The organism is Flavobacterium ponti, assembly GCF_042652765.1.
Lineage (GTDB): Bacteria > Bacteroidota > Bacteroidia > Flavobacteriales > Flavobacteriaceae > Flavobacterium > Flavobacterium ponti.
In genome coordinates this window covers 57,672-115,342 of sequence record NZ_JBHSGW010000025.1, presented here as the reverse complement: position 1 = coordinate 115,342, position 57,671 = coordinate 57,672, and the positions used below count along the sequence as shown (strand labels likewise).

The 57,671-nt window shown below is 30.0% G+C and carries 62 protein-coding genes and 1 pseudogene (2 of these 63 cut by a window edge); 20 read left to right on the top strand and 43 right to left on the bottom strand.

What is annotated here, in order from left to right; genetic code table 11:
* The 12 genes from ACFO3U_RS08775 to ACFO3U_RS08720 form a co-directional block, all read right to left on the bottom strand.
* Positions 1-187: the 5' end (the start) of a dihydrofolate reductase family protein gene (locus ACFO3U_RS08775; protein WP_379740755.1), read on the bottom strand. It extends 374 nt beyond the left edge of the window; 187 of the gene's 561 nt are visible here — the first part of the coding sequence; its start codon is at positions 185-187; its stop codon lies off the left edge, out of view.
* Positions 188-415: 228 nt separating this feature from the next.
* Positions 416-1,021, bottom strand: coding sequence for a VOC family protein (locus ACFO3U_RS08770; RefSeq protein WP_379740752.1), 606 nt, complete (start codon positions 1,019-1,021; stop codon positions 416-418).
* A 215-nt stretch (positions 1,022-1,236) separates the two neighbouring features.
* Complete coding sequence (locus ACFO3U_RS08765) at positions 1,237-1,839, bottom strand: hypothetical protein (RefSeq protein WP_379740749.1); 603 nt, start codon at positions 1,837-1,839, stop codon at positions 1,237-1,239.
* An 84-nt stretch (positions 1,840-1,923) separates the two neighbouring features.
* A complete protein-coding gene (locus ACFO3U_RS08760; protein ID WP_379740746.1) occupies positions 1,924-2,328 on the bottom strand; it encodes a response regulator in 405 nt (134 codons plus the stop codon).
* A 60-nt stretch (positions 2,329-2,388) separates the two neighbouring features.
* On the bottom strand, positions 2,389-3,960 hold the full coding sequence (locus ACFO3U_RS08755) for a sensor histidine kinase (protein WP_379740743.1): 1,572 nt from the start codon (positions 3,958-3,960) through the stop codon (positions 2,389-2,391).
* Positions 3,961-4,221: 261 nt separating this feature from the next.
* On the bottom strand, positions 4,222-4,641 hold the full coding sequence (locus ACFO3U_RS08750; protein ID WP_379740740.1) for a hypothetical protein: 420 nt from the start codon (positions 4,639-4,641) through the stop codon (positions 4,222-4,224).
* A 55-nt stretch (positions 4,642-4,696) separates the two neighbouring features.
* The gene (locus ACFO3U_RS08745) at positions 4,697-5,107 is read right to left on the bottom strand and encodes a hypothetical protein (RefSeq protein WP_379740737.1); all 411 of its coding nucleotides are present in this window, start codon (positions 5,105-5,107) and stop codon (positions 4,697-4,699) included.
* 174 nt (positions 5,108-5,281) lie between these two features.
* Positions 5,282-5,572 (bottom strand): hypothetical protein, encoded by a 291-nt coding sequence (locus tag ACFO3U_RS08740; protein ID WP_379740734.1) that lies wholly within the window; start codon positions 5,570-5,572, stop codon positions 5,282-5,284.
* A gap of 183 nt (positions 5,573-5,755) precedes the next feature.
* Positions 5,756-6,373: a hypothetical protein gene (locus ACFO3U_RS08735; protein ID WP_379740731.1), complete on the bottom strand. Its 618-nt coding sequence runs from the start codon at positions 6,371-6,373 to the stop codon at positions 5,756-5,758.
* 151 nt (positions 6,374-6,524) lie between these two features.
* On the bottom strand, positions 6,525-7,196 hold the full coding sequence (locus ACFO3U_RS08730; protein ID WP_379740728.1) for a hypothetical protein: 672 nt from the start codon (positions 7,194-7,196) through the stop codon (positions 6,525-6,527).
* Between the two features lie 215 nt (positions 7,197-7,411).
* Complete coding sequence (locus tag ACFO3U_RS08725; protein WP_379740724.1) at positions 7,412-7,888, bottom strand: WG repeat-containing protein; 477 nt, start codon at positions 7,886-7,888, stop codon at positions 7,412-7,414.
* Positions 7,888-8,298 carry a hypothetical protein gene (locus ACFO3U_RS08720; protein ID WP_379740721.1) on the bottom strand — a complete coding sequence of 137 codons (411 nt, stop codon included), beginning with the start codon at positions 8,296-8,298 and terminating at the stop codon, positions 7,888-7,890. Before ACFO3U_RS08720 ends, ACFO3U_RS08725 begins: the two co-directional genes overlap by 1 nt.
* A gap of 37 nt (positions 8,299-8,335) precedes the next feature.
* Between ACFO3U_RS08720 and ACFO3U_RS08715 the strand changes: the two genes are divergently transcribed.
* Entirely contained in the window at positions 8,336-8,491 is a 156-nt protein-coding gene (locus ACFO3U_RS08715) for a hypothetical protein (protein WP_379740718.1), read from the top strand.
* Here ACFO3U_RS08715 and ACFO3U_RS08710 read toward each other — a convergent pair.
* The 9 genes from ACFO3U_RS08710 to ACFO3U_RS08670 all read right to left on the bottom strand — a co-directional run bounded on the left by ACFO3U_RS08710 (position 8,477) and on the right by ACFO3U_RS08670 (position 16,235).
* Positions 8,477-8,650 carry a hypothetical protein gene (locus tag ACFO3U_RS08710; protein ID WP_379740715.1) on the bottom strand — a complete coding sequence of 58 codons (174 nt, stop codon included), beginning with the start codon at positions 8,648-8,650 and terminating at the stop codon, positions 8,477-8,479. The two genes, ACFO3U_RS08715 and ACFO3U_RS08710, sit on opposite strands and share 15 nt — an antisense overlap.
* Positions 8,651-8,837: 187 nt before the next feature.
* Entirely contained in the window at positions 8,838-9,602 is a 765-nt protein-coding gene (locus tag ACFO3U_RS08705) for a class I SAM-dependent methyltransferase (protein WP_379740712.1), read from the bottom strand.
* A gap of 242 nt (positions 9,603-9,844) precedes the next feature.
* Positions 9,845-10,051 (bottom strand): hypothetical protein, encoded by a 207-nt coding sequence (locus ACFO3U_RS08700; protein ID WP_379740709.1) that lies wholly within the window; start codon positions 10,049-10,051, stop codon positions 9,845-9,847.
* A gap of 431 nt (positions 10,052-10,482) precedes the next feature.
* Positions 10,483-10,851, bottom strand: a complete 369-nt coding sequence (locus tag ACFO3U_RS08695) for a hypothetical protein (protein WP_379740706.1) — start codon at positions 10,849-10,851, stop codon at positions 10,483-10,485.
* A gap of 163 nt (positions 10,852-11,014) precedes the next feature.
* Positions 11,015-11,443, bottom strand: a complete 429-nt coding sequence (locus tag ACFO3U_RS08690; protein WP_379740703.1) for a hypothetical protein — start codon at positions 11,441-11,443, stop codon at positions 11,015-11,017.
* 35 nt (positions 11,444-11,478) lie between these two features.
* Positions 11,479-11,763, bottom strand: coding sequence for a hypothetical protein (locus ACFO3U_RS08685; protein ID WP_379740700.1), 285 nt, complete (start codon positions 11,761-11,763; stop codon positions 11,479-11,481).
* Positions 11,764-11,929: 166 nt separating this feature from the next.
* Positions 11,930-13,048 (bottom strand): site-specific tyrosine recombinase/integron integrase, encoded by a 1,119-nt coding sequence (gene xerA / locus ACFO3U_RS08680; RefSeq protein WP_379740698.1) that lies wholly within the window; start codon positions 13,046-13,048, stop codon positions 11,930-11,932.
* Between the two features lie 107 nt (positions 13,049-13,155).
* A complete protein-coding gene (locus ACFO3U_RS08675) occupies positions 13,156-13,869 on the bottom strand; it encodes a hypothetical protein (RefSeq protein WP_379740695.1) in 714 nt (237 codons plus the stop codon).
* A 389-nt stretch (positions 13,870-14,258) separates the two neighbouring features.
* Complete coding sequence (locus ACFO3U_RS08670; protein WP_379740693.1) at positions 14,259-16,235, bottom strand: alpha-ketoacid dehydrogenase subunit alpha/beta; 1,977 nt, start codon at positions 16,233-16,235, stop codon at positions 14,259-14,261.
* A 175-nt stretch (positions 16,236-16,410) separates the two neighbouring features.
* Between ACFO3U_RS08670 and ACFO3U_RS08665 the strand changes: the two genes are divergently transcribed.
* From ACFO3U_RS08665 to ACFO3U_RS08620, 10 genes are all read left to right on the top strand, one after another.
* A complete protein-coding gene (locus ACFO3U_RS08665; RefSeq protein WP_379740691.1) occupies positions 16,411-17,364 on the top strand; it encodes an isopenicillin N synthase family dioxygenase in 954 nt (317 codons plus the stop codon).
* Between the two features lie 88 nt (positions 17,365-17,452).
* Positions 17,453-17,785, top strand: a complete 333-nt coding sequence (locus ACFO3U_RS08660; RefSeq protein WP_379740689.1) for a translation initiation factor — start codon at positions 17,453-17,455, stop codon at positions 17,783-17,785.
* Between the two features lie 90 nt (positions 17,786-17,875).
* On the top strand, positions 17,876-18,742 hold the full coding sequence (locus ACFO3U_RS08655) for a nucleoside phosphorylase (protein WP_379740687.1): 867 nt from the start codon (positions 17,876-17,878) through the stop codon (positions 18,740-18,742).
* A gap of 40 nt (positions 18,743-18,782) precedes the next feature.
* A complete protein-coding gene (locus ACFO3U_RS08650; RefSeq protein ID WP_379740684.1) occupies positions 18,783-19,016 on the top strand; it encodes a hypothetical protein in 234 nt (77 codons plus the stop codon).
* Between the two features lie 41 nt (positions 19,017-19,057).
* Positions 19,058-19,600, top strand: a complete 543-nt coding sequence (locus tag ACFO3U_RS08645; protein WP_379740681.1) for a DUF1003 domain-containing protein — start codon at positions 19,058-19,060, stop codon at positions 19,598-19,600.
* Complete coding sequence (locus ACFO3U_RS08640; protein ID WP_379740677.1) at positions 19,597-19,974, top strand: VOC family protein; 378 nt, start codon at positions 19,597-19,599, stop codon at positions 19,972-19,974. Before ACFO3U_RS08645 ends, ACFO3U_RS08640 begins: the two co-directional genes overlap by 4 nt.
* Positions 19,971-20,423, top strand: coding sequence for a DinB family protein (locus ACFO3U_RS08635; RefSeq protein WP_379740674.1), 453 nt, complete (start codon positions 19,971-19,973; stop codon positions 20,421-20,423). The genes ACFO3U_RS08640 and ACFO3U_RS08635 overlap by 4 nt, the downstream gene beginning before the upstream one ends.
* Complete coding sequence (locus tag ACFO3U_RS08630) at positions 20,414-20,947, top strand: GNAT family N-acetyltransferase (RefSeq protein WP_379740671.1); 534 nt, start codon at positions 20,414-20,416, stop codon at positions 20,945-20,947. The genes ACFO3U_RS08635 and ACFO3U_RS08630 overlap by 10 nt, the downstream gene beginning before the upstream one ends.
* Before the next feature lie 138 nt (positions 20,948-21,085).
* Positions 21,086-21,937 (top strand): substrate-binding domain-containing protein, encoded by an 852-nt coding sequence (locus ACFO3U_RS08625; RefSeq protein WP_379740668.1) that lies wholly within the window; start codon positions 21,086-21,088, stop codon positions 21,935-21,937.
* 19 nt (positions 21,938-21,956) lie between these two features.
* Positions 21,957-22,889 carry a transglutaminase domain-containing protein gene (locus ACFO3U_RS08620; RefSeq protein WP_379740665.1) on the top strand — a complete coding sequence of 311 codons (933 nt, stop codon included), beginning with the start codon at positions 21,957-21,959 and terminating at the stop codon, positions 22,887-22,889.
* Between the two features lie 86 nt (positions 22,890-22,975).
* Here the strand turns inward: ACFO3U_RS08620 and ung are convergent, their stop codons facing one another.
* On the bottom strand, positions 22,976-23,647 hold the full coding sequence (gene ung / locus ACFO3U_RS08615; RefSeq protein WP_379740662.1) for a uracil-DNA glycosylase: 672 nt from the start codon (positions 23,645-23,647) through the stop codon (positions 22,976-22,978).
* A gap of 82 nt (positions 23,648-23,729) precedes the next feature.
* Here ung and ACFO3U_RS08610 point away from each other — a divergent pair, with 82 nt between their 5' ends.
* On the top strand, positions 23,730-25,898 hold the full coding sequence (locus ACFO3U_RS08610; protein WP_379740659.1) for an endonuclease MutS2: 2,169 nt from the start codon (positions 23,730-23,732) through the stop codon (positions 25,896-25,898).
* Positions 25,899-25,989: 91 nt separating this feature from the next.
* Positions 25,990-26,403 carry a thiol-disulfide oxidoreductase DCC family protein gene (locus ACFO3U_RS08605; RefSeq protein ID WP_379742071.1) on the top strand — a complete coding sequence of 138 codons (414 nt, stop codon included), beginning with the start codon at positions 25,990-25,992 and terminating at the stop codon, positions 26,401-26,403.
* Between the two features lie 62 nt (positions 26,404-26,465).
* Here the strand turns inward: ACFO3U_RS08605 and ACFO3U_RS08600 are convergent, their stop codons facing one another.
* The 3 genes from ACFO3U_RS08600 to aroC form a co-directional block, all read right to left on the bottom strand.
* On the bottom strand, positions 26,466-27,776 hold the full coding sequence (locus ACFO3U_RS08600) for a T9SS type A sorting domain-containing protein (protein WP_379740656.1): 1,311 nt from the start codon (positions 27,774-27,776) through the stop codon (positions 26,466-26,468).
* Positions 27,777-27,977: 201 nt separating this feature from the next.
* A complete protein-coding gene (locus tag ACFO3U_RS08595) occupies positions 27,978-29,654 on the bottom strand; it encodes a T9SS type A sorting domain-containing protein (protein ID WP_379740653.1) in 1,677 nt (558 codons plus the stop codon).
* Between the two features lie 200 nt (positions 29,655-29,854).
* On the bottom strand, positions 29,855-30,913 hold the full coding sequence (aroC, locus tag ACFO3U_RS08590) for a chorismate synthase (RefSeq protein ID WP_379740650.1): 1,059 nt from the start codon (positions 30,911-30,913) through the stop codon (positions 29,855-29,857).
* A gap of 101 nt (positions 30,914-31,014) precedes the next feature.
* On the opposite strand from aroC, the gene ACFO3U_RS08585 reads away from it, so the two are divergent.
* The gene (locus ACFO3U_RS08585; RefSeq protein ID WP_379740647.1) at positions 31,015-31,815 is read left to right on the top strand and encodes a hypothetical protein; all 801 of its coding nucleotides are present in this window, start codon (positions 31,015-31,017) and stop codon (positions 31,813-31,815) included.
* A gap of 105 nt (positions 31,816-31,920) precedes the next feature.
* Positions 31,921-32,427, top strand: a complete 507-nt coding sequence (locus tag ACFO3U_RS08580; protein WP_379740644.1) for an outer membrane protein — start codon at positions 31,921-31,923, stop codon at positions 32,425-32,427.
* A 57-nt stretch (positions 32,428-32,484) separates the two neighbouring features.
* Here the strand turns inward: ACFO3U_RS08580 and bshA are convergent, their stop codons facing one another.
* The 10 genes from bshA to ACFO3U_RS08530 form a co-directional block, all read right to left on the bottom strand.
* On the bottom strand, positions 32,485-33,627 hold the full coding sequence (gene bshA, locus ACFO3U_RS08575) for an N-acetyl-alpha-D-glucosaminyl L-malate synthase BshA (RefSeq protein WP_379740641.1): 1,143 nt from the start codon (positions 33,625-33,627) through the stop codon (positions 32,485-32,487).
* Positions 33,628-33,690: 63 nt separating this feature from the next.
* Positions 33,691-34,146 carry a DUF1801 domain-containing protein gene (locus tag ACFO3U_RS08570; RefSeq protein WP_379740638.1) on the bottom strand — a complete coding sequence of 152 codons (456 nt, stop codon included), beginning with the start codon at positions 34,144-34,146 and terminating at the stop codon, positions 33,691-33,693.
* A gap of 52 nt (positions 34,147-34,198) precedes the next feature.
* Positions 34,199-37,126 carry a glycoside hydrolase family 3 N-terminal domain-containing protein gene (locus tag ACFO3U_RS08565; RefSeq protein WP_379740634.1) on the bottom strand — a complete coding sequence of 976 codons (2,928 nt, stop codon included), beginning with the start codon at positions 37,124-37,126 and terminating at the stop codon, positions 34,199-34,201.
* A gap of 59 nt (positions 37,127-37,185) precedes the next feature.
* The gene (locus tag ACFO3U_RS08560) at positions 37,186-37,668 is read right to left on the bottom strand and encodes an ABC transporter ATPase (RefSeq protein WP_379740631.1); all 483 of its coding nucleotides are present in this window, start codon (positions 37,666-37,668) and stop codon (positions 37,186-37,188) included.
* Between the two features lies 1 nt (position 37,669).
* Entirely contained in the window at positions 37,670-38,263 is a 594-nt protein-coding gene (locus ACFO3U_RS08555) for a hypothetical protein (RefSeq protein WP_379740628.1), read from the bottom strand.
* A 1-nt stretch (position 38,264) separates the two neighbouring features.
* Entirely contained in the window at positions 38,265-39,056 is a 792-nt protein-coding gene (locus ACFO3U_RS08550; protein ID WP_379740625.1) for a (Fe-S)-binding protein, read from the bottom strand.
* A gap of 49 nt (positions 39,057-39,105) precedes the next feature.
* A complete protein-coding gene (locus tag ACFO3U_RS08545; RefSeq protein WP_379740622.1) occupies positions 39,106-39,555 on the bottom strand; it encodes an LNS2 domain-containing protein in 450 nt (149 codons plus the stop codon).
* A gap of 76 nt (positions 39,556-39,631) precedes the next feature.
* Positions 39,632-40,936, bottom strand: a complete 1,305-nt coding sequence (locus tag ACFO3U_RS08540; RefSeq protein ID WP_379740619.1) for a 4Fe-4S dicluster domain-containing protein — start codon at positions 40,934-40,936, stop codon at positions 39,632-39,634.
* 15 nt (positions 40,937-40,951) lie between these two features.
* Positions 40,952-41,905 (bottom strand): MlaD family protein, encoded by a 954-nt coding sequence (locus ACFO3U_RS08535; RefSeq protein ID WP_379740616.1) that lies wholly within the window; start codon positions 41,903-41,905, stop codon positions 40,952-40,954.
* A 48-nt stretch (positions 41,906-41,953) separates the two neighbouring features.
* Positions 41,954-43,081 carry an N-acetylmuramoyl-L-alanine amidase family protein gene (locus tag ACFO3U_RS08530; RefSeq protein WP_379740613.1) on the bottom strand — a complete coding sequence of 376 codons (1,128 nt, stop codon included), beginning with the start codon at positions 43,079-43,081 and terminating at the stop codon, positions 41,954-41,956.
* Positions 43,082-43,183: 102 nt separating this feature from the next.
* Here ACFO3U_RS08530 and ACFO3U_RS08525 point away from each other — a divergent pair.
* Positions 43,184-45,846 (top strand): annotated as a pseudogene (locus ACFO3U_RS08525) (putative LPS assembly protein LptD).
* 18 nt (positions 45,847-45,864) lie between these two features.
* Complete coding sequence (locus ACFO3U_RS08520; RefSeq protein WP_379740610.1) at positions 45,865-46,245, top strand: RidA family protein; 381 nt, start codon at positions 45,865-45,867, stop codon at positions 46,243-46,245.
* A gap of 60 nt (positions 46,246-46,305) precedes the next feature.
* Here the strand turns inward: ACFO3U_RS08520 and lon are convergent, their stop codons facing one another.
* From lon to ACFO3U_RS08500, 4 genes are all read right to left on the bottom strand, one after another.
* Positions 46,306-48,759 carry an endopeptidase La gene (gene lon / locus ACFO3U_RS08515; protein ID WP_379740607.1) on the bottom strand — a complete coding sequence of 818 codons (2,454 nt, stop codon included), beginning with the start codon at positions 48,757-48,759 and terminating at the stop codon, positions 46,306-46,308.
* Between the two features lie 200 nt (positions 48,760-48,959).
* Positions 48,960-49,913: a DUF6252 domain-containing protein gene (locus tag ACFO3U_RS08510; RefSeq protein ID WP_379740604.1), complete on the bottom strand. Its 954-nt coding sequence runs from the start codon at positions 49,911-49,913 to the stop codon at positions 48,960-48,962.
* A gap of 33 nt (positions 49,914-49,946) precedes the next feature.
* Positions 49,947-51,263, bottom strand: coding sequence for an MFS transporter (locus ACFO3U_RS08505; RefSeq protein WP_379740601.1), 1,317 nt, complete (start codon positions 51,261-51,263; stop codon positions 49,947-49,949).
* 60 nt (positions 51,264-51,323) lie between these two features.
* Positions 51,324-52,142 (bottom strand): M48 family metallopeptidase, encoded by an 819-nt coding sequence (locus tag ACFO3U_RS08500; protein ID WP_379740598.1) that lies wholly within the window; start codon positions 52,140-52,142, stop codon positions 51,324-51,326.
* A 158-nt stretch (positions 52,143-52,300) separates the two neighbouring features.
* On the opposite strand from ACFO3U_RS08500, the gene ACFO3U_RS08495 reads away from it, so the two are divergent.
* A complete protein-coding gene (locus tag ACFO3U_RS08495; RefSeq protein WP_379740595.1) occupies positions 52,301-53,161 on the top strand; it encodes an alpha/beta fold hydrolase in 861 nt (286 codons plus the stop codon).
* On the opposite strand, the gene ACFO3U_RS08490 is transcribed toward ACFO3U_RS08495, so the two are convergent.
* Positions 53,151-53,822: a DUF4294 domain-containing protein gene (locus ACFO3U_RS08490; RefSeq protein ID WP_379740593.1), complete on the bottom strand. Its 672-nt coding sequence runs from the start codon at positions 53,820-53,822 to the stop codon at positions 53,151-53,153. The genes ACFO3U_RS08495 and ACFO3U_RS08490 overlap by 11 nt on opposite strands.
* A 104-nt stretch (positions 53,823-53,926) precedes the next feature.
* Between ACFO3U_RS08490 and ACFO3U_RS08485 the strand changes: the two genes are divergently transcribed.
* The gene (locus ACFO3U_RS08485; protein WP_379740590.1) at positions 53,927-55,015 is read left to right on the top strand and encodes a M42 family metallopeptidase; all 1,089 of its coding nucleotides are present in this window, start codon (positions 53,927-53,929) and stop codon (positions 55,013-55,015) included.
* A gap of 107 nt (positions 55,016-55,122) precedes the next feature.
* Complete coding sequence (locus tag ACFO3U_RS08480) at positions 55,123-55,725, top strand: DUF2238 domain-containing protein (RefSeq protein ID WP_379740587.1); 603 nt, start codon at positions 55,123-55,125, stop codon at positions 55,723-55,725.
* Positions 55,726-56,034: 309 nt separating this feature from the next.
* Here ACFO3U_RS08480 and ACFO3U_RS08475 read toward each other — a convergent pair whose 3' ends face one another.
* The 3 genes from ACFO3U_RS08475 to ACFO3U_RS08465 form a co-directional block, all read right to left on the bottom strand.
* Positions 56,035-56,430: an ankyrin repeat domain-containing protein gene (locus ACFO3U_RS08475; protein ID WP_379740584.1), complete on the bottom strand. Its 396-nt coding sequence runs from the start codon at positions 56,428-56,430 to the stop codon at positions 56,035-56,037.
* Positions 56,431-56,606: 176 nt separating this feature from the next.
* A complete protein-coding gene (locus tag ACFO3U_RS08470; RefSeq protein ID WP_379740581.1) occupies positions 56,607-57,551 on the bottom strand; it encodes a phosphoribosylaminoimidazolesuccinocarboxamide synthase in 945 nt (314 codons plus the stop codon).
* 116 nt (positions 57,552-57,667) lie between these two features.
* On the bottom strand, positions 57,668-57,671 hold the final stretch of the coding sequence (locus tag ACFO3U_RS08465; protein ID WP_379740578.1) for a hypothetical protein. It continues 509 nt past the right edge of the window; only the last 4 of its 513 coding nucleotides appear in the window; the start codon falls outside the window, past its right edge — the gene reads right to left on this strand; it ends in the stop codon at positions 57,668-57,670.

Here is a 57,671-nt window from a genome sequence, read left to right as displayed (position 1 = left end):
CATAAGTCTTCGAACCCATCAAATAACAATCAATTGAATTTAGAAATTCTTCTGTATTTTGTTCACTAACACCTTTTTCATAATTATCAGTAGTTTCAAACCAAGATATACTATTATCTTTTTTTGCAATAAATCCGTCTAAACTTGAAACCATATGAATTGTTATTTTAAACTCTTTTGTTTTCATGTTTGTATTGATTTTTTGAAAATAAGTATTACAAATTTAAGTTGTTTTTTAATTTAAAATTGTTTTAAAATTCTTGAATTTGAAGAGAAGTAAAACAACAACCTCAGTATGAATAGCTGGGTGGTTTAGTGGTTAACTTACAAGTAAACAACAAGTTGAAAATTCGAGAATATTTTCAGAAATAGATGAGAACAAGCAATAACTTATAGCTAATATTATAGATAATTTTTATTTAAGTTCTGATAAAATTATTTTCGTTTGCTTTAAAGTATTCTTCATTGCTTTCTCTCTTATTTTTGGGTCATTACTGTTGATTAGATCAAAATACTCAATCGGAACAATCTGCCACGATAAACCATATTTGTCTTTACACCAACCGCAAGAACCTTCTTCTCCACCGTTAGCAGTCAATGCATTCCAATAATAGTCAGTTTCCATTTGGTCTTTAGTATTGATAACAAACGAAACGGACTCATTAAATTTGAAAAAAGGACCAGCAGCTAGGATACTTAATTCCATACCAGCAATTTCTATAATTGCTGTTTCAAAGTTTCCTCCACCTGCTTCTGGTGGATTTTTAAATTGATGGTGTTCTTTCAACTTACCGTCTTTAAATATAGACAGGTAATAATCAATTACTTCTTTAGCGTTTGTAGTCTCAACCCAAATACAAGGTGTGATTTTTTGGGCAATCATTTTTTCACTATTTTTAATGGAATCATTTTTAATTACGTTGTCTTTACTTGAAATATCATTTTTCTCTTTTCGATTAGAATTCGTACAAGATATTGTCAAGCAAGCGAAGATTATAGTAATAAGTATTATTTTTTTCATTTCTGTTTAAAATCAATTAGTTCTTTAAATCTGTCAAGTGAGAACGTTTTTTTTAAATTACTTAAAACGTTTTTTAACTTGTGGCTGTTGCATAAATTTATAACAAAAATTTACAAGTACAAAACACTCATAGTATTTTCGGAGAAAATTTCGAACATACACCTAGCCTAACAATTGCTACAAAATGAGTTCTGTACTGGTTTAATTGATGTTACTCATTTTTCTGTTAACTTTATTACTTTTTTGAATAATAAACTATAATCTGTTGAATCACTTGGAGAAATTCTACTTGTTGCGTGATAATTTCTTTCTGTACAAACATTTTTTTCTAAATTGAAACCTTCAATAACGTATGCTACACCATCTAAATAACGTTCATTTGTATGTATAGGTAATTCCCAAAAATTTAATTCATATAATTTTTCTTTAATTTCGAACCAGTCATTTTCACTTATTTTCTGTATACTTTCTTTAGACAAACTATCAATAATTTTTTCTTCATTAGTGACAGGATCATATACATATTTAGTATAGTTTTTATATGTTATATCATAATTATTTTCATTTTTAGTAACTCTGTAAATTTGGTAATCTCCAAATGAACTCATAATCATAAATCGGTAAGTTTCTCTTTTGAGAGTTTCTAATTCAGGCTCATTGATTTTGTTTAAGGTCTTTTTAAGAATTCCTTCTTTTTTTATTTTAGATAAAATACTATCGTTTGATTTTCGGACATTAACATCTAAATTACATTCTTTTTTTTGCTGACAATTTGATAAGAGAAAAATCAGAATTATTAATCTAAATATTTTTATCATAGTAAAGAAGTCTTCAAAATTAGTACACATTGCTAGGGAACTTGTGGGAATTCCATGTGTTTTAAAAAATTACAATTATGAAACTCAATTAAGAATTTCTAAAATAACTTCTTTTATATTTTGGCTTGATATTGGTTTAACTATATAACCTGAAAGTGCACTAATGCCTTTAGCTTTTAAAACATCTCTTTCGTCAACAGATGAACTCACCATATAAATTACTACCGTTTTAGGTATCATTGGTTTGATAAGTAGATATTCCTTCAAAAACTCCCACCCGTCCATAACTGGCATGTTTATATCTAAAAATAGAACGTCAGGAATATTTTCAACATTTGAAATCTCATCTTTTAAAAAATTAATTGCTTTGAGCCCATTTGAAAACAAGATAATCTTATTTACTAGATCTGTTTTTTTTAGCATAATAGAAGTAGTTAGCTGATAGATATCATCATCGTCTACTATGCAAAAAGTATTTATCTTTTTCATGTTTTTTTAGAAAAAATTTAAAAAATGACTTTAATTTTTTTATAAAATTACTATTTTTTTTTAAATTTTAGAATTATTCACATTAAAATGTATTGTAAATTTTGTTCCTTTATCCACTTCACTTTCAGCATAAATTTTTCCTCCCATTGTTTCAATTTGATTTTTGGTGATAAACAAGCCTGTGCCTTTAGCATCAGGATGTTCGTGAAATGTTTTATTTAGTCCGAAAAGTTTTTCCCCATGTTTTTGTAAATTTATGCCCATTCCGTTGTCTTCACATGTCAAACTAATCATGCCATCTTTATCGATAAAAGATTTAAAGGTTATTTGAGGTGCCCTATGGGGAGACCTATATCTAATTGCATTGGTTAATAAATTTAAAAAAATGCTTTCAAGATAAACTTTTGGATAATTAATTTTCTCACAAGCACTGAAGTCATAAGTTATAGTGGCATTCGTTTCCTTAATCTTCATTTCCAAATTAATTATGTGAGATCTTACAATATCCTCAAAGAAAAGTTCTTCTTTCATTATTTCAGTCTCTTGTCTAATTCGAACTGCATTGGTCAAATCCGTCACGGTATTAGAAAGGTTTTCAAAGGCAATGTCAATTTTTTGAATAAACATGGTTCTCATATCTTCATCTGTCTCTTCCTTCAACAAATTTAATAAAGCAGCCAAATTGGCAACTGGTGATCTTAAATTATGTGAAACTATATACGTAAAATCTTCTAATATCTTCCTCTTTTTTTCTATTCTATCTGCCAATAACTCCAGATTATCAATATTGCGTTTCAGTTCCAATTCATAGAGTTTCTGACGTGTAATATCTCTAGTTATAGTCAATACATCTTCTGGCATTTTACCTCCTTGATTTTCAAGTGGTATTACCGATAGTTGAAAATACCCATGCTGATCTTTATTTATATTCATTTCAAATTCAAACGTTTCAGTTTTATTTGTTTTAAAAACAGACTCTACATGACGAATGAATAATTCATTTATTTCTTCATCACTAGCTCTCTGTACATCCCTAATATTCTTACCAACAATATCTTCAGCTTCCATATTCCCTACTTTGCGAATCGAATCATTAATGAATTGATAGGTTAATCTTTTGTCTATACGCGTTATGATATCTGGATTACTATTTACAAGTGTCTTGAATTGATTCTCACTAATTGTTAGCTTTTGGTAAGCGATGGCTAAGTCTTTTGTTTGTTCGTCAATTATTACTTGTAAATCATCTGGAGATTGATAATGTAATGCTTTTGGAAGAAAACGGTAAAGCACAAAAACAGTTATCCAAGATATGAATGCAGTCATGATTAAGATTACTGCATTTAGCCTGTACAATGGATTCCAGAATATAATAGCATCCATAAAATGCGTTGCACCACAAAAAAAGATAAAAAGTATAAAGCATATGAACACTCTATTAAATATTTTTTCCTTCCTTTTTTTAACAAATTTGTACAAAAAAAATGGGATTGATAAGTAGGCTAATCCAATGGCAATATTTGCTATAATGTATAGCCAACCAAGCGTCTCTGACCACTGTCCGCAAATCCATCTAGGCATAAAGCCACCCGAGCTGAATATATTTTCTATGATTTCAAAAAATTCATCCATTTTATTATCTATTTTTTATACATTGAAAAGTCTAGTCTCACAGGCTTCTATTGAATAAACTAACCATTTCAATATATAATGTTGTTGTAGCTTGCCTTTAATGTTTTGGAGTTTGTAGCAGTTGTGTAAATTTAAGCCAAAAGGTTACAAATACAAAACACTCATAGTATTTTCGGATGCACTAGTCAAGCGAACTGACAAAGTAAAATTACGAAGTAACCAAATCATAGTAATTGCAACAAACGGTTGTTAGAAGAAGTTTTATTTAATTACTTGGTTATATTTTTCTATGAAAATGTCGAGTTTTTCATCATTCATAGTTCCAGTGAGATCTAAAACTTTTTCTTTTAAAAGTAATTTGATAAGTTTTTGCATGCTTTTTTTTGAACTTGAAGCATAGATTAAACTGAAATCAGAAGTTTGAACCTTTTTTTTGAGTGTTAAAAAGTTGAAAGTAATATAATCATCCTCTATCAATTCTTGCGTTTGATTATTTTGATATTTATACATTAAAATTTCATCGTCCGCATTATTGAAGAAAGAATATTGTCCGTTATTCACTTTTTCATACTTGAGAATTTCTTTTCCATCAATGATTACTTTATCATCTTTGAGTTCCACTTCTTGCGCATAAACTTGTGTGATTCCTAATAATAAACCTAGAATTATTATTTTTTTCATAATAATTGTTTCTTGTATGTTCGTAAAAAATTTTTGCTAACACTCATTTTAATCTCTAATTGTTAATTTGCGGTGAAATTTCGTTTCCATACTTTTCGACTAATAAAGAAATAGCGTCATCATTTAAATTACCATTTTCATCTATTGCTTTATTTTTGTATAAAATTTCAATAATATTTTTATCACTTTCTTTTATTTCTATAGTTTTATTTAAGCCAATAAAAATTAACTTGTGATATGTAGAATATTGTGGTGCTGATGGTCGTGTATCGGCAAAAATTCTAATAAAAATCAATTCTTTATCATTTAAATTTGTAATAACTTTATCAGATTTATCTTTTTTAATTTTTAAAAACTCTACACCATCAACAGTAGCAATTTCATTTTTTATTTTAATCTTTTGAGCAAATGAGATTTGAGTGAAGGTAAATAAAGTAAATACTGCAATTAAAATTTTTGTTTTCATTTTTAGTTGGTTTTTTTAAACTTGTTACTAACGATTGGCAGCTACAAGAAGTTGCGTGCTTCACTCACTGACCATTGCAAATATAGACAAAACTTTGATTCAACAATTACCAATTCTGATAAATCCCATGCCTCGCCATTTCTTGAAACCGCTGTTATAAGCAGGCTTTCTTTATTAATCATCAAAAGCTTTGGTAACTATTAATTTATCTTTTTCGTCTGATAAAAAAACATATTGTCCAAAAATACTTTTTTCGTATTTTATTACACGACAATCAGTTTTCTTTTCTGGTACAAATTCACAATCAGGTTTTCCCCAATTATCTTTTAAGTTTTCAATAGTTATATTAAGTTTTGTAGCATTAAATTTTTTATCATAATAATTTTCTTTGACTACAAATACAACTATAGTAACTCCAATAAAGAAAGGTATTATACTTAATATTTTCAGAGATTGTGATTTCATAATTTTCTAAAATTTAAAAAGCAATAGTAATTTTTTGTCAACCTATTTTAGGACGATACATATTTTAAGCTTGCTTATAACGGTCTCGGCTATGAGTAATTGGGTGGTTTAGCACTTAAATTTGCAAGTACACACCAAAATGAAAATCCGCGAGGATTTTCAGAAGTAAGCAAGAACAAGCAATTACTTATAGCCGTTGTTGTAATTAGTTATTTTATTTATTATCGGTTTTTCTTTCAGATTATATTCAATCAATTTAGTTTCAGTCAATTCAGTTTCTTTTGGGTCAATTCTATACTTGTAGGTAACATATATTTTATTGTTATTGATTACGTTTATATATGCTTCCGAAGGCCAATAATTGACTAAAGATTTAATTTTCTTTGTCTTCCACAAACTGTCATTTTCAATTTTTTGCGGTGTGAATTCGTATTCATCCCAATTATTTGTCTTAATATTTCCGAAAATAATTTTATCAGAACCAACAAAATTCCCAGTTTTTAAAACATACGTGTCGTTAACTTTTACTAATTGCTCATCTTCATTCCATTCTCTTCCTGAATAAAATCCTTGTCCAAGGTCTTGTATTTCTCCATTTTGAGTTTCATATTCATAATTTATTATATAGTCCCAAGAATGATGATCAGGATAATATTCCATTTTGCAGATTAGCATTCCGCCAATTTTCTGCTGAATTTTAACGGTTTTATATTTAGGTTGGAATGCCCAATAAATAAGTCCGATTAGAATTATTCCAATTCCAAAAACTATTAATAATGCTATTCCGCAGCCTTTTTTCATAATTAATTACAACGTGTTGCCAATTGCGGCAGTTGCGTAAATTTATGACTTAATTTCACAAGTGCAAAATTACTCATAGAATTTTCGTAGAAAATTCCGAACATAAGCCAAGCCTAGCAATTGCCACAAACGGTGGTTATGCAATGTAATTTTATTCACGGCAATTTGAGCCTTCACAATATATTCCAAGACTTTTTGTTTTTACAAATCCTTCTCGACTAATTATTATTTCTATAGATTCTTTTCTGATTGGAAATTCATGATATTTCATAAGATGTAATTCAAAACCATTTGCCAGATTTCTGTATGCACATCCTTTAATATTAGTATCTAATATATAACCGTAAGTTTTTGCTAAAAGTATTGCTTCTTCAAGGTTGTCAATTGTTCCTAAAAAGTCTCGAAACTCTTCTTCTGTTTTTAAACTGTAAGGTTGACCATTGTCAATTGTTACTATATAATTACATCGAAAATTCGGATGTCCACCATAAAAAATTCCAGAGTTATAACTTGGTCGTGGTTTTTCATTTATTTTTTTTCTTAACGAAGAATCTCCACCTTGATTTAAAACTACATAAGTTTCTATATTTGAGCCTTGATGATAAGTTACATATTGCCAATATTGATATTTTTTATTAGGTATAATTTTTTTGGCTAAGCTGTCCAAGTAATTTACTTTTAAGCTGTATTCAATTTTAAGAAACTTATTTGTGACATTAGTACTTTTGAATTCTTTATCAATATCTAGTTTTTCAATGTTTTCATCTTCTTTCTTTCCGCACGAAATAAATAGAAATAGAAAAATTATAGTTAAGATTCTCATTTTTAAACGGTTTTTGCATTATGTTGCCTAACGTTTTGTGGCTACAAGTTGCGTACCTTCAAGATTGCCGTTAATAAATTTTACTGCTATTTTCTGTACGCACAGAGTTTTACTGCACAAACCAAGCCTGGCAATTGCTTGTAACCATTGTTGTAGGTAGTTATTATTCTTTCAGTTTAGTTGCGTCAAATATTTTATGAAAATTATAATATAAGTCATTCTAACCTATTTACTTTTTCTCCGTTTTGGTTAATATAAAATACGATGCCGTCTTTTTCAACTTCAGCAGAACCATTTTCAAAAGGCATTACAAATTCATATATTAAAGGAATAACTTCTTCACCATTTGTATTTATAAAACCCCATTTAAAAGTATATGGATAACCTCCTGTTGATGAGTATCTTTTGTATACTCTTGCTAAACCATTTTGAAAATCCCAAGCAGAGTCATAATTTAAATTAATAACTACATTATCAAATTCATCTATGAATCCATATTTTTTATTTTTAACAACTAAACGAAGACCATTATTTTCTTTTCCTATGTAATCAAAGTCTTCAACATTACTAACTTTGTTTATATCTGATGATATTGTGATGCTTTCATCTGTTGTATCTGATGAGTTCTTTTTTGGCTCGTTAAAGCAAGAAATTAATATAAAGCACAATATTAAAGTAAGTAATTTTTTCATTATGATAATTTAATTTTAAAGTTTGTAAAAAATAAAGTTATTAAAAATAAAGCGACTGAAATATAAATACCATATTTATAATCTTTTAATGTAGCTTGAGTGTAATAGTAACTTTTTGATGAGTAACTGTTAAAATCAGAATCTTCATAGTTTAAATCATATAAATCAAAACCATTACCATCTGTGCTTACTTCATTGTTAAAATAAGTTCGATACTTAATGTAACTTACTTTTGTTGTAGCAGGTATTTGATAAGTTAGTGATGGTCTTTCTGAATAAGGTTGCGAATAACTATGCTTATAACTAAAACTTCCAAAATGCTCTAAAGCATATAAAATGCCAAAACCTAAAATAAAAGACAATACTAAATTTCTTACATGTACTTTTTTGATTTCTATTGTTTTACTCATTATATTTGTTTATTGCTAATTTAAAAATTAATTTGTTATGGATTTAGAAAACTTAAAAGAAATTGTATTAATTCAATCTGAAATAATTAGAAGATTAGGTAAAAAACATATTGATAATCTTCCACCAACTCAAGAAAAACAAGATATGTTTGAATTATTAGATGAGTTGAGAGAAAAATTAAAAAGCATCTAATAGTAGTTTCTGTTTTAAGTCCCACATAAAAGTAATAAATTCATCATTTGTTTTTATTGCTTTTATTTTATCTAACATTAATTTTGCTTTTTCACTATTCTCTTTTTCTAAATAATCTTTTAGATATATATAATTGTAATTTTCTTCTTTTGTATTCATATCACGTTATTTTTTAACGTTTCGGTTTTTTATACAATTACCTACAACGGTCTCGTATATGAGTAGTTGCGTGGTTTAGCACTTAACTTTGCAAGTACACACCAAAATGAAAATCCGCGAGGATTTTCAGAAGTTGGCGAGAACAAGCAATTACTTATAGCCATTGTTAGCGGTTCGTTGTTTCATTTCAAGGGTTAGATACAATTAATCTTAAAGCACAAGTAAAAAATTCTTGCGTTCTAAAATGTCCATATTTTTTGTCCCAATTACCGTTTTCTAAATCGGTTTTAAGGCGCAAAACAATTTCTTCTTGTTTGTCATCTGAAATAAAACCCCAAGCTGATTGTGAAAGTCTTATTTGTTTCTCTAAAAAAGCTTCAGGTCTTCCATAAAAAGCTTCTTGAAATCCATCTTTGCAGTCTAAAGGAATAGGAATTGGGATAACTTCACAATTTCCTCCAAGGCTTTCTTTAATAAAGTCAATTGTCGGATACCTTGCTTTTTCTACTTCAATTACTTCAGGAAAATATTCAGCGTTCCAAAAATCATCTAGGTGTTCTGGGTCGAAAGTCATTACTAAAACTTTCTCCTTTGTAACTCTTCGCAATTCTTTTAATCCTTTATCTATATCTGGCCAATGATGCACTGTAACCATTGCCATTGAAGAGTCAAATGAATTGTCGTCAAAAGGTAAACAGCCTGCTTTTGCATTTATTGCAGGTGTTTTTCCGTTTTGAATTCTTTGAGAACGCATTACAATTGATGGCTCGACCGCAACAACATATTTGTTTGTTGGTTCGTATGAACCTGCACCTGCACCAACATTCAAAACTGTTTTTGCATCTTTTAGTTCATCAAAAACATAGTCTGCAATTCTTGGGTCTGTCTGTCTATGTCCTGAATATTTTTGTCCGAGTTTATCGTAATTAAATGCTGGATTTTCTATTTTCATATTATTTTCTCTTGTGTTTTTTTACAATGACCGCTAACGTTTCCCACGCTTGTACTTGCTGTGGACTTCGTAACCTTTCAATTTTTGCTTTGTAGAATTATGATGCGAAACGATAATTCCACTAAAACCACAGTAAGTACAAACGTGTGTTGGTGGTTCGGCTTTATTCTCGGTTTCGTGTTTCCACCGATATTAAGTGAAACACAATTTTAACTTTTACGTTATGTATTTAAAAAATATTATTATTCGGTTTTCAAGTTTTGATTTGTATAAAAAACTTTTTTGGTTTTCAATTCTTGTAATAAACGTTCAGAATTTTCACGTTCTATATTTAATGAATCAGAAGTCAGAACTAAGACGTCAATATTTTGATTGTATTTCTCATTCAATTCGTCATACTGATTCTTTAGTTCGTAATATTTATTATCAAAAACCTTATCTAAAATCAATCCTAAACCACCAAAAATAGAAGTAATAACTAATGTTACAATTGCTATTTTTTGGTTAGTAGAAAATTTATTCCACCACTTTTTAAATGACGTTATAATCGGAATTATTTTTTCTAAAATATGCCACCCGTTGTTTAGATATTCATCTAATTCATTTTTATTAATGGTTTTTAATTCTGATAAGCTTCCGCCACATATCCATCTGGATTATATTTGATAATTATATATCTAATCATTGTAATAATTTCAGTTTTTTTTCGGCATTTCGTCGTTCCTACAAGCTGACCACCAACGTTCTGCGGCTTGCTCTCAGTGGCGTTGAGCCAACACCAAGCCATTACAAATATAACAAAACATTCCATTCAGCAGCGGATTTTCCGTAGGAAAATCCGGAAGTAGCCATTGAAGCAAACCGCTGTTAGCAGCTGGCTTTAGTTTTTCCAGTGTATTATTTTGTAATTACTGACTAACGAATCTTTAGTTAATTCAATTCTAAGTGTTTTTGTTTCAACAGGGTCTATATTCCAACCGTAATCTTCCATTATTCCATAAGCAATTGTGTTTTCCTCTAAATCAGAATAATTTTCAGGTTCACCAAGTATATTTTGAAGCTCATTAAATGACATTCCTTTACGTAAATGATTGGACATTAAATCTTCAACCATTTCTTCTCTATACAAATAAAAACCATCACTTTTTTGGTTCCATTTCGATTTGTCAAACTCTATTTCTTTCTGTCCACAACTTAAAACTGTCAATAACAAAAAAGAAATGTAAAATGTCTTAATATTGTTTTTCATAGGATTTTTTCAAGCTTGCTGCTAACGTTTTGCAGCTACACGAGGTTTGGGAAAAAGTACGCCATAATTTTCGGTTAATGACTGAATTTTCAAGTACAAAACCAACTTTAAAATTTGCCAGAAACCCAAATCTCGTGTAACTGCTGTTGGCAGTTCGGGTTTATTATTTAATTCTTTCGTCTTTTCCAATATATTCAAATATAATGTTGATTGCTTTTTTATGAACATCATCATTGTCGGAAGATTTAGAAGTTAATTCAGTAAACATTTTATAAATATCTCTGATGTGGTTCATTAAAATATTAAAAATTAAACTAACACAAATTATTATGAATAAAGCAATGTTTTTAAAAGTAGGTTCGTTTGTCTTATCGACAATCATCCAAGCTATTGTTCCAAGTGGTAAAATATATACAACTATAAAACCTAAATATTTTATGCCTTTAATGTTTACTAGTGTCTTTATTGCATTTGGTATTCTATTTTTCAGAATCCATAATTTACCAACGCCTATAAAAAATAATGTTACAACTAAATTACTAATTAGTGAATCCTTATTGGCAATTATCCAATTTATTATGCTTTCAAACATTCTTTCTAGGTTTTATTTTTGGTCAAAGAAGTGATTTATTTATCTTCGTTTTCTTTGATTACGACACGCATTTTGTCCCAAGTTGATATAGTTGAAATATCTACCTTCATTTCAGAAGAAGATTTAATATTTACATCAATTGTTCCGTCAGCATTTACAGGAATTAAACCGTAATTTTTGTTTGGAAGTAAATTCAGTTCATTTTTTAAAGGTTCATTTGCGTATGCTTTCGGCATAATGTCAAAATCTTTCAAAACGTTAATTGTTAAGCAAATTGCAATAATTGTAAGGATGCTTTTAGTGTACAAATCTAATTTCATAATTTTAAATTTTAGGATATGTTAATAATTCAATTTTTCTATCACTTTCGGTTCTCGTAACCTGACTGCCAACTAGTTTATAGTCGCTACTTTCCTACCGTTTTTATACCTATTTGGCAGGATAGTCGCATGTTTTTGTTTTTTTGTTACACAATAATACATCTTTTTATAACATGTCAAAAGGATTTTTTATTTTTTGTATCGATTGTTCACTAACATGCGTATAAATCATAGTAGTCTTTGGGCTACTGTGTCCTAGCAAGTTTTGTATGTAGCGAATATCTGTTCCGTTTTCTAACAAATGGGTGGCAAAACTATGACGCAGGGAATGTAGGGTAATGTTTTTTTGTATACCAGCCCTCAAAGCAGCTTTTTTAAGTACTTGTTGGGCACTACGGTCAGAATAAGGTCCTCCAAATTGTCCCTCAAAAAGGTATTCCTTAGGTTTATATGCTTGATAATATTCCCTTAAAAGTACCAAAACTTTATCCGACAATAAGGTATACCTGTCTTTTTTACCTTTAGCATTTTTTACATGGATCAACATTCTATCACTATCAATATCGGTTAATTTCATAGCAATGGCTTCACTAACTCGTAATCCTGCTGAGTAAATTAAACTTAACATAGCTTTGTGCTTACTATTTGTAGTAGAGTTAATCAATTGTTTCACTTCTGCATAACTTAGTATAACAGGCAAACGTTTTTCTTTTCTTGGTCGTTCAATTAAATTAACTTCAATATCCAATTTTAAATATTTAAAATAGGTTTTCAAAGCATTAACAGCCTGATTTTGATAGGAAATGGATTTTCTAGGTTTCACTATAAAATCATAATTAAATAGGGAAACAGATTGGGCATCCACTATATCAAGATTTTTAGCTTTCAAGAATTTTAAATAAAAAACAACTAAACTAATGTAGGTAGAAATTGTACTTTGACTGTATCTATTGGTAGTTAGATAGGTTGAAAAAGATTCAATATTTTTAAGATCAGATTCGTGCAGAATATAAGAAGCGTAATGTTCTTCTTCATAAGTAACTACAGCTTCTAATTTTGAAAAATCTAAAAAATACTTATCCTTTAAAAAATGACTCAAAGCATCTAAATGGTTTGTACTAAAAGGCAAATGCCAATATAATTTTGAAGCACTCCATAGCGCTTTTAAATCATTTTTTAAAATAGGAATTAACGTATAATCTCTTTGACATTCAATGGAAATTCTAGCTTCTCCATTCCGAAAAACTTTTCCAATATAAATAGTGGGTTTAACTGGTAAAGGCATATATAATCTATTGGCTTTCAATACAAAAATACTAAATAGTTCTATTCTAAAAACAAACTTTTAAAAAAAGTGAAGTTAGTGAGGAGGAGTTTTTATTGACAGAAGAACTACAAAATAACTAGTTGATTCATTCCATCTTCAGATAACGCAACAAAAGAATCTCCTACTTTTTTATAAAATATCATAGCTACTAATAAAAAAGAAGTGCCTTCAAATACTCTCCCCTGCTCTCTTGGCAAACGTATAGTGCCTAACTTATTTGGTAAGGAGAAAAAACGCAAATCGCTACAATTTAGTTGATGTGCCATACTTTGAAAATTAAACCCAAATTCAATGGTTTGTAGCGCTAAATAAGAAGCCATATCAGGTGTAGCTAGTGTTTCAAATGTCAGCTCTACAGCCTTTACATCTTTTATGCATTTTGCATAGCCTATTCCATCCGGATTAAAAGCATAACCATTCATCATGTCAAGTGCTTCAGAAGTAGCAAAAGCACAACTTAACAATCGCTCCCCTCTAGCAGAAATTGTATCACACTGCAATACTGCTCTCAATTTTTTAGTCAATGCATTCACCACAGCTAAATTATTCTTTCGTGGTAAAAAATCTTGCAAGGCTAACCGAAGGTGTTTTCCTACTGAAGAAACCCTACCAAATTCAGAAGCATTTTTTTTACAATTCGCATATTTAGGATTATTTTTCAATCCTTTTTTTGTAAAACCACTTTGAGTTCTTATAATCAATTGACCATCTAAAGGGTAAATTGCAAACCCTTCAATTTTAGGTAATATGCCATCCTCAATAAGTGTAATTTTAGCCATAATTTCAAATATTTTTTAAAATAGCATCGCTACGGGTTTCGTAGGGGTTTTGTTTGAGTTTTGTTCGGTGTTGTAGTACCCTACTTTTTTTCAAGAACAACAAACTATTTACAAAAAAGTATGTTTTTGCGAACCAAACACGAATAAAACTTAACCAAAACCAAAATAAAAACTGTATTCAAAATTCTTGGCTCGTCTATACATCCTATGTGGATAGTACATAATAAATCCATAGTAAGTTTATAGTAATGTAATAGTTGTAGTACCCTTCAAGTAGTAAAAATACTAAAAAAACAACCCTAAAAATAGACAAAAAACCATTTCTATGATTGTAAATTCTTTACTTCAATGGCCCATTACCTATCACCCATCACCTATCTCCCATTTACCTAATAAGAAACCAAAGCCAACAATTCCTCCTCAAACCTCACCTTAGGCAAATATTGCTCTTCCAATGCTTTCACAAACGGAATAGCACTTTCTAAAGACCCAACTCTTTGCACAGGAGCATCTAACGATTCAAAACAGTTTTCCATAATCAGAGCTGAAATATCACTGGCAATTCCTCCAAAGAGTGTATCTTCTTGCAAAATAATGCATTTTCCTGTCTTTTTAACAGAAGCAAAAATAGTTTCGGTATCCAAAGGTTGTAAACTTCTTAAATCGATTAAATCAGCCTTAATTTGAGGATGTTTTTCTAATGTGGCTATTGCCCAATGTATTCCTGCTCCAAAAGAAATAACCGTAACACCTGTTCCCTCTTGCAATAAAGCTGCTTTTCCAAAAGGAATGGTGTAATAATCCTTAGGAACATCTTGCGTAATGCTTCTATACAATTGTTTGTGTTCAAAATACATCACAGGGTTTGGGTCGTTAATTGCTGTGTTCAACAAGCCTTTCGCGTCATAAGGAAAAGCTGGATAAACGACTTTTAGACCAGGAGTTTTGGTAAACCAAGCTTCATTAGTTTGTGAATGAAAGGGTCCAGCTTGCGTACCACCACCACAAGGCATTCGCACTACAACATCGGCTTTTTCATTCCAACGGTAATGTTGCTTAGCCAATAAATTCACCACAGGATTAAAACCTGAAGATACGAAATCAGCAAACTGCATTTCCATCACAGCTTTATATCCATTAATAGAAAGTCCGTTTGCCGTAGAAACTACAGCACTTTCACAAATAGGTGTATTGCGAACTCTTTCTTTGCCGAAAGCTGCTACAAAACCATCAGTAATTTTAAAAGCACCACCATATTCTGCAATATCTTGTCCCATAATCACCAAATTAGGATGAAGTTCCATAGATTGCTTCAAACCAGATGATATAGCATCAATAAATCGTATGTTTTCCTTTTCTTCAGATGGTTTAAATTCTTTATATACAAAAGGTTCGTAAACATCATTTAATTCTTCACTTAACACAGCAATTACATCTGGCTCAGCTTGAGTAATAGCCCAATGTTCGTCTATTTCAGCCTTAATATCGGCTTTAAAATTTGCATCATCTTCTTCATTGATAGCCGAAATACTAAGTAAATACTCCTTAAAGTTTTCAATAGGATCTTTGGCAGCCCACATATCCATCAACTCTTGAGGTACATATTTGGTACCACTAGCCTCTTCATGACCACGCATTCTAAAGGTTTTGAATTCCAATAAAACAGGTCTTGGATTGTCAACCATAGAAGCTTTTAATTCAGTAATCTTAGTGTAAACCTCTAAAATATTATTACCATCAATAACATGACTTTCCATGCCATATCCAATGCCTTTATCCGCTAAATTTTCACAACGATATTGCTCATTTGTTGGAGTGGATAACCCATATCCATTGTTTTCAATTACAAAAAGCACAGGCAATTCCCAGACAGCTGCTATATTTAAGGCTTCATGAAAGTCTCCTTCCGAAGTTGCTCCTTCACCAGTAAAAACTGCTGTTACTTTACCATTTTGTTTAAGTTTGTTGGCCAAAGCTATTCCATCAGCCACACCCATTTGTGGACCAAGATGCGATATCATTCCAATTATCTTAAACTCTTGGGTTCCAAAGTGAAAACTTCTGTCTCTACCTTTAGTAAAACCCGATTTCTTACCTTGCCATTGTGAAAAAAGTCTGTGTAAAGGAATATCTCTTCCTGTAAAAACCCCTAAATTACGGTGCATAGGTAAAATATATTCATCTGAGTCTAATGCTGCCGTAATCCCCACAGATATAGCCTCTTGCCCTATTCCAGAAAACCATTTAGACACCTTTCCTTGACGCAAAAGAATCAACATTTTTTCTTCTATGAGTCTTGGCTTAAGTAATTTTTTATATAACGAAACTAAAGTTGCATTGGATAACTCTTTCCTATCGAAATTCATGTTTTTTAAATTAATTTTACAAGGGTCAAATGTACTAAAAATAACAGATTTGACTTAAAATGTTATATTTTTATTTTAAAAATTTATTACCGTTATTAATAATTCAAAATTATGCTTACTTTTGTTTTAGATAGGTACTTAAACCTGTTGTAAGTTAGTAACAAAAAGTAATACAATGCAAAAAATTCCTAGTGTTGACTTACGTGATTTCCTGTCGGATGATCCGGCACGTAAACAAAAATTTGTAAATGAAATCGGAAAAGCCTACGAAGAAATTGGTTTCGTAGCCTTAAAAGGTCATTTCTTAGATGACCAATTAGTAGAAAGTTTATATGGTGAAGTTAGAAATTTCTTCCAATTGCCTCTAGAGACAAAAGCCAAATATGAAATCCCTGGTATAGGAGGACAACGCGGTTATGTTTCCTTCGGTAAAGAACATGCTAAAGGCCGTTCGGCTGGAGATTTAAAAGAGTTTTGGCACTTTGGTCAATATGTCGACAAAGATTCCAAATACGCAGGAGAATATCCAGATAACGTAGAAGTAACCGAATTACCAAAATTCAACCAAGTAGGTAAAGAAGCCTATCAAATGTTAGAAAAAACAGGTATTTATGTTTTAAGAGCTTTGGCTTTATACATTGGTTTAGATGAGTTCTATTTTGACAAATACATCAAAGATGGAAATTCTATTTTAAGACCAATTCACTATCCTCCTATCACAGACGAACCGAAAGATGGTGCTGTAAGAGCTGCTGCTCATGGAGACATTAACTTGATAACACTATTAATGGGTGCTCAAGGAAAAGGTTTGCAAGTACAAAACCACAACGGTGATTGGATTGATGCTATGGCTGAACCAGACGAGTTAATGATCAATGTAGGTGATATGTTATCAAGACATACTAACAATAAATTAAAATCTACTATTCACCAAGTAGTAAATCCTCCAAGAGAATTGTGGGGAAGCTCTAGATATTCAATTCCATTCTTCATGCATCCTGTAAGCGACATGAAATTAGATGTTTTAGAAGATTGTATCGATGCTGAAAATCCTAAAAAGTACGATGACATCACAGCTGGTGAATTCTTGCATGAAAGATTAGTAGAATTAGGATTGATTAAAAAGTAAACTTATTTTACCATTTAGATATTAAGGTTCATTAAGTTAGTTTTGCTTAATGAACCTTAATTGCTTAATGGTTTAAATCAATAAAAAAATGGATTTAAGCGAACAACTTAAAAATCTATTCCCAGACCACGAAGTTTCTAACGAGCCAGAAACTACTGAGGAAAATGAACATGAATTATTCGTTCAAAAAGAACCAATGATTTGCAAATACGAGAAAAGAAAAGGCAAACCCACAACCATAATCTCTGGTTACGAAGGAGAAGACGAAGACTTTAAAATCCTAGCCAAAGAAATCAAAAGCAAATTTGCTGTTGGTGGTAGTTTCAAAGATGGAGAAATTATTATTCAAGGAGACTATAGAGATAAAATCATGAAATTTCTTCAAGAAAAAGGGTTTAAAACAAAACGTGTTGGAGGCTAAGAAAGTGTTCAGTGTTCAGTTGGAAGTCCTCAGATTACTACTAATTAACACAAACCCTTTTAACCACATAAACTTATAAACAAAAAACTAATGATCCAATCATCAGAACTAATACTAAATCCAGACGGTAGTGTTTACCATTTGAATTTAAAACCAGAAAATATTGCTCACGACATCATCTTTGTGGGTGATCAAAACCGTGTAGAAAAAATAACCAAACATTTTGATGCTGTTGAGTTCTCCACTCAAAAAAGAGAATTCAAAACCCAAACCGGAATTTATAAAGGTAAAAGAATGTCCGTCATGTCAACTGGAATTGGTCCAGACAATATTGATATTGTGATGAACGAACTAGACGCTTTGGTTAATATTGATTTAGAAACACGCAAACCCAAAACTGACCTTACTACACTAAATATTGTTCGTATTGGAACATCTGGTTCATTGCAAGCAGATATTCCTGTTGATAGTTTTGTAATGAGTGCATATGCTATTGGTTTAGACAACATGCTTCGCTCCTATTTGATTGATACCATTTCAGAAAAAGATATTGAAGAAGCTTTCATTAATCAAACAAATTGGGATTTAAGAAAAGGAAAACCTTATGTTGTAAAAGGCAGTGAAACTTTAGCAAATAAGATTTTCAGTGATAAAATGCACAAAGGATTCACTGGTACAGCAGGTGGTTTTTATGGTCCACAAGGTCGTGTATTACGTTTGGAGATTCAAGACAAGGAATTAAACCATAAAATGGACAACTTTAATTATAAAGGCATTAGAATGACCAATTTAGAAATGGAAACTGCTGCCATTTATGGTTTAGGAAAACTATTAGGTCACGAATGTTTATCACTAAATGCCATAATTGCCAACCGAGCAACAGGAAATTTTAGTGATGACCCATACAAAGCTGTTGAAGAATTGATTGCTTATACTTTAAATAAATTAGCTGAGTAAAAGTATTAAGACAAGAGTATTAAGTTTAAGATAAATTAAAATGGGTACATTAATTCAAAAATTATTCATGGCTTTTGGAGGATTTTCATTGTGGTTGTTTGCCTTTTCATTAAATATGCTTTATTCAAAAAACTACAAAACAGAACTAGGTTATTATCTATTTGATGATTTAACTGAAAGCCAAAACATAAACTATTTTTCAAATAGATCAAGATTTGTAGTTGGTATTCTAACGTTCATATTTGTTTTATTTATAATAGATATAATTGATTAAAATATTCTGAATTCTAAATTCTAATTTCTAAATTCTTATTTATGGAAAAGTCATCAAAAATCCTATTAAACTCTGAAAAAGAGCAATTACTAAAACTACAAAACATTGTCAAACAAACTTTTGATGAAGAAAAACTAATGGTTGACAACCTTTTACATCAGCCAGAAGAAATAATGACAAAAGGACAAAAGATATCCGATAAAGTGGCAAGCTTTGGAGGAAGTTGGAAGTTTATCATTCTTTTTTCAATAATTCTGTTTCTTTGGATATTATTCAATACACTTGCTATAAAATCATTAGAATTTGATCCTTATCCTTTTATTTTGATGAATTTGGTATTGTCATGTATTGCTGCATTACAAGCTCCAATCATCATGATGAGCCAAAACAGACAAGAAGAAAAAGACAGAAAACGCAGTGAAAATGATTATTTAATCAATTTAAAAGCCGAATTAGAATTAAGAAGTTTGCATCAAAAAGTGGATTTACTGTTAGAAGAACAAATTCAGATTCTAATTAAAAGTCAAGCGGAACAAATAGAGATGATTAAAAAAATACAAAAAAAGTTAGATGCTAAACCATGAAATTTAGAGTAGCAAGACATACCAATGATTTAGAAGCTATTAAATTCTTTTATATAACTATTCTAGGGTTTGAGGTTTTAGGTAGTTTTGAAAACCATGATGGTTATGATGGATTATTTTTAGGCAAACCTAATTTAGATTGGCATTTAGAATTCACAAAATCAGATGAAAGGATTAAATTTGATTTTAATGAAGATGATGCTTTGGTTTTTTATCCAATTTCTGAAGAGGAATATAATGAAATTATTAAATCACTGGAAATTAATGCAATTAATACTATTATTGCCAAAAATCCATACTGGAATGAAAATGGTAAAATGGTGTTAGATCCTGATGGTTACAGAGTGATTATATCAAATTTGAAAATTGAATGAAAGCAAAATTAATAGCATTTGAAAATGTATTGAATAATATTGATTTATTTGTTTCAACAAATTCCATTGCTGATTTTGAATTGAAAATTTCAAAAGATAAATGGTCAAAAAAAGAAATCATAGGACATTTAATTGATTCAGCTTTAAACAACTTACAAAGATTAACAGAAATTCAATTTATTGAAAAACCATATCAGATAAGAGCTTATAATCAAAATGAATTGGTTTTAGCAAATCATTATCAAAACAAAGACAATCAAGAATTAGTAAACTTATGGTTGAAATTAAATAATCATATGTTATATTTAATGAAAAATCAAACTTCAAAAACGCTTGAATTTGAACTTATTCTTCCTAACGGAGAAAAGAAAAATTTGGCATTTTTAATAGAAGATTATTTGGATCATTTTTATCATCATTTAAAACAAATTGACTCAAAATGGATTTAATTTTAGAAACAGAACGATTATTACTTCGTCCACTTGAAATAAGTGATGCTGAAGCATTATTTGAATTGAATAAAAATCCAAATGTTCACAAATATCTTTGGCAAAAACCTGAAGTAGTTGTAGATGAAAGCATTAAAGTGATTGAGTATGTACAACGTCAATACAAAGAAAACAAAATTGGCCGTTTTGCTACAATTTTAAAAGAAACAGGAACGTTTATAGGTTGGACAGGAATAAAATTTGTGAACGACCATGTGGAAAATGGAAACACTAATTTTTATGATTATGGTTATCGTTTAAGTGAACCTTTTTGGAATAAAGGCTATGCAACTGAAGCTACACAATTTTGGTTAGACTATGGTTTTAAAAAAATGAATATAAAAGAAATGAATGCTTATACTCATGCTGAAAATGGAGCATCTAATAGAGTTTTAAGCAAATGTGGTATGCAATTTATGGAAGATTATCCTGATGAACATGGTGTGACTTGGAAATGGTGGCAGATTAAAAATAGTGTTCAGTAATCAGTAATCAGTTAGCAGTTAGCAGTTAGCAGTTAGCAGTTAGCAGTTAGCAGTTAGCAGTTAGCAGTTAGCAAAATTATTTATTATTTAAAGACAAAACCTTTTAACCTTATAAACTCATAAACTTTTAACCTTTACATGAAAACAATAAAAATAGCAGGTGTACCCGAACATTTCAATTTGCCTTGGCATATGTGCATTGAAAATGGAGAATTTGAAGAAGTTGGTATCAACTTAGAATGGACAGACGTTCCAGAAGGAACAGGTAAAATGTGTCAAATGCTTCGTGATGGAGAAACTGATATGGCAGTAATTTTAACTGAAGGAATCGTAAAAGATATCAATGCTGGAAATGATTCTAAAATTGTGCAAGTTTATGTGCAAAGTCCTTTGATTTGGGGAATTCACGTCGATGCTAAATCAAAATATAAAGAAGTAGCCGATTTAAAAGATAAAAAACCAGCTATTTCTAGAATGGGTTCAGGTTCGCATTTGATGAGTATTGTGAATGCTCAAAATCAAAATTGGGATACTTCTACCCTACAATTTGAAATCGTAAACACCATTGATGGAGCTGTGGAAGCACTAAGTAATGGGAAAGCCGATTATTTCATGTGGGAACGTTTCATGACAAAACCATTAGTTGACAAAGGAATTTTTAGAAGAATTGCAGATTGTCCAACACCTTGGCCTTGCTTTGTAATTGCTGTTAGAAATGAAGTTTTGGAAAAACATCCAAATACAATTGCTCAAATTTTAGAAATCATCAACATGACCACTGAGGAATTCAAAATGATTCCGAGTATTGATAGAACATTGGCTTCTAAATACAACCAAAAAATAGAAGATATTCAAGAGTGGTTAGCATTAACTCATTGGTCACAAAAGAATTTAGATGAAAAAGTGTTAAACAAAATTCAAAATCAACTGTTTGAGCTAAAAATTATAGATAAAAAAGGTACTTTTGCTGAAATTGTAAACTCTTTGTAGCTTTACATTTTAGAAAATTATGTTAGAAAAAGTTAAACAAGTATATAAAAAAATAGAACCTTATTTTCACGTCAAAAAACCGTGGGATTCTATTATTATACTTGTTTTAAATATTCTAATTGCCATTCCGTTATTCATGATTCTACATCAAAATTTAATTGATTTGGAATGGCCTTTTCAATTAGATAGGATATTAATATTTGTAGTTTTAATTGCTGTTATTCAATTGCTATTAAGGATTTTAAGACGTGTTACTTTAATTAGTATTTTCATATATCTATTATTTTTAATTTATGGTACATTAATTGGTAATTATGGATTCAACCGAGTTTTTGAAGATTATAGAGCTATGCTATTTGCCATGCAAAATAATCCAAATCCTCAAGACATTATTATCTCTAAATTATTGCCTTTTCCCAATAAATCTAAAGTAATTGCAGCTGTTGAGTTTACTAATCCAAAGGTTAGAAACTTTGCTCTTTATGCAACAACAAAGCATTTTTCTGATTTTAAAACCAATGAAGAAAACAGAAAAATGGTACAATGTTTTGCTGTTTTTAAAGAAATAAAAAACCGCTGGAACTACGTAAATGACCCTATTGGAAGAGAATATATTGCGAGAGCTAGTGAGACTTTACAGCATTTTTCTGGAGATTGTGATGATCATGCTATTCTTATGGCTGCTTGTATCAGAGCAATTGGTGGTACTCCTCGATTAATTCATACGGGTGGACATATTTATCCTGAAATGTTAATTGGAAGTAAAGCTGATTTAGAATTGGCTATTTTGTTGATTAAAGACAAACTTTTTGTAAAAGAAAGTGCTGGAAAACAAATCCATTATCACTTTGATGAACGAGGACAATATTGGTTAAACCTTGATTATACAGCTCGATATCCTGGTGGTCCGTTTATGAGTGAAGAGATTTTAGGGCAATTAACTTTAGATTAGTTTATATAGTTTCAAGTTGTTTTTAAATAGTTTCAATTTGTTTCAGGTTGTTTTAAATTGTTTATGAATATTTTAGTAAAAGTGAATTAAAACCATTCAATAGGCTTTTTTCCTATTTTTTCTAAATATTCGTTCGTTTGGCTAAAATGTTTATTGCCAAACCATTTTCCTTGATTAGCACTCATTGGAGATGGATGACCACTTTCTAATACTAAGTGTTTTGTTTTATCAATCTTAGCTCCTTTTTTTTGAGCAAAACTTCCCCAAAGTAAAAAAACAACATGTTCTTTTTCTTCAGATATAATTCGAATTACTTCATCAGTAAAAACATTCCATTTCAAATGTTTGTGACTGTTTGGAGTATCTTTTCTAACGGTCAAAGATGCATTTAACAACAAAACTCCTTGGTTAGCCCAAAGTTGTAAGTTGCCATGAGTTGGCATGAAAATCGAATCTAAATCAGTAGCAATTTCTCTATAAATATTTCGCAATGAAGGTGGAATTTTTACCTCATTATTCACTGAAAAACACAAACCATTAGCTTCTCCTTCACCATGATAAGGATCTTGACCAATGATTACGACTTTCACATCCTCAAATGAGCAAGACTTAAAAGCATTAAAAATCAATTCTTTTGGAGGAAAACAAATATGCTCTTGATATTCTTGTTCAACTTGATACATTAATTCCTTAAAATAAGGTTTTTCAAACTCATTTTGTAGTTTTTCTTGCCAAGAAGTAGAAATATCGATTAACATAGCTTAAATTTTACCAAAAATATGAATTTTAGATTAAAATACATTTTGAAACTTTGTAACTTTGAACTTTCGCAAATAAACCATGATTTCAATTACCAATAAAACACTTCAAGACTTAGAATTCAATACGATTTTAGAAACCGTTTCCGAAAAATGCAATACGGAAATTGGAATACAAAAAGCATTGCAAATTGCTCCATTTAAAGACAAAGAATCTTTGATGGATAGTTTGTTGCAAACCTCTGAATATGTAGCTTCTTTCAGCAATAACAACACCATTCCAAATCACGGTTTTGAAAATTTGACAAAAGACATCAAGTTTCTTAAAATTGAAGATAGTTTTTTGGAAGTAGGAACCTTTAGAAAATTAGCTCAATTATCAGAAACCTCTAATTTTTTAATCAAGTTTTTCCAAAAATTTGAAGACTATTATCCAAAACTAAACAAAAAAGCGACTGAAGTTGAGTATACCAAATTCATCGTTCAAAAAATTGATGAAGTAGTTGATAAGTATGGAGAAATTAAAGATAATGCTTCCCCAGATTTAGTGAATATTCGTAGAGATATAAATTTGGTTCGTGGTAAAGTCAATCAGAGTTTTGGCTTAGCTTTGAGTCAATACAATTCTTTGGGTTATTTAGATGATATTCGCGAAACAGTAGTTGAAAATCGTAGGGTTTTAGCCGTTTTAGCCATGTATCGCAAAAAAATAAAAGGTTCTATTTTAGGAAGTTCTAAAACAGGAAGTATAGCCTATATCGAACCCGAAGCTACTTTACGTTATTCAAGAGAGTTGAATAATTTACAATACGAAGAACGAGAAGAAATCCAACGCATTTTAAAGAAATTAAGTGCCGAAATTCGTCCGTTTACTGATTTATTAATGCAATATCAAGACTTTTTAAGTGATATTGATGTCATTGCAGCTAAAGCGAAATATGCCAATAAATTAAATGCCATTTTACCAGAAATCACAGAAGAAAAGCATTTATTTTTTCGTGAAGCTTATCATCCAATACTATATCTGAACAATAAAGCAAAAAATCAAGTTACTTTTCCACAAACCATTGAATTAGAAAATACTAACAGAATCATTGTTATTTCTGGTCCAAATGCAGGTGGAAAAACGATTTCCTTAAAAACCATCGGCTTGTTGCAATTGATGTTACAAAGTGGTATGTTAATTCCAGTTCATGAAAGAAGTAAAACATTCTTATTTGACAGAATTTTGACTGATATTGGCGATAATCAATCCATTGAAAATCATTTAAGTACGTATAGTTATCGTCTGAAGAATATGAATCAATTTTTGAAAAAGTGTAATGCAAAAACGCTTTTCTTAATTGACGAATTTGGAACAGGTTCTGATCCAGAACTAGGTGGTGCTTTGGCTGAAACATTCTTAGAAGAATTTTATCACAGAGAAGCTTTTGGCATCATAACAACACATTACACTAATTTAAAGATATTAGCTAACGAATTGCCTTTTGCTACAAATGCAAACATGCTTTTTGATGAAAAGTCCTTAGAACCCATGTATAAATTGCATTTAGGTCAAGCTGGAAGTTCGTTTACCTTTGAAGTGGCTCAGAAAAATGGAATTCCGTTTGGATTAATTAATCGTGCTAAAAAGAAAATTGAAAAAGGAAAAGTTCGTTTTGATAAAACCATTGCTACTTTGCAAAAAGAGCGTTCCAAATTGGAAAAAACTTCAAACATTTTAAAAGAAGAAGAAACCAAAGCTCGTGAAGAAAGCAAGAAAATGGAAGGTATTAATGCTAAAATTCAAGATAAACTAGAACGTTATCAAGAATTATATGATGCCAATCAACGTTTGATTTATATGGGTCAGAAAATAGATGACATTTCTGAAAAGTACTTCAATAATAAAGACAAAAAAACTTTAATTGGTGAATTCTTAAAAATGGTTGAGATAGAAAACTCAAAAAGAAAGAAGACTACTGCCAAAGAGAAAAAAGCTGTTGAAGTAGTTAAAAAAGAAATCATCAAAGAAGTTGAAGTCAAAGTAGAGAAAATTCGTGCAGCCAAAAAAGAAAAGAAAATAAAAGCTAAAATTGAAGAAGAAAACAAACCACAAGTTGTGCTAAAAATTGGCGATAGAGTTCGCATGAAAGATGGAAGAGCCATTGGAACTATTGATAAAATTGAAAAAACAAAAGCAACAGTGAACTATGGTGTTTTTACATCTAAAGTAAGTTTGAATGAATTAGAATATGTGCAACCTGTTTAGATTTATGGATATTCAGATTTTAGATTTTCAGAAAGAAATTAAATAAGTAATTTTCGTTTTGAAGTAAAATGATATGGAGAAAATTAAAAATATAGAAGATTTACCCAAAGACAAAAAAATCATTCTTTTTGATGGTGTTTGTAATTTGTGTGATAAATCGGTTCAATTGATTCTTAAGAATGACAAAAAAGATATTTTCCGATTTGTGGCTTTGCAATCTGAATTAGGAGAAAAAATAATAAATCATATTGGAATTGATAGAAGTAAAACAGATTCAATTGTTTTATACGAACCAGGTAATGCTTATTATTACAAATCAAAAGCTGCTTTTAGAATAGCTAATTATTTACAAGGATTTTACAAAATGATTAGCTTGTTTCGATTTTTACCAGTTTTCATTACTGATTTTGTTTATGATTACATTGCTAGAAACAGATACAAATGGTACGGTAAAAAAGACGAATGTATGATTCCTACAAAAGAAACCATAGACAAATTTTTATAAAAAAAGCTCCTCAATTAAATAAGGAGCTTTTTCATTAAAAACCGATTAATAATTATTAAAAACTAATTTTTAATAATTTTCTTTGTAGCTGAACCATTATCAGAAGCGATATTTAAGAAATATACACCTGAATTTAAATCAGAAATATTGATTTGATTTTCAATTGCATTCACATTTAGAGTTTTAACCGTTCTTCCATTAATATCAGAAATTGTTAAACCTGAAATAGCAATATTATTTCTATTTTGAATTGTAAAGCTATCATTTACTGGATTTGGATATACTGAAAAACCAGCTGCTTCAAATGATTGCGTTGGTAAAACAGTTCCTGTATATTTAGATATTCCACCTACTGTAGCAGAAGTGTTAAAACCACCTGTAAAACCAGTAGTAGTATTTAAAAAGACAACGTCATTATGTTGAACTGAATCAACACCTATCCATGTTAAACCGTCATCTAAACTATAAGCAGAACCTGAAGCACCAGTAGCTGCACCAGTACAAACTAATCTTGTAGTGCCTGGGATATAAGTTATATCACCAGTATATATAGGTCCTGAGAAAGCTTGTTGTGTCCAAGTTGTTCCTGCATCAGTAGATTTGTATAAATTACCACTTGCTGTTAAAATTATACCATTATTTGCATCTTTAAAACTAAAAGTATCAGCCCCTAAATTTGTTGAAGGTGTAGCTGAAACAGTCCAATTTAAACCCATATTTGTAGATTTATATAATCTTCCAGTATCTGTACCAAACCAAATTGTTCCTCCAGCTACTTCAAAAAGATTTGTAATTCCAAATTCACCAGTTGCTTGCGGCAAAGGAATGTTAGCTGATGGCACTCTAGTCCAAGTTGTACCACCATTAGAAGTAGTATAAATCTCAAAATAACCTCCTGCTGGATCACCTTGACAAACTCCATTATTTGCATCAAAGAAGTGCACCCAGTTTGTAAAAGAATCTGTACCTGTGTTGAAAGAAGCAGTTGTTTGTTTAGTCCAAGTAGTTCCACCATCAGTTGTTTTCCAAATACCTCCAAGATTACCAGTTGCAGGAAAAGCAGAAATCCAAGCAGTAGTACCTGAAACTGCAGTGATATTTCCAATTCCTAAACCTCCTGTTCCAATACCAAGATTCATAGTACCTGAAGTCCATGTGTTTCCTCCATCGGTACTTCTTGCATATTCTTTAATGGTTTGTACGGCTGCTCCTGAACCATCATAAGCTTTTACCCAAACTGTGTTTGCATCAACAATAGAAATGCAATTTACACCTCTACTAGCAGTAGCAAAAGTTGTGGCTTTTTCTGTCCAAAATTGTGCATTAGAAATAAATGGCACAATCAGTAATAAATAAAGTAGTTTTTTCATCATTTTTTTAGTTTTTTATAATTTAGTTAATGTAAATGTATTAAAAAATAATGTAAGAATTATCATTTACTCCTTTTTTTAACAATATGAAAACTAATTATTTAATTAGATAAAATATAAACGAAAGAGCTAAAATTATTTTTATAAATAAAAAAGAGAACAATACTTATTGTTCTCTTTTAAAAGTTTTTATGAGGTACAATATTAATTTTTCACAATTTTCTTAACAAAACTACCTTTTTCTGTTTTAACTGAAACTAAATATATACCATTTTGGATATCATTCATGTCGATAGTTAAATCGTTGTTAGAAGAATTAATGTTTTTTATGGTTCTTCCATTTAAATCTGAAATAGTAACATTAAACGATTCATTAAATAATTCATTTTGAATGTTTAAAGTACTTTTAACAGGGTTTGGATAAATTGAAAAATTAGATTCTATAAATTTATCATTGGATAAAACTTGACTCACTGAAAAGTTATCTACAATTAATGCATGAGTTCCAGTAGCATTTGCTGGTGTGTTATTTCTAAATCCAAAGTAATATACACCACTTGTTGCAGGTGTAAAAGTAAATGTTTTTAAAGTAAAGGCTGCAACATTTAAACCTGTTTCAGTTGCTAAAACTTGAGTTTGAGAAGCTATAGATTGAGCATTTCCAACTGTTAGTTGATAACTTCCTGTTGCTGTTGTTGTAGCTTGATAGTTGCTAATGTAGTAAGTAATTGTAACTAAACTTCCTCCAACTAAATTCATCCCTCTAGAAAACATCCAATTGTCTGCTGCAGTAGTAGCTGGAGTAATTGAAGCCACAGATGAAACTCCATCTTGAACCAATACTCCTGCTCCATAATTCCCTATAGACCAATCACCTGTAACTGGAGTTGTATTTGGAGTTGACCATCCAACAAAAGGTAATTGTTCTTGTTCAAAACTTGTATTGTAAGGAACATTTGCTGGAGTAAATAATGTATTAAAGGCATAAGGGCCATTCCAAATACTGTATCCTGAACCACAATTAGTTCTTACATAGTAATCGTATACTGTACTATCTGTAAGTCCTGATAGTGTGTAAGGACTTGTTACCGATGTTAAAGTTGTTCCTGTACCTACTGTATAATTATACGCTCCATATTCAAGATCCACATTAGCACCTCCAACTGGATTCCATGATAATGATGCACTATTTAATGTAGCAGAAGCTAGATTACTTGATAAATTTGTTGGTCTAGCACAACTTACAGGTTTTGCTAGTCTTGTTTCTGGTCTAAAACTAGATGAAGTTATTGTTGCAGGAGGAGTTGTTACACCTGCAGCAGAAATTGCTCCTTTTAAACCATTTGTTAAACTTGTATTACACAATGCAATGTTTGTAGTAGCAGAAACAGTTCCTGAATTTTGATAATCAAAAGCAACATACAAAGCTCCTCCACTGTAAGTAAAACTACTTCCACCAGAAAAAACATAATTAAATTCACCAACCGTATTTGGAATAGTTATAGAGCCATTCGAAGCAGTTGTCATACCTGATATTGCAGTTGCCCAAGTTGTACTCTTATTATTTGCAACATCTGCAGTATTTTGTAAATAAACAACCATAGTTCCTGTTGTAGCTATATCTTGTGCTGTTTGATATGTAAATCCTAGACCACTAATATTATCTCCTGTTACAAAACCAGAAGCAGCCATTTCTGCAGCTGTTAATAACCAAACACTTCTAGAGACGTTTCTTCCACCTTGAGGAGCTCTTCCGTTACCAGATGTAGATGCTCCAGAAATTATTGGATAATAATCATTTTGTGCTGATACAGAAAAAGTTGCACCTAAGCATAGAATTACTAGTGATAAAAATTTAATTGTTTGAGTAATTTTTTTCATAAATTAATTAATTTAAAGTTTATACAAAATTAAATCATTTATTACTTTGAAAATACTATTTAAATTTTTACAAAACACTTTGTTTAATGTTAAAAAATCAAACTTAAAATTAAGTATAATTAAAAAAAATATTAAATTACTTCTAATAATGTATAAAATTTAAAAAAAATCAAATTTAAAAATTTAAAGAAAATAGTAATTTACTTACAATTATTTAATGCATTATAATCAGCTAATACTAAAGCTGCCATAGCTTCAACAATTGGAACTGCTCTTGGTAATACACATGGATCATGTCTACCTTTTCCTTGTAGTTCAATAATTTCGTTTGTATTAGATAATACTTCTTGCTTTTGTATTAAAGTGGCCACAGGTTTGAAAGCTATTCGAAAATAGATATCCATTCCGTTACTAATTCCTCCTTGAATTCCACCAGAAAGGTTTGTTTTTGTTGTTCCGTCTGTATTTTGCAAATCATTGTGTTCACTTCCTTTCATTTTTGCTCCACAAAAACCACTACCAAATTCAATACCTTTTACTGCATTAATTGATAACATAGCTTTACCTAACTCTGCATGTAATTTATCAAAAACAGGTTCTCCTAGTCCAATGGGTACATTTTGAATCACACACATTATTGTTCCACCAACAGTATCACCTTGTTTTTTTATTTCCTTTATGTAGTTTTCCATTTTTAAAGCTGTAGCTTCATCAGGGCAACGAACAGGATTACTTTCAATTTTAGAAAAATCTAACTCTTGATAAGGCTTGTCTATAAATATATCTCCAACAGAAGAAACAAAAGCTGTAATTTCTATTTCTGGGATAATTTGTTTGGCAATTGCTCCACCAACTACTCTACTGGCAGTTTCCCTAGCTGAACTTCTTCCACCACCTCTATAATCTCTTATACCATATTTCTTTTCGTAAACATAATCAGCATGACTTGGACGATAGGTGTTTTTTATATCAGAATAATCATTTGACTTTTGATTGGTATTTGGAATTATAAAACCTATTGGAGTTCCCGTAGTTTTTCCTTCAAATATTCCAGAAAGAAATTGGACATTATCTTCCTCTTTTCTTTGGGTAACAATGGCAGACTGACCAGGTTTTCTTCTTTGCATATCTTTTTTAATAGCTTCAAAGTCAAGTTCAATTCCAGCAGGACAACCATCAATAATTCCTCCTATTGCTTCACCATGTGATTCTCCAAAAGTAGTTAGCTTAAAAATTTTTCCAAAAGTGTTTCCAGACATAGCATTTAATTAGTAAACAAATGTAAAAAAATTATAGCATAAATAGTTATAGATTCCAATGGAACTATTTTTTAAGTATATTAGCAAAAAAATAAATCACAATGAAAACTAAATTATTTCTTTTACTAGGACTTTCAATTTTTACTTTTTCATGCAGTTCAGATGATTCTTCTGGTGAAGACAATGGAGCTCCAGCAACTTCATTACCAATTACATCAGGAAATTATTGGACTTATGATGTTTTTAATCACCAAACGACTCAAACACCTGAATCTTTTGCCAGAGATTCTGTATATGCAGCTAATGACACCCTGATAAATACAGTTACATATAAAAAGATGAAAACTGAAAACATTGCCAATGGATTCTTTTCTGGAACTTTAAAAGATAATGGATTAAGAATTGATGGAAATAAAATGAGAATTTCTGGATCAGTCAACTTTGCTGCTGGTTTACCTACTGCTCTATCTTTTTCAGTTTCTGATTTTATTATTTTAAAAGAAAATGCATCAGCTGGTGAAGAGTTAAGTTCAACAAATGGCTCATTTACAAAAGATTATAACGGTTATCCCTTAACTTTTGATTATACCTTAAAATCTGTTGCGGATGGTGCACAAAGTTCACTAACATCAAATGGAAATACTTATTCAGATATTACAAAAACGAAAGTAATATTGAATTTAAAAATAACAGCTAATTATTCTGGAATAGCATTCATTGTAATGCCTGCTCAAGACGTTTTAGTTTCAACACAACATTACAGCAAAAATATTGGAATGGTTTATAATCAAACAAATATTACTTATGTATTAAATACACTTCCTCCGCAAGTTCAATTACCAATTCCTTCTTCTGGAAGTCAAACACAAGAGGAATTTTTAGATGTTTATCTAATAAATTAGTTTTTTATAGTAAAAATGTAAATTTTGAAATAAAAAATGACAATACTGTAAAATTGTAATTAACATTTCATTTACTTTTGTATAACAAATTTAAAATTTAAGAATATGAAAAAATTACTTTTATCTGCAGTTATGCTATTCGGAATAGCAATTAGCGCAAACGCTCAAGACATTTCGAAAAATGCTTTAGGTCTTAGATTAGGTGACAATGATGGTTTTGGAGGTGAAATTTCATACCAAAGAGGTTTATCAGGTAACAACCGTTTAGAATTAGATTTAGGATTTAGAAATAGTAAAGATGTTGATGCATTTAAACTAGCTGGTTTATACCAATGGGTTTGGAACATTGAAGGTGGTTTCAACTGGTATGCTGGTGTTGGTGGAGGAATTGGAAGCTGGAGTTATGACAGAAGAATTGGTAACGATAGATATAAAGATAGTGGAACTATTTTATTTGTAGCTGGAGATTTAGGTATAGAATATAACTTCGATGAAGCTCCAATTCAACTTTCATTAGACATTAGACCAGAATTGTATTTCAATTCAGATGACTATAGAGAAGATAATTTTGGACCAGACATTGCATTAGGTATCAGATATAGATTTAATTAATTTTAAATCAAACCAAAAAAAAACCACTCAATTTGAGTGGTTTTTTTATACTTTTAATTATACTTTTTCTGTATACTTATCAATAGCTTGTTGATATACTTCTTCATACATTGGAACAATGTTTAAAATATCAAATCGAGAAGCTACTTCTTTTGCATTTATTTTAAATTGTTTTAGTTTGACTTCATCACTTAAAATAGAAATAGCATTTTTACTCATTGCATTAACATCTCCAACATCGCTCAAATAACCTGAATAACCTTCAATGTTTACTTCAGGTAAACCTCCAGAATTACTTGATATTACTGGAACTCCACAAGCCATTGCTTCTAAAGCAGCTAATCCAAAACTTTCGGTTTCAGATGGTAATAAAAATAAATCAGAATAACATAAAATTTTATCAATTTCAGAACTGTTTCCAAAGAATACAACTTTATCATAAATTCCTAGAGAATAACATAAATCTTCTGCCATTTGTTTTTCTGGGCCTTCACCAACCATCATTAATTTGGCCGGAATTTCCTTCTGAATGTTATAGAAGATTTTCACAATATCATCAATACGCTTTACCTTTCTAAAATTTGAAATATGTGTAATGATTTTTTCATCTTCTTTAGCCATCATACTTCGCTTGCAACTTAAAATCTCTTCAGAAGAAGATTTATTAGGTTCTATAAAGTTTGGTATTACAATAATTTCTTTTTTGATATCAAAAAGACGATAGGTATCATCTCTTAAACTACTGGAAACACTGGTTACAATATCAGATTTATTGATGCTAAAACTAACAGCTGGTTTATAAAAAGGATGATTTCCTACCAAAGTAATATCTGTTCCATGAAGTGTAGTAATCATAGGAATTTTTATTCCTTCGTCTTCTAACATTTTTTTGGCCATGTAACCAGCATAAGCATGAGGAATTGCATAATGTACATGCAAAACATCAATTTTATAAAGTTTAACCATGTCAACTAGTTTGCTAGATAGAGCTAATTCATAAGGTTGATAATGAAATAAAGGATATTCTGGAACATGCACTTCGTGGTAATGCAAATTTTTATTTAAAAGAGCTAAACGTACAGGTTGACTGTAAGTTATAAAATGGATTTCGTGACCTTTTTTGGCTAATTCTAAACCTAATTCGGTAGCGACAACACCACTACCACCAAAAGTTGGGTAACAAACTATAGCGATTTTCATTCTTTTTTTATTTTCTATAAAATTAATACTAATAAAAAGAACTGAAAATAAAAGTTTGTTAAATTATCGTTTTAAGTTAGCTTCATAACAGTTTATCCAATCTTCAACTGACATTTTTTGAACCAATTCTCCAATCAAATCATAAGGAATTTGATCCATTTTTTTGAATCTGACACAACTTTTTCCCATATCTAGTTTGGCTTTACAGTGTTTTGGAAATTCAGTTGTAAACCAGTTAAGTAATTCAGGCTTTGCATAAATTCCCATGTGGTAGAAATTTACACTGTTTTTTTGAGAAGCAAAACTCATAAAAGGTAAAGGCAACTCTGGTGTACAATGATAACCTGCTGGATAAATAGAATGAGGAACAACATAACCAATCATTCCATAAGTCATTTGTTCTTTGAAACCTTTGGGTAAATTTTCATTAATTACTTTGCGTAATTTAGTAATAGCTTCTACTCTATCTTCAGGTAATTCTTGAATATACTGTTCTGGTGTTGTAGCTTTAGATGTCATTTTTTTTTAGATTTTGTAGATTGGTAAACTTTTCGAACTATTTTATTATCTATTAATCTCTAATACTTTCATAAATAATTTTCTGAATATTTTCTCTAATATTAGCTCTTGATAATCTGTTAGCAGCATTTGAATCAGGATACGTTCTGTTCGATAAAAATACATAAACAATTTCTTTTTCTGGATCAGCCCAAGCCATTGTACCTGTAAAACCAGTGTGTCCAAAACTTGTCATTGATAAACAACCACATGTTGGTCCAGCTGTTCCTAATTGAGGTTTATCAAAACCAACTCCTCTTCTATTGTCTTCATCACAAAAATAGCATGTATTAAAAGCATTCATTGTTTTTTCTGAAAAGAATCTGTTGTTTCCATACGTTCCGTTTTGCAAATACATTTGCATCATTTTGGCAACATCTAATGCATTTGAAAATAAACCAGCATGACCCGAAACTCCTCCTTGCATAGCTGCAGCCATATCATGCACATTTCCTTGAACAGTTTGATATCTATAATATTTATCTTCTTCAGTAGGAATGATTTGGTTTAAAGGAAATTTCTCTAAAGGTTTATAAGTAGTATGATTCATTCCCATTAAACTATAAAAATTATTATTGGCTAAAACATCTAATTTCTTTTGTGTTTTAAGCTCTAAATATTCTTTTAATAAAATAAATGAAAAATCACTGTATTTATACTGTTTTGAAGGCAATAACTTACTATTGGCAATAGTGTTTATAATTGTATCGTTGAAGTCTTTTCTTAGGTATAAATTCTCTGCAACTTTGTATGGAAACTCTTTGGATTGTGTTTTTCTATAAAACTTTGCATTAGGATGTTTTGTTTCATCAAGAGTCTTTAAATAAAATGCTTCCCAAGGTTGAAAACGAGCTTGATGAGTCAACATATCTAACAAGGTAGCATCTTCTTTATTAGAACCTTTAAAAACAGGCAACATATTTCCTAATTTTTCATCTAAAGTTATTTCTTCTTTGTCATATACTTGCATTAGATTTGGTAAAGTTGAAAGTATTTTAGTTAAAGAAGCAACATCATATAAATCATCATCTTGAACAGGAATATTATCTGTATAGGTATGATTTCCAAAAGATTTTTGGTAGATAACTTTTCCTCTTCTAGCAATAACAATTTGAGCTCCAGGTGTCATTTTTTGATCAATTGCCATTTTTACAATTGAATCAATTTTAGATAAGTTACTTCCATCAATTCCTTGATTTTCTGGAACATCGAAACCTAAACGTTTCATTTCTTTAGTATCAATTCCTGAATTTACTGTGAAATTGTCATTAATTGAAACCGGAATTCTTCCTTTAGAAGCCGTTGAACCAAAAATAATTTCAGGGACAATTTTCTGCGTAAAATTATTGTTTTGATAAGCCATTATTAAACCTTCTAATGAAGCATAATCTAATGTTGGTGGTAATGAATAGGGTCTTGTGAAAAACGTTAAAATTGTTTTCTTTTGCTTTAAAATTGAATTAATCCAACGAATTTCTTCAAATGTTGGATTGTTTTTCTTCCAAATATTATCTGCTTTATGAAAACCAATAATTACTTTGGTATATTCTTGTAATTTTGCTAAAGTCAATTCTATTGTACTTTCCTTAATTTCGTCAACTTTTGCATATTCATTGAGGTAATTAAGAAAAACATCACTAGAGTCATCTCCTATTTTTACATAAGCTATTTTCTCTGTTTTTAAAGAGGTTATTGGAATAATTTCATCTTTATTTTGTAAAGTTGTAATGGCATTTTCAAACAATTTCTCATTTAAAGCATCATATTCTGATTTATTTAAATCTTCATATAAATTTTCTAATGCAATAGGTTTGTAATGTTTTAAACCTGCTTTAAATTTGTATTTTAAAATCTTTTTTACAGAATAAGCCAAACGTTTTTCAGTTAATGTCTTCTTTTTAAAAGCTTCTTTAAATTTTAATACTGCTTTTGGAACATCTTCAGCAAAAAGTAAAACATCATTTCCTGCTAAAAAAGCAGCTAAATCAATATCTCCAGGTTGTTTGAAGTTACTTGCTCCTTTCATATTCAAAGCATCTGTAAAAATTAGACCATTAAATTTTAAATCATTTTTTAAAATATCAGTAACTACTTTACTAGAAAGCGATGAAGGTAAATTTTCTTGAGATTCCAAACTAGGAACATTTAAATGAGCGACCATAACACTAGCTAATCCTTTTTCAATTAATTTTCTGTAAGGATAAATCTCAACACTATCAATTCTAGCTTTTGAAAAGGCTACAGTTGGCAATGTATGATGTGAATCTGAAGAAGTATCTCCGTGTCCAGGAAAATGCTTAGCCGTAGCAAAAACACCATTTTTTTGAAGTCCATTCATATAAGCCAAAGCTTTGTCTGCAACAATTTCACGCGTTTCTCCAAAAGAACGATTTCCAATAATTGGATTATTTGAATTGGTATTAATATCAACAACTGGAGAAAATGTAAAATTTATACCCAAACGTTTAGATTGTTCGGCCATTTGTTCACCCATTTTTTCAATAAGTGAATTATCTTTAATAGCACCAAGTGTCATGTTCCAAGGATATTTATACGTAGAGTCTAAACGCATACTCAAACCCCATTCTGCGTCAATTCCGACCAACATTGGAACTTTTGATTTGCTTTGGTACCTGTTAGTTAATTCTGCCTGACGAACTGGTCCACCTTGAAAAAAGATTAAACCTCCTATTTTATAATCGGTCACTAATTTGTCTATGCTTCTGTAATGAGCTTCGTCTTTATTAGAATAAGCAGCTACCATAAATAGTTGACCCACTTTTTCTTCAAAAGTCATTTTTTTATAGACACTATCAATCCATCGTTGCTCTTCATAAATATCTTTGACCTCAATTTTTTCTTTTTCAGAAAAATGTATGGGTCTGTTGTAATTAAAAAGGGAAACTAAGACAAATAATAAGACTAAATTATATTTTAACATAGGTATAAATTAAAAATCATCATTAAATAAGACAATAATGATGATTGTATAAGTATCTTTTAGAAAAATCTACTGTGCCAACTCTCATTAGCAGGAACTTCCCAAAAATCTTGCCATTCTTCTATAGTATTGACTAAATTATTGAAAACAATTGTATTTTCAGAAACAGATTTACTTTTGGCTAATTGTTTGAATTCGATTAGTGTTTTGAAAGCAATAAATTCACCTGTTTTATAAGTTACATTCATTTTATCTAACAAGTCGATTTCGTATTTTGCTTCTAAACTTTGAATAAATTGCACCGAACTATCAATAGAACAACCGGTTGCTGCTTGAACATCTTGATTAACAGCTAAAATAATGAAACGATTGTACTTCACTACAAAAGAAGCTTCAAGTGATGTTCCATGAGCAGCCCAATTTTCAACAAATTCTTTAGTAGCTTCAGTTATTTCAGCAACTTCATTATCAGATAACTTTCTGTTGGCTTGATAAATCCATATTTTGGAGTGACCTGGTAAATCTTCGAAAGGAATATACATTTTATTTTTTTGTAATATTTGTTATAATTTTAGTGGTAACAAATCGATTTAACTTCATGTCAAACAACTCAACTTCGTAATAAGTAACATTAACAGCTTCATTTTTTTTAATTACTTTATCAACAATTAAATATGAATTATCAAAATTATCTAGTAAAACTAAATTTGTCAATTTACCGTTAGACTCTTTAATACTAATTGTAAAAAAAGACCCTGTGGTACTAGTTGCGTTAAATGTACCTTCAATAGATAAATCAGTAGAAGTTTCACTTTCATCATCACCATAACCTTCACCTAATTTTAATATAACATCTGGACAAAAAGTAAGCATTTTTAAGGCAATTTGCTCTCCAAATTTTTCCATTTGAGTACTGTTCTCAAAATCTAATTTTTCACTTTCAGAAAACTCATCGATATGATTATTATAAGACTCAAGCATACATAATCCAAAATTTAATTCTAGATCATCACTACTCATAGTGCTCAAATCTAACTTTGTAGAACATTCGCAAGTCTCTTTTGCTATTATATCTTTAACATCTTGAGAAAACATGGAAAATGAACTTAAAACAAAAAATAAAACTGCCTTCTTCATGTTATAAATCTTGAGCGTTAGCAATTAATTCAGCAATGTCTAATACTTTTACTGAACCTTCTTTTTCTTTTACTTTTACTCCATCAGTCATCATCGTATTACAAAATGGACAACCAGCAGCAATAATATCTGGCTTGGTTTCCATAGCATCTTCTGTTCTTTCAATGTTTACTTCTTTGTTTCCTGGTTCAGCATCTTTAAACATTTGTGCTCCACCAGCTCCACAACAAAGTCCATTGGCTTTTGAACGTTTCATTTCAACCAATTCAACATCTAATTTTTCAATTAAATCTCTTGGAGCTTCATAAACGTTGTTAGCTCTTCCTAAATAGCATGGATCGTGAAATGTAATACGTTTTCCTTTAAACTGTCCACCTTCAATAGTTAATCTTCCATCATCTAATAATGATTTAAGAAATTGAGTGTGATGCATAACATCATATTTTCCACCTAATTCAGGATATTCATTTTTAATTGTATTGAAACAGTGAGGACAAGCAGTAACTATTTTTCCAACTTCATAACCATTTAAAACTTCAATGTTCATCATCGCTTGCATTTGGAACAAGAATTCATTTCCTGCTCTTTTTGCAGGATCACCAGTACAACTTTCTTCAGTTCCTAAAACGGCAAAGTCAACTTTTGCACGATTTAAAATTCTAACGAATGCTTTTGTTATTTTTTTAGCTCTATCATCAAAACTTCCAGAACAGCCTACCCAAAATAAAACTTCGGGTTGTTTGCCTTGAGCTAACATTTCTGCCATTGTTGGAACTACTAAATTTTCTGACATATTTTTTATATGTTTAATTGTTTAACTATTGAGTTGTTAAACTGTTTAACTATTTTTCGTGATGTTCGTCGTCAAAAACTTGAATCGTAACTTCTTTTTCTACTAAATCAGTAAATTTTCCTCTATACCTAGTTGCTTTTACCAAATGATTGTCAATCCAGTGGTAGTTTCCTCCACGAGGTTTTCCCATTAACATTCCATGATATTTGAAACCAAATTTTTTCAACCATTCTTCAGTGACTTTTCTATGTTCTTCGGTTCTTGAAGTAAAGAAAAATATAATATGACCTTCATCATACCAACCATTTAATGTTTTCAAAGCATCAGGATAAACAGCTGCTGTTGCCATTCTTTCTGGCTCTTCATTTGGAATATCATCACAGATTGTTCCGTCAATATCAATAAGATAATTTTTTATTCCTTCTGGTAAAATTGGACTTAGTTTTTCACCATTAATCGTTAACTCTTTTAAGTTTTTGTTGATGTCTTCAGTTTTCATTTTTGTTAATTAATTGTTTCAAATTTATATTAACATTTCCAAGTCTCACGTTTATGAAAATATTCTTATTGTTATCTTAATTTTCGTCTTTCCAGTTTAATCTGTCTTGTTGGTTATATTGCCATGGAGCACCATTGTTTTCAATATTAGACATCATAGCATTTAAAGACATTGGAGCAGCACTTTGTTCCATTACTAAGTATCTTCTCATATCGATAATGATAGATAAAGGACTGATATTTACTGGACATTCTTCTACACAAGCGTTACATGATGTACAAGCCCAAAGCTCTTCAGTAGTGATATAATCGTTTAATAACGATTTGTTATCATCTACAAAAATTCCTTTGTTTGCATCTATATTTTTTCCTACTTCTTCTAACCTATCTCTTGTGTCCATCATAATTTTACGAGGAGACAATTTTTTTCCAGTTTGGTTAGCTGGACATGATGAAGTACAACGACCACATTCTGTACAAGTGTATGCATTTAATAATTGTACCCAATTTAAATCTTGTACATCACTAGCTCCAAATTTACCTGGAACAGCATCTGGATTTGCAGGAGCAGCGAACGGATCAACATTTGGATCCATCATTAATTTTACTTCATTAGTTACACTTTCAAGGTTGTCTAATTCTCCTTTTGGATTTAAATCTGCAAAATAAGTATTAGGGAAAGCTAATAAAATATGCAAATGTTTAGAAAAGTATAAATAATTTAAGAATACTAAAATACCTGTAATGTGTAACCACCAAGCAGTTCTTTCTATTACATGTAATGATTCAACAGAAAAATTAGAAAATAATGGAGCAATAAATTGAGAAATTACATTTCCTGAATGATTGGCTTGAAAATGAACATCTGTTGCATTCATTACCAAGAATAATGTCATTAAGACCATTTCAAAATATAAAATGATATTTCCATCACTTTTCGGCCAACCTTTCATTTCTGAATTCCAGAAACGTTTTAATTTAATTGCATTTCTTCTTGCCCAAAAGATAATTACGGCAACTAATACAAGTAAAGCTAATACTTCAAAAGAACCAATTAAGAAATCATAAAAACCACCCAAAAATGAAAATACACGATGAGTTCCAAATAAACCATCGATAATGATTTCTAAAACTTCAATATTAATGATGATAAATCCAGCATATACTATAATGTGAAGAAAACCTGCAATTGGTCTTTTAACCATTTTTGATTGACCAAGAGCTATCATAGCCATATTTTTCCAACGAGCTGAAGGATTGTCTTTTCGGTTTACATCTTTTCCTAATTTAATATTTCGAATCAGTTTTTTTACATTCATGGCAAAATAACCAATTCCAACACATAAAAGGATTGCAAATAAAATATTGTCGATATAATTCATTTTAAATGATGTTTTTTATTCTTTTGATGATTCTTCTTTAGGAGCTATATAAGGTTTCTCTTTTTTTCCAAATAGGGAAACATTTATATATCTTGTTGGATGTAAACGTAAATCTTGTAATAACAATTCTAATTCTTTTGAAGCATCTGTAAAGTTATTATACATTTTATCATCCTTCATTAATTTACCCATTGTTCCATTTCCTGCTTCCATGTCAGCCATTATTTTATCTACTGAAGAAAGCGTTTTTTCAAGGTTTTTAACGGTTTGTCCTAAATTAGCTTTAGCTAAAGAATCTGACATTGCAGCAAAATTAGCTGATGTTTTATCGAAATTAGTAATCGTTGAATTCAGTTTTGTCTTGTTTTCAGCAATCATTTGATTAGCTGATTTTGACAATTGACTAAATTCTGCTAATGTTTTATTTAATTCAGCAAAACTATTTTTAATATTAGCTTGTGTTGAAGCATCTAAAACTTGATTAATATTAGCCAACATTACATTTGCATTATCTAATAATAATTGGATTTTTTTCTCTAAAGGTTCTAATTTTTCGGCAATATTTTCAGTTAACCCTAACTTTCTAGAAGGTTTTAAGAAATCTCCATCATCAATGACACTTTTATCTTCAAGATTTGGAATAATAGCTATTTCTTTTCCTCCTACTAAACCAGAATCATAAATTTCGGCTACACTTGATTTAGAAATTGGAAAATCATTTTGAATCTGAAGTTCAACTAATAATTTTCCATCAGGATTAATTTTGATTTTATTCACCTTACCAATTCTGAAACCATTTAAGGTAACAGGAGCTGAAGGTGCCAAACCTAGAATATTGTCGTATACAACAAAAACATTCTTGTCTGAAGTTAAAAGGTCTTTTCCTTTTAAAAAGCTATATCCCCAAATGAATAACAAAATGGCAGAAATAACTAATATGGCTGTTTTAATTTCTCTTGATAATTTCAAAGTATCTTTTTTAGCAAATTTATTATTAAAAAACTATAAAGCCAAGTTTTATTTCAATGCTTCTGAAATATTTATTTTTTCTCCATTTTTAAATGCAACAATAAAAGCTGAATCAAAACCTTTTTCTTTTGCTTCCACTAAATTCTTCTGAGCTTCAGTATAAGAGTCAGCTTCTTCATAAAAATATTTAAAAATTACAGAACCTTTTTCTTTAGTTACATTTTTTAAACCTTTAAAGTTAGATGGTGTAGTTTCTAAATTTTTACTACTCGCTGAAATTTGTACTTTAAAAACGATTTTATCTTTGTTTGAAGAAGTACTAATTACTTTAGTTTCTTCCTTTTTTACAATTATTTCTTTTGGTTTTTCATCTTCTTTTTCTTCGCTTTTATCCAATGAATTTGAGGAAGAAATGAAATATTCTTTTTTATATTCTAAAATTGAGTTAGCGATAGCTTCTGCTAATTTATTTTGACCTGATTCTGAATTTAGGAATGCTCCTTCTTCTTTATTGGAAACAAAACCCATTTCAATTAAAACTCTTGGCATTGTAATTTTTCTCAATACAAGAAATCCAGCTTCTTTGACACCTCTGTTTTTAAAAGAAGTTTTTTTAGTGAAAGCTTGTTGAACTTTAGCTGCTAATTCTACACTCAACTCACGATATTCTTCTTGGAGAATTGAAATTCCAATAACTGATTCTGGTGAATTAGGGTCAAATCCTTCATATTTAATTTCGTAATTATCCTCTAAAGTAACTACTGAGTTTTCTTTCTTAGCTACTTCTAAGTTTGAAGCATTTCTAGTAATACCCATTACATAAGTTTCATTACCAGAAGCACCGGTGTTCTTATTAGCATTACAGTGCATGGAGACAAATATATTTGCTTTTGATTTGTTTGCAATGTTTGCTCTATCATCTAATTCTACAAAAACATCTTTATTTCTAGTATAAACAACAGTAATATTAGGATCTTTCTCTAAAATATCACCTACTTTTAAAACAGTTTTTAGTGCAATGTTTTTTTCAACGTTTCCGTGATATGTTGCACCATAATCTTTCCCTCCATGTCCAGCATCAAGAACCACTTTAAATTTCGTATTTTGTGCATAACTAATACAAACTAAAAATAGCATTGCTACTGAAAAAAATGATTTGGGATATAAAATTCTCATAATTTGAAAATATTGAATGTTATAATTTTACTAACACTATAATTTTTAAAAAAAATATATGTAAGTTTGACCCTTCAAAAACTAAGCCACATTTATACAAAAATAGCACAAAAGCATTGTATTTAAAGACTATCCATATCGTTTTTTTTTCCATTTTTCTAACAATTGGAACAACTGCATCTTTTTCTCAAGAGATTACTACAAAAGAGACTTTACAAGTTAATGCCAACGAGTTATTAACAATTAAAGACAGTACTGAAGTAGATTCTACCAAGAAAAAGAAAGCAATCCTAGAAGATATAGTCCATCGTAAAGCTAAAGGTTACGAAAAGATAGATCAACGAAAGAAAGAGATGACTTTATATGATGAAGCCGAACTTTACTATCAAGATATCGAATTAAAAGCAGGTATTATTGTGTTAAATTATGAAACTAATGAAGTAAATGCTGGAAGATTAAAAGATTCTCTAGGAAATTATACTCAATATCCTTCTTTTAAACAAGGAGAAAATTTAATTGAACCAGACTCAATTCGATTTAATACAAAATCCAAAAAAGCAATCATTTGGAATTCAAAATCCAAACAAGGAGAGTTAAATTTAAAAGCTGAAGTTTCCAAAAGAGAGAATGATTCGGTTATTTTTATGAAAAATGTTCGTTTCACAACAGCAAAAGATGTGGATGACCCTGAGTATTATTTTTTAGCACGAAAAATTAAGTTTGTTCCAGGAAAAAAAGTAGTGACTGGTTTAACAAATCTCGTAATTGCTGATGTTCCTACTCCAATTGGTGTTCCTTTTGCTTATTTTCCAATGTCTGAAGAAAGTATTTCTGGATTTATTCTTCCCACACCAGGGCAAAATAATTCAAGAGGTTATTTTTTACAAAATGGAGGTTATTATTTTGCACTTAGTAAATTTTATGATTTAGCTATTTTAGGAGATTATTATACCAATGGAAGTTATGGTTTAAGAGCAGAAAGTAGTTATGCTTTACGCTATAAATTTAACGGTAGAGTTAATCTTAGATATGAGAATCAGATTCAAAGTGAAAGAGGTTTTCCTGATTATGTTAAATCTAAACAATATAATATTCAGTGGAATCATAGTCAAGACCCAAAAGCTGCTGCTAATTCAAGATTTTCAGCTTCAGTAAATGTTTCGAGTAGTCAGTATTTTAGAAATTCATTAAATCTTTCAAATATTGGTGCTACTTTAAATAATAATTTATCCTCATCAATATCTTATTCAAAAACAATTCCAACTGTTCCTCAAGTTAATCTTTCGGTTACTGCAACGCATTCTCAAAATACAAATACAGAACAAATTAATATGACATTACCAACATTTCAGGGTAGTGTTGATAGAATATATCCTTTCGCTCCTAAAAATGGTACTAAAAAGGGAATATTTCAAAACATTAATTTACAATATAACTTAAATGCTAAGAATGATATTGTAACGTACGATTCTTTATTTTTTAAACCTCAAATGTTTAAAGATGCAAAAGCTGGGTTTCAACATTCAATACCATTGAGTACTAATTTTAAAGTATTTAAATATTTTAGTGTAAGTGCTAGTACTAGTTTTAATGAAACTTGGGCTTTTAATACAGTCAGAAAATCTTATAACCCAACTGAAAACCAAGTTGTAACAACTCGAGTAAATGAGTTTGGTGCTTTTAGAACATATAATTTCAATTCAAGTTTAGGAACAACCGTTTATGGAACTTTTGATTTTGGAGAAGATAAAAAAATTCAAGCCATAAGACATGTAATACGTCCATCTGTTTCGTATAATTACAGTCCAAGTTTTGATCAATATTATGATACTTATGCAATTGATGCAACTGGAACAACCATGGCTGAATATACTCGTTTTGAGGGTGGAGTTTATGGTGCTCCTGGCTTAAATAAATCCAGCAGTATTGGTTTAGGAATAGGAAATTCATTTGAAGCAAAAGTCAAAAAAATTGATAAAACAACAGGAAAAGAAGAAGTTAAAAAAGTTATGCTTTTAAGTAACTTAAACTTTTCAACAGCTTATAATATAACAGCTGATTCTTTAGCTTTACAACCGCTTTCTGTTAGTGGTGGAACAACTTTATTAAAAGACAAAATGAGTGTCAATTTTGCTACAAATTTAGATCCATATGCTATTGATAATAGTGGCAGAAGAATTAATACATTCAACATTGATAATGGAGGAAGTCTTTTTAGAATGACAAGTGCTAATATGCAAATTAATTATTCATTAACAAGTAGTGGTTCTGATGGAAAAAATAAAAATAAAACACAAAATGAGCTTAATGGTGGAAGGGCAGATGATTTATTTGGTAAAGCAACCGATTTAAATGATAACAGACAAAGTCTTTTTGATAAAGATAAAGATGATAATGACGAAAATAAATCAACTGAATTTTATAACACAAAGTTGCCTTGGGATTTACAATTTGCCTATTCTGTAACCTACAATAACAGTAACAGACAAAGTGAAATTAGTAATAATTCGTTGATGGTTTCAGGAAATGTTGAATTAGCTCCAAGATGGAAGGTTGGTGTTTCAACTGGTTATGATTTTGCTCAAAATGGTGTTACTTTTACACAATTTCGATTTGAAAGAGATTTGGAAAGTTGGAGAATGAGTTTCAATTGGGTTCCTTATGGTCCAAGTGCATATTGGGGCTTCTTCATTGGTATCAGTTCTTCTGTTCTTAGTGATATTAAATGGGATAAAAACCGTGTTCCTGATAGAGTTTTAAGATAAATAATTAAAAAAATAATCATGAAAAAAATAATATTTACTGATAAAGCTCCAGCTCCTATTGGTCCTTATAACCAAGCTGTTTTAGTGGGAAATACTTTATATACTTCTGGTCAAATTGCTATTAATCCTTCAACTGGAGAATTAGTTTTAGATTCCATTGAACAAGAAACGAAGCAAGTCATGGAAAACATGAAAGCCGTTTTAGAAGCTGCTGATATGACTTTTGAAAATGTAATCAAAACTACTATTTTCATTATGAATATGGGAGATTTTGCTAAAATCAATGCTGTTTATGGAACTTATTTTGATGAAAAAACGGCTCCAGCAAGAGAAACAGTTCAAGTAGCTTGTTTGCCAAAAAACGTAAATATTGAAATTTCAATGTTAGCTATAAAATAAAAAAACGTTACAGTTTGAATAATCATACTGTAACGTCTTTTGATATATTTCTAAAGAAATTTAATCTAATTTCTTAGCATTCTTTACTTTTTGGTCTAAAATAGCAATGTCAATTACTTCGCTCATTTTATCCACATAATGGAATGTAAGTCCTTTTAAATACTCTTGATTAATTTCTTCAATATCTCTTTTGTTTTCAGTGCAAAGAATAATTTCTTTAATATTGGCTCTTTTTGCAGCTAATATTTTTTCTTTAATTCCTCCAACAGGTAAAACTCTTCCTCTTAAAGTAATTTCACCAGTCATGGCTAAGTTTTTCTTTATCCTTTTTTGTGTATAAGAAGACACCATAGACGTTAACATCGCAATTCCAGCACTTGGTCCATCTTTTGGAGTTGCCCCTTCTGGAACGTGAATATGGATGTTATAATTTGAAACAACAGAATCTTTAATTCCAAGTAATTCAGAATTTGCTTTAATGTATTCCAAAGCAATAGTTACTGATTCTTTCATTACAGTACCTAGATTACCAGTCATGGTCATTGCTCCTTTTCCTTTAGAAATTAGTGACTCAATGAATAAAATATCACCACCAACAGAAGTCCAAGCTAAACCTGTAACTACTCCAGCTGTATCATTATTTTCGTATTTATCTCTTTCTAATCTAGGTGACTTTAAAACTCTTATAATATCTTCAGCTTTAACTTTAACATTATATTCTTCATCCATTGCGATTGATTTGGCTACATTTCTAACCATTTCAGCAATTTTCTTTTCTAAACCTCTAACACCAGATTCACGAGTGTAACCTACAATGATTTTTTCTAATTCTTTTTTACCAATTGATAAGTGTTTATTAGTTAAACCATGTTCTTTTAACTGTTTTGGCAATAAATGCTTATGTGCTATTTCAATTTTTTCTTCAATAGTATAACCCGACATTTTAATGATTTCCATTCTGTCTTTCAAAGCAGGTTGAATGGTTGATAAACTATTTGAAGTTGCAATAAACATTACTTTAGACAAATCATATCCTAACTCCAAGAAGTTATCATAAAACTCACCATTTTGTTCTGGATCAAGTACTTCTAACAATGCAGAAGAAGGATCTCCAGAATGACTTGAACTTAATTTATCAATTTCATCCAATACAAACACTGGATTAGAAGTTTTTGCTTTTTTAATAGATTGGATAATTCTACCTGGCATTGCACCGATATATGTTTTTCTATGACCACGAATTTCTGCTTCATCACGCAAACCACCTAATGAAATACGAACATATTCACGACCCAATGCTTCAGCAATTGATTTTCCAATAGAAGTTTTTCCAACTCCTGGAGGACCATACAAACATAGAATTGGTGATTTCATATCATTTCTCAGCTTTAAAACAGCCAAATGCTCAATGATGCGTTTTTTTACATCATCTAAGCCAAAATGATCTCTGTCAATGATTTTTTGAGCACGTTTTAAATCAAAATTATCTTTTGAAACCACATTCCAAGGTAGTTCTAAAAATAATTCTAGATAATTTCGCTGAATACCAAAATCAGGAGCATTTGGATTGGTTCTTTGTAATTTAGAAAGTTCCTTTTCAAAATGTTTGGCAACATCTTCATTCCATTTTTTGGTTTTTGCTTTAGTACGCATTTCTTCAATCTCTTGCTCATAAGAAACTCCACCCAATTCTTCTTGAATGGTTTTCATTTGTTGTTGTAAGAAATACTCACGTTGCTGTTGGTCTAAATCAGTTCTTACTTTAGATTGAATATCATTTTTAAGTTCTAATTTTTGCAATTCCAAATTCATGAAACGTAAAGTCTCTAATGCTCTTTCTTTAAGATTCCCAATTTGTAATAAATCTTGTTTCTCCTTCACATTCAAATTCATGTTAGAAGACACAAAATTGATTAAGAATGGATTGCTATCGATATTTTTGATTGCAAAAGTAGCTTCAGAAGGAATATTTGGACTTTCATTTATTATCTCAATGGCTAAATCTTTAATTGAATCAACAATTGTTTTAAATTCTTCATCGTTAGCTTCTGGACGTTTTTCAACTACTTCTTTAATAGTTGCTCTTAAATAAGGCTCTTCTTGCGTGATTTTATCAATTTCAAAACGCTTTTTACCTTGAAGAATTACAGTTGTATTTCCATCAGGCATTTTTAAAACACGCATAATTTGGGCAACTGTACCTACCTTATGAATATCTTTCACAGTAGGTTCCTCAACATCTTCATCAATTTGAGAAACAACACCAATTACTTTTCCATTGGCATTTGCATCATTTAACAATTTTATAGACTTATCTCTTCCAGCAGTAATTGGAATTACAACACCTGGAAATAAAACTGTATTTCGTAGAGGCAGAATAGCTAAATCTTCTGGAAGAGATTCATTATTCATTTCTTCTTCATCTTCTGGAGTCATTAATGGAATTAATTCTGCATCAGATTGAATTTCTTGTAGTGACAAGTTGTCAATAGAAAATATTTTTTGATTCGACATAGTTATATTAGGTCATTTTGTCATTAAACTTCATGTTTTTGAAGCTTCTTTTCAGAATAAATATACTACAAAACACTGAAAATCAAGTATTAAATTTCATATGTAATATTACTTCACTTTATAAAGTCAAGTTTTATGCCATAAAAAAACCGTTTAAAATGAAATAAACGGTTTTTTGTATTTTATAGTATAGTAATTTTTTATGGTAATTCAACATCAAAACTTCCTTGAGTGATTTGATGTGAACTTGTTTGATTAATATCTTCAGCAGTAAAAGTAAATGTTCCTGCAATCCTTGTAGCGGTTAATGAAGTAATTGTTAATGAACCAGAAACTCCTCCATGTAAAGTTCCTCCAACTAGATACTTTCCTCTTACAACATCTGTGGTTGAAAGTAAACCTGTTATTGGATAAGTACCAACAGGTGTTCCTTCATCGATACTAATAGATAAAACATCTCCATTTGATTTTGAAGCAGCAATACTAATAGCATCAGGAAAACCACTTGATGAAACTGCAGCTACATCAATTTGGTTCTCAACAAATTCACTTCCGTCAACATTTGCGAAAAACAAATCTGTTGATGGGTTTCCTCCTGTTAATTGATTAGTAAATGAAACATTATTTATTACTCCTTGAGTAACCTCTTTGGTATTAGTTGGATCAGCTGTGTTATAAGCTGTAAAACTAAACGTTGCAGAAATTTTATTAGTAGTAGTGTTAAATTCAGTAATGGTAACTGAACCAGTAGAGGTATTATTAGATGAGTTTAATGAACTGAAAAAACCATTAGTTCCTAATGTTGCATCAGAATATTGGAAAAAAACAAGGTTACTTGCATTTGTACTTGCTTGAAATGTTCCTACTGATGGATTAATAATTTGTAGTGAGATTATTTTACCTTCAGTTGTTACTCCAAAAACATTTAACTCATTTCCAAGAGATGAATCTGAATATTCTCCCATTGTTTGTGTAGAAACAAAGTTAACTCCATCAATTGAAGCTGTGAAGCTACCTGATTGATTATTATTAGGATTATTTGGGTTGAAAGAGTCTAAATCGATGTTAGGATCTAAAGGTTCCGTTTCACAAGAAACAAAAGAGATAATCGAAAATAAAACGATTAAACTCTTAAAAATTATTGATTTTTTCATTTTTAAATTATTTTTTTTCAAATATATACTTTTTTATTTTTTTGCCACAATTTTTTGCACTTTAGTTAGAAGAAAAACTCCGATAATAAAAAACAATGCTAAAAAAACTATCGCATTTCGCATAGATCCAGAAATTTGATCAATCGTAGCAAATATTCCCATTCCAATAACAATTCCTATTTTTTCTGCAACATCATAAAAACTAAAAAATGAGGTTGTATCATTAGTTTCTGGTAAAAACTTAGAATAGGTAGAACGTGATAACGATTGAATTCCTCCCATAACTAAACCCACAAAACCAGCAGTAGCATAAAATTGAACTGGACTAACCACAAAAAAAGCATAAATACAAATTACTATCCAAATTGAATTTATAATGATAAGTGTTTTTATATTACCAATTTCTTCAGATAATTTTGATGTTAGGATTGCCCCAAAAACGGCAACAATTTGAATTACTAAAATACTAATGATTAATCCAATTGTTCTTTGGCTATCATTTTCCCAAGCTATTTCTTGTTCACCAAAATAGGTTGCTACCAACATAACCGTTTGAACTGCCATACTATAAACGAAAAAACTGCCTAAATATTTTTTCAAAATAATATTTTCTTCTAATTGATGCCAAACTTTTTTTAACTCTTTGTAGCCATTAAAAATTACATTCTTTGTAACTTTATTATTTACAGTGTTTTTTGGTAAATAATAAAAAGTATATTGACTAAAGACAATCCACCAAATACCTACCGAAACAAAGGAATATTGCATAGCTTTCATGGCTGCATCTTCTCCAGTAATTCCAAACTTTTCTGGAAACATTACCATTCCTAAATTTAACAATAGTAAAAGAACACTACCTATATATCCTAAAGAATATCCTTTAGCGCTTAGTTTATCTTGTTGTTCTGGATAAGCAATATCTGGTAGATAAGAATTATAAAAAACCAAACTTCCCCAAAAACCTATTAAACCAAAAAAGAAACAAATTATTCCAAAATATAAATTTTCTAAAGTGAAAAATGCTAAACCAATACAAGACAAAGCTCCCAAATAACAAAAGAATTGCATGAATCTCTTTTTATTTCCTGCAAAGTCTGCAATACCTGAAAGTAAAGGAGACATTATAGCTACAATTAAAAATGCAAAAGCAGTTACAAAACTAATTAAAGCAGTATTTTTTATTTCAAAACCTAAGAAATCAATCATTGTAATTCCTTTAATTTTGAATAAAGCTCCATAATATATAGGAAATATAGCTGATGATATTACTAAGTTATAAACTGAATTTGCCCAATCATAAAAAGCCCAAGCTGTTCCTAATTTCTTACTTCCTTTTTCTAAATTTGCCATAGATATACATTAAAAAAGTCCCAAATTAATGGGACTTCGAATATACATTTTTATTTTATACTATTTAAAAGTTACTCCAAATTTAGCAGCTTCTTTTTTTGCTTCTGGAACTAAAGCTGTCAAGTTTGCAATTCTTGTTTGATTACTTGGGTGAGTACTTAAAATTTCTGGTGGGGCATTTCCACTTGAATTAGCAGACATTCTCTCCCAAAGATAAACTGCATTCATAGGTTCATAACCCGCAATTGCCATTAAAGTTAAACCAATCATATCAGCTTCACTTTCGTGGGAACGACTAAAAGGCAACATACCTCCTACTTGACTTCCAACACCATAAGCTTGCATAACTGCTGCTTGTGTTTCTGGACTTTTATTACCAACAGCAATAGCTGCACCAACTTGACCAACTTGTTGCAATAAACCAGCACTCATACGTTGTTGACCATGGTTTGCTAATGCGTGAGCCACCTCATGTCCCATTACAGCTGCAATTCCTGCATCATCTTTACAAATTGGTAAAATACCTGTGTAAAAAACTATTTTTCCACCTGGCATACACCAAGCGTTAACAGTTGGATCATCTACCAAATTATATTCCCATTGGTAATCTTTTAAATAACCAGCATTTCCATTAGCAGTTAAATAACGTTCAGCAGCCGTTTTGATTTTTATACCAATATTTTCAATTCGTTTGGCATCAGTTGTTCCTTTTACAACTTTATTTTCAGACAAAAATGCATCATATTGCTGAAATGCCATAGGAAATATTTGACTGTTAGGCACAAAAGCCATAGTGTTTTTTCCCGTAAAAGGATTTTTAGCACATGAAATTACTACTAACACTAATAACCCTAAGATGATTTTAATTCTATTATTCATGATTTTTTATATTTAAGTTATAAAAATACAAAAAAATAGTAACACAAATTGAGCCAAATTTAAATTATATAAATTTTCGACGAAGTTATATAAAACTAAGTTAATTGTACACTTTGTCTAACAAATTAATGATAAATTTGTATTCAAATGAATTTTAAATGTCAAAAAAAGCTTCTAAAAATAATCAAGGAATTGAAATACCAAGATTTATAATTAATACTGGTAAATTTCTGCAAAGTATTTCAACTTATTTAACAATTCGATTTGCTGCTAAACTTTTTACTAGTCCAATAAAATATAAAGTTCCTAAAAGAGAACGACCAATGCTTGCTGAAAGTATTCAAGAAAATGTATTTATTGATAGTTTATATAAAAGTGTAGTTGCTTACCATTATGGAAAAGGTGAAAAAAAAATACTTTTGGTTCATGGCTGGTCTGGTAGAGGTACTCAAATGTTCAAAATTGCTGATGCATTGGTTGCTAAAGGATATGGAGTTATTAGTTTTGATGCTCCAGCTCATGGAAAATCGGAAGGAAAAAAATCAATGATGCCTGAATTTATTGAATGTATATTGACTTTTGACAAAAAATTTGGTCCTTTTGAATATGCAATTGGTCATTCACTTGGTGGAATGGCAATAATGAATGCTTTGCAAAAAAGATTTACAACCCATAAAATTGTGACTATTGGAAGTGGTGACAAGATTTCAGATATTGTAAAAGACTTTGTAAATCAATTGGAATTAAAACCTTCTTTAGCTCCTAAATTAACAGCCTATTTTGAAAATAAATTAAAGGAGAAAATGTCCGATTATGATTCTAGTTATGTAATTCAGAATTTTGAAATTCCACACTTAATTATTCATGACAAAAACGATGTGGAAGTTGGTGTTTATTGTGCAGAAAACATTCACAAAAATTCTAAATACAGTACTTTATTTTTAACGGAAGGTTTTGGACACCGAAAAATATTAGGAAGTGATGCAGTAATTGAAAAAATCAATCAGTTTATTGATTAGCTTTTTCTGCTTTCATTTCAGCAGTTTTTTCTTTCCAAGTTGCAATTAGTTTTGTTAAATCTATTGGAATTTTAGCTTCTTGTCTTGGTAATGTATGATTTTCAAAAGCCGTTAATAAAATACTTTCGATATTAAAATCTTCTAAAACATCATAAGGTTTATATTCTGTTTTTAGGTTTATATCAAACAATCTTGCTGTGTTGTTTGACCAAAAAGCCTTCCAACCACTTTTAAAATCTTTAATTAGTTCAAATGTTGTGCTTCCTGTTTGTCTATTGATTAACTTTACTAATATTTGACCATCTTTTCTCGAAAGTTTTTTAAGTTTAGCTTCAAACTCATCCGTTAAATAGTTTTCTACAATTTTAAAATACTTCTTTTTTTCTTTTTCAGTTTTCAACTTATTCATCATATCATTCATAGCTACTAACTTTTCAGAAGCTATTTTTGCATAGGGATAGGTTTTATAAACTCTTCGTTTTAAAATAGCTATTTTCTTTTGCTCTTCTGTCAAAGTATAAGCACCATTTTCAGTTAAAATAACTTCTTCTAATTCAATACTGTATCGAATTGTATCGGTAGAAGTTACAATGGAGTCTTTATCTTGGGAAAAAACAAAAAAAGGAATAAGAATAAATACTATGTAAGTTAATTTTTTCATGCATTAATTATTTGGATAAAGTCAATCAAATAATAGACCAAAAATATAGAATTAATGTGTAAGTCTAATTACTAATTCTTAATTTAGCAAAAATTTAAAACTTTATGAGTACAAAATCAATCTTAAACAAAGCTTCTCTAAGCTTTTTAGAAAAATATTTAAATAATGCTTCTCCAACAGGTTATGAATCTGAAGGACAAAAAATTTGGATGGATTATTTAAAACCTTATGTAGATACTTTTACTACTGATACTTATGGAACAGCAGTTGGAATCATCAATCCTGATGCTAAATTTAAAGTAGTTATAGAAGGTCATTCTGATGAAATTTCATGGTATGTAAATTATATTACTGATGACGGATTAATCTATGTAATTAGAAATGGTGGTAGTGATCACATGATTGCTCCTTCAAAACGTGTCCACATTCATACGAAAAAAGGAATTGTAAAAGGTGTTTTTGGTTGGCCTGCCATTCATACAAGAAATAGGGATAAAGAAGAACCAGCTAAAATTAGCAACATTTTTATTGATTGTGGTTGCGAAACTAAAGAACAAGTAGAAGCTTTAGGAGTTCATGTAGGTTGTGTCATTACTTACCCTGATGGATTTGAAGTCTTGAATGAAAATAAATTCATTTGTCGTGCTATTGACAACAGAATGGGTGGATTTATGATTGCTGAAGTAGCCCGTTTATTAAAAGAAAATAAAAAGAAATTGCCTTTTGGATTGTATATTGTGAATTCTGTGCAAGAAGAAATCGGACTTCGTGGTGCTGAAATGATTACGCAAAGTATCAAACCAAATGTTGCTATTGTAACAGATGTTTGTCACGATACTACTACCCCAATGATTGATAAAAAGATTGAAGGTGATTTAAAAATGGGTAAAGGACCAGTAATTGCTTATGCTCCTGCTACGCAAAATAACCTACGTGAAATGATAGTAGACACAGCCGTTGAAAATAAAATTCCTTTTCAAAGACATGCTTCTTCAAGAGTTACTGGAACTGATACTGATGCTTTTGCTTATAGTAATGGTGGAGTTGCTTCAGCTTTGATTTCATTACCTTTACGTTATATGCACACCACAGTAGAAATGGTTCACAGAGATGATGTGGAAAACGTAATCAAATTGATTTATGAATCTTTATTGAAAATAGAAAATAACGAAACGTTTTCTTATTTTAAATAATTGAGATTTAGGATTTTCAGATATTTGATTTTCAGACAAAAAATAAAGGGATTTTTGAAACTAGTTTTTGAAAATCCCTTTTAACCTTATAACCTTTTAACTTTTTTATGAAAAATATATATGCAATGTTGGTTGTGTTTTTTGGTGTCATGATTTGGTCCGTCATAAACCCAAAAGAAGGTTTTACTTGTTTTTTGGAAATTATTCCAGCTATTATTGGGTTATTGATTTTAGTTTTTACGTTCAAAAAGTTTCGATTTACTGATTTTACCTATTTTTTCATCTTAATTCACTGTATCATTCTTTTCATTGGAGGACATTACACTTATGCAGAAGTTCCTTTATTTGATTGGATAAAAGAAGTTTTTGACCAAAGTCGCAATAATTATGATAAAGTGGGACATTTTGCACAAGGATTTGTGCCAGCTTTAATTATTCGTGAATTGTTTATCCGAAAAAATGTGATTGCTAATACAAGTTTTTTCAATTTTATAATTGTAAGTATTTGTTTAGCGATAAGTGCAGCTTACGAATGGATTGAATGGGCTGTTTCTTTAATGACTGATGAAGGTGGTGATGCTTTTTTAGGAACACAAGGTTACATTTGGGATACCCAATCTGATATGCTTTTTGCAACAATTGGTGCTATTTGTGCTTTGGTATTATTTAGTAAGGTTCAAGATAGATATTTGGAGAAAAATGAACATTAAATATTTTTTTATATTGTATTTCTTCTTTTTATGGTCCAAATTATCATTAAAGAAATGTTTAAAAATAATGCATATATCCATACATTTTCCATAAAAATAGTTTGACAAGGTGGACAAATTATATTAGGTAAACAAGGTTCGCATTGAATATTAAGTTTATCAATTAAATACTTTATAATCAAAACCATATTCAAAAAAATTGATATTAAAAGTGCATACCTATTTTTGTTCATTTTTAAAATTATATAATTTTCAAATATAAAAAAAAAGCTCCCAAAAAGGAGCTTTAATTTTTTAAAAAAGAATCGATTACTTTCTTTTCTTAGTTGGTTTTAAGATTTCAATTACTTCGTTTGAACCTGAAGTTTTTGCATGATCCAAGGCTGTACTTCCAGATTTGTCTTTCATGTTTACATCAGCTCCTTTTTCTAATAATAAAGCAGCAATTTCTGATTGATTGTAAATCGCAGCATACATTAAAGGAGTCATTCCTCTATTCGTAGTATCGTTTACATCAATCCCATAAGAAATTATTTGCTTTACTGTAGCAATATCTCCTTTACTGATTGCTAAACACAACGGATTTACATCTGATTTTTCATAACTAACTGCATTTTTTGTTGTATTGTTTACAACATTTGAAGCTAAGGCAACGTTTCCTAACATTACTAAAGCTAGACTAAGAATTTTGATTGATTTTTTCATGATTAGTGAATTTAAATGATTAGATGATTTATAATTGAATAGACGTTTCTGAAATAATTTAGTTACTGATTTTTAAATAAATAACATTTTTTTAACATATTCATTTTACTTAATACAAAGAACAAAAAAACCACGCAGAACGTGGTTAATTTAGTATTATAGATATGTTATCTTATTTATTTTAAATAATTTAAGACATTTTTTTCAATCCTATCATTAATATTTGAAATATCAGCTTTTACGAATTTTTCACCAATAATATTCTCATAAAGTTCAATATATCTTTCAGAAACTGACTCAATATATTCATCAGTCATTTCTGGAATTTGTTGACCTTCTTTTCCTTGAAAACCATTAGCAATTAACCATTGACGCACAAATTCTTTTGATAATTGCTTTTGAGCTTCTCCTCTATCTTGTCTTTCTTGATAGCCTTCAGCATAAAAATAACGAGAAGAATCAGGTGTATGAATTTCGTCAATCAAAACAATCTTTCCATCTTTTGTTTTTCCAAATTCGTATTTAGTATCCACCAAAATTAAACCTCTTGAAGCTGCTATTTCTGTTCCTCTTTGGTATAAAGCTCTGGTGTATTTTTCTAAAACCAAATAATCTTCTTCACTTACAATTCCTTTAGCTAATATATCTTCACGTGAAATATCTTCATCATGCTCTCCATTATCTGCTTTTGTTGAAGGAGTAATAATTGGTGTTGGAAATTTGTCGTTTTCTTTCAATCCTTCTGGTAAAGCAACTCCACAAAGCATTCTTTTTCCTAAAGCATATTCTCTTGCTGCATGTCCAGCTAAATACCCACGAATTACCATTTCCACCTTAAAAGGTTCACATAAATGACCTACAGCAACACTTGGATCTGGAGTTGCAATTAACCAATTGGGTACAATATCAGAAGTTAACTCCATGAATCTTGTTGCAATTTGGTTTAAGATTTGACCTTTATAAGGAATTCCCTTTGGCATGACTACATCAAAAGCAGAAAGTCTATCCGTAGCAACCATAACTAATAAGTCATCATTGATATTATAAACTTCTCTTACTTTTCCGTGATAAACTGATTTTTGATTGGGAAAATTGAAATTTGTAGTTGTTATTGTGTTCATTAGGTAGTGTGTTGTTTGTAGTGCAAATGTAATTTGTTTACCAATGCCAAACAATATCAAAATAAAAAAAGGAGAAATAAACTTTCTCCTTTTCAACCTAAATAAACAAAACCCGCTTAT

What these genes read in the sequence shown, in the direction of transcription:
- ACFO3U_RS08770 (WP_379740752.1), bottom strand. Translation starts at nt 1,021, where the DNA reads ATGAAAAAAATAATACTTATTACTATAATCTTCGCTTGCTTGACAATA.
- ACFO3U_RS08765 (WP_379740749.1), bottom strand. Translation starts at nt 1,839, where the DNA reads ATGATAAAAATATTTAGATTAATAATTCTGATTTTTCTCTTATCAAAT.
- ACFO3U_RS08760 (WP_379740746.1), bottom strand. Translation starts at nt 2,328, where the DNA reads ATGAAAAAGATAAATACTTTTTGCATAGTAGACGATGATGATATCTAT.
- ACFO3U_RS08755 (WP_379740743.1), bottom strand. Translation starts at nt 3,960, where the DNA reads ATGGATGAATTTTTTGAAATCATAGAAAATATATTCAGCTCGGGTGGC.
- ACFO3U_RS08750 (WP_379740740.1), bottom strand. Translation starts at nt 4,641, where the DNA reads ATGAAAAAAATAATAATTCTAGGTTTATTATTAGGAATCACACAAGTT.
- ACFO3U_RS08745 (WP_379740737.1), bottom strand. Translation starts at nt 5,107, where the DNA reads ATGAAAACAAAAATTTTAATTGCAGTATTTACTTTATTTACCTTCACT.
- ACFO3U_RS08740 (WP_379740734.1), bottom strand. Translation starts at nt 5,572, where the DNA reads ATGAAATCACAATCTCTGAAAATATTAAGTATAATACCTTTCTTTATT.
- ACFO3U_RS08735 (WP_379740731.1), bottom strand. Translation starts at nt 6,373, where the DNA reads ATGAAAAAAGGCTGCGGAATAGCATTATTAATAGTTTTTGGAATTGGA.
- ACFO3U_RS08730 (WP_379740728.1), bottom strand. Translation starts at nt 7,196, where the DNA reads ATGAGAATCTTAACTATAATTTTTCTATTTCTATTTATTTCGTGCGGA.
- ACFO3U_RS08725 (WP_379740724.1), bottom strand. Translation starts at nt 7,888, where the DNA reads ATGAAAAAATTACTTACTTTAATATTGTGCTTTATATTAATTTCTTGC.
- ACFO3U_RS08720 (WP_379740721.1), bottom strand. Translation starts at nt 8,298, where the DNA reads ATGAGTAAAACAATAGAAATCAAAAAAGTACATGTAAGAAATTTAGTA.
- ACFO3U_RS08715 (WP_379740718.1), top strand. Translation starts at nt 8,336, where the DNA reads ATGGATTTAGAAAACTTAAAAGAAATTGTATTAATTCAATCTGAAATA.
- ACFO3U_RS08710 (WP_379740715.1), bottom strand. Translation starts at nt 8,650, where the DNA reads ATGAATACAAAAGAAGAAAATTACAATTATATATATCTAAAAGATTAT.
- ACFO3U_RS08705 (WP_379740712.1), bottom strand. Translation starts at nt 9,602, where the DNA reads ATGAAAATAGAAAATCCAGCATTTAATTACGATAAACTCGGACAAAAA.
- ACFO3U_RS08695 (WP_379740706.1), bottom strand. Translation starts at nt 10,851, where the DNA reads ATGAAAAACAATATTAAGACATTTTACATTTCTTTTTTGTTATTGACA.
- ACFO3U_RS08690 (WP_379740703.1), bottom strand. Translation starts at nt 11,443, where the DNA reads ATGTTTGAAAGCATAATAAATTGGATAATTGCCAATAAGGATTCACTA.
- ACFO3U_RS08685 (WP_379740700.1), bottom strand. Translation starts at nt 11,763, where the DNA reads ATGAAATTAGATTTGTACACTAAAAGCATCCTTACAATTATTGCAATT.
- xerA (WP_379740698.1), bottom strand. Translation starts at nt 13,048, where the DNA reads ATGCCTTTACCAGTTAAACCCACTATTTATATTGGAAAAGTTTTTCGG.
- ACFO3U_RS08675 (WP_379740695.1), bottom strand. Translation starts at nt 13,869, where the DNA reads ATGGCTAAAATTACACTTATTGAGGATGGCATATTACCTAAAATTGAA.
- ACFO3U_RS08670 (WP_379740693.1), bottom strand. Translation starts at nt 16,235, where the DNA reads ATGAATTTCGATAGGAAAGAGTTATCCAATGCAACTTTAGTTTCGTTA.
- ACFO3U_RS08665 (WP_379740691.1), top strand. Translation starts at nt 16,411, where the DNA reads ATGCAAAAAATTCCTAGTGTTGACTTACGTGATTTCCTGTCGGATGAT.
- ACFO3U_RS08660 (WP_379740689.1), top strand. Translation starts at nt 17,453, where the DNA reads ATGGATTTAAGCGAACAACTTAAAAATCTATTCCCAGACCACGAAGTT.
- ACFO3U_RS08655 (WP_379740687.1), top strand. Translation starts at nt 17,876, where the DNA reads ATGATCCAATCATCAGAACTAATACTAAATCCAGACGGTAGTGTTTAC.
- ACFO3U_RS08650 (WP_379740684.1), top strand. Translation starts at nt 18,783, where the DNA reads ATGGGTACATTAATTCAAAAATTATTCATGGCTTTTGGAGGATTTTCA.
- ACFO3U_RS08645 (WP_379740681.1), top strand. Translation starts at nt 19,058, where the DNA reads ATGGAAAAGTCATCAAAAATCCTATTAAACTCTGAAAAAGAGCAATTA.
- ACFO3U_RS08640 (WP_379740677.1), top strand. Translation starts at nt 19,597, where the DNA reads ATGAAATTTAGAGTAGCAAGACATACCAATGATTTAGAAGCTATTAAA.
- ACFO3U_RS08635 (WP_379740674.1), top strand. Translation starts at nt 19,971, where the DNA reads ATGAAAGCAAAATTAATAGCATTTGAAAATGTATTGAATAATATTGAT.
- ACFO3U_RS08630 (WP_379740671.1), top strand. Translation starts at nt 20,414, where the DNA reads ATGGATTTAATTTTAGAAACAGAACGATTATTACTTCGTCCACTTGAA.
- ACFO3U_RS08625 (WP_379740668.1), top strand. Translation starts at nt 21,086, where the DNA reads ATGAAAACAATAAAAATAGCAGGTGTACCCGAACATTTCAATTTGCCT.
- ACFO3U_RS08620 (WP_379740665.1), top strand. Translation starts at nt 21,957, where the DNA reads ATGTTAGAAAAAGTTAAACAAGTATATAAAAAAATAGAACCTTATTTT.
- ung (WP_379740662.1), bottom strand. Translation starts at nt 23,647, where the DNA reads ATGTTAATCGATATTTCTACTTCTTGGCAAGAAAAACTACAAAATGAG.
- ACFO3U_RS08610 (WP_379740659.1), top strand. Translation starts at nt 23,730, where the DNA reads ATGATTTCAATTACCAATAAAACACTTCAAGACTTAGAATTCAATACG.
- ACFO3U_RS08600 (WP_379740656.1), bottom strand. Translation starts at nt 27,776, where the DNA reads ATGATGAAAAAACTACTTTATTTATTACTGATTGTGCCATTTATTTCT.
- ACFO3U_RS08595 (WP_379740653.1), bottom strand. Translation starts at nt 29,654, where the DNA reads ATGAAAAAAATTACTCAAACAATTAAATTTTTATCACTAGTAATTCTA.
- aroC (WP_379740650.1), bottom strand. Translation starts at nt 30,913, where the DNA reads ATGTCTGGAAACACTTTTGGAAAAATTTTTAAGCTAACTACTTTTGGA.
- ACFO3U_RS08585 (WP_379740647.1), top strand. Translation starts at nt 31,015, where the DNA reads ATGAAAACTAAATTATTTCTTTTACTAGGACTTTCAATTTTTACTTTT.
- ACFO3U_RS08580 (WP_379740644.1), top strand. Translation starts at nt 31,921, where the DNA reads ATGAAAAAATTACTTTTATCTGCAGTTATGCTATTCGGAATAGCAATT.
- bshA (WP_379740641.1), bottom strand. Translation starts at nt 33,627, where the DNA reads ATGAAAATCGCTATAGTTTGTTACCCAACTTTTGGTGGTAGTGGTGTT.
- ACFO3U_RS08570 (WP_379740638.1), bottom strand. Translation starts at nt 34,146, where the DNA reads ATGACATCTAAAGCTACAACACCAGAACAGTATATTCAAGAATTACCT.
- ACFO3U_RS08565 (WP_379740634.1), bottom strand. Translation starts at nt 37,126, where the DNA reads ATGTTAAAATATAATTTAGTCTTATTATTTGTCTTAGTTTCCCTTTTT.
- ACFO3U_RS08560 (WP_379740631.1), bottom strand. Translation starts at nt 37,668, where the DNA reads ATGTATATTCCTTTCGAAGATTTACCAGGTCACTCCAAAATATGGATT.
- ACFO3U_RS08555 (WP_379740628.1), bottom strand. Translation starts at nt 38,263, where the DNA reads ATGAAGAAGGCAGTTTTATTTTTTGTTTTAAGTTCATTTTCCATGTTT.
- ACFO3U_RS08550 (WP_379740625.1), bottom strand. Translation starts at nt 39,056, where the DNA reads ATGTCAGAAAATTTAGTAGTTCCAACAATGGCAGAAATGTTAGCTCAA.
- ACFO3U_RS08545 (WP_379740622.1), bottom strand. Translation starts at nt 39,555, where the DNA reads ATGAAAACTGAAGACATCAACAAAAACTTAAAAGAGTTAACGATTAAT.
- ACFO3U_RS08540 (WP_379740619.1), bottom strand. Translation starts at nt 40,936, where the DNA reads ATGAATTATATCGACAATATTTTATTTGCAATCCTTTTATGTGTTGGA.
- ACFO3U_RS08530 (WP_379740613.1), bottom strand. Translation starts at nt 43,081, where the DNA reads ATGAGAATTTTATATCCCAAATCATTTTTTTCAGTAGCAATGCTATTT.
- ACFO3U_RS08520 (WP_379740610.1), top strand. Translation starts at nt 45,865, where the DNA reads ATGAAAAAAATAATATTTACTGATAAAGCTCCAGCTCCTATTGGTCCT.
- lon (WP_379740607.1), bottom strand. Translation starts at nt 48,759, where the DNA reads ATGTCGAATCAAAAAATATTTTCTATTGACAACTTGTCACTACAAGAA.
- ACFO3U_RS08510 (WP_379740604.1), bottom strand. Translation starts at nt 49,913, where the DNA reads ATGAAAAAATCAATAATTTTTAAGAGTTTAATCGTTTTATTTTCGATT.
- ACFO3U_RS08505 (WP_379740601.1), bottom strand. Translation starts at nt 51,263, where the DNA reads ATGGCAAATTTAGAAAAAGGAAGTAAGAAATTAGGAACAGCTTGGGCT.
- ACFO3U_RS08500 (WP_379740598.1), bottom strand. Translation starts at nt 52,142, where the DNA reads ATGAATAATAGAATTAAAATCATCTTAGGGTTATTAGTGTTAGTAGTA.
- ACFO3U_RS08495 (WP_379740595.1), top strand. Translation starts at nt 52,301, where the DNA reads ATGTCAAAAAAAGCTTCTAAAAATAATCAAGGAATTGAAATACCAAGA.
- ACFO3U_RS08490 (WP_379740593.1), bottom strand. Translation starts at nt 53,822, where the DNA reads ATGAAAAAATTAACTTACATAGTATTTATTCTTATTCCTTTTTTTGTT.
- ACFO3U_RS08485 (WP_379740590.1), top strand. Translation starts at nt 53,927, where the DNA reads ATGAGTACAAAATCAATCTTAAACAAAGCTTCTCTAAGCTTTTTAGAA.
- ACFO3U_RS08480 (WP_379740587.1), top strand. Translation starts at nt 55,123, where the DNA reads ATGAAAAATATATATGCAATGTTGGTTGTGTTTTTTGGTGTCATGATT.
- ACFO3U_RS08475 (WP_379740584.1), bottom strand. Translation starts at nt 56,430, where the DNA reads ATGAAAAAATCAATCAAAATTCTTAGTCTAGCTTTAGTAATGTTAGGA.
- ACFO3U_RS08470 (WP_379740581.1), bottom strand. Translation starts at nt 57,551, where the DNA reads ATGAACACAATAACAACTACAAATTTCAATTTTCCCAATCAAAAATCA.